The sequence below is a fragment of the Streptomyces sp. HUAS YS2 genome (assembly GCF_033343995.1).
Lineage (GTDB): Bacteria > Actinomycetota > Actinomycetes > Streptomycetales > Streptomycetaceae > Streptomyces > Streptomyces solicathayae.
Genome location: NZ_CP137573.1, coordinates 7,182,717 through 7,238,301, shown reverse-complemented (window position 1 = coordinate 7,238,301; position 55,585 = coordinate 7,182,717). Strand labels below are relative to the sequence as shown.

General features: G+C 73.8%; 54 protein-coding genes (2 of these 54 only partly in view). 28 read left to right on the top strand and 26 right to left on the bottom strand.

The genetic code is table 11. From position 1 onward, the window contains the following. Together R2D22_RS33150 and R2D22_RS33145 are read left to right on the top strand one after the other, a co-directional pair. Positions 1-921 carry the 3' portion of a helix-turn-helix transcriptional regulator gene (locus R2D22_RS33150; RefSeq protein WP_318108806.1) on the top strand. The gene continues 60 nt to the left of window position 1, outside the view, so the window shows 921 of its 981 coding nt (coding positions 61-981); its start codon lies off the left edge, out of view; it ends in the stop codon at positions 919-921. A 115-nt stretch (positions 922-1,036) separates the two neighbouring features. Then, positions 1,037-2,545 (top strand): right-handed parallel beta-helix repeat-containing protein, encoded by a 1,509-nt coding sequence (locus R2D22_RS33145; RefSeq protein WP_318108804.1) that lies wholly within the window; start codon positions 1,037-1,039, stop codon positions 2,543-2,545. A gap of 9 nt (positions 2,546-2,554) precedes the next feature. Here the strand turns inward: R2D22_RS33145 and R2D22_RS33140 are convergent, their stop codons facing one another. Continuing rightward, positions 2,555-3,181: a DUF6215 domain-containing protein gene (locus R2D22_RS33140; protein WP_318108802.1), complete on the bottom strand. Its 627-nt coding sequence runs from the start codon at positions 3,179-3,181 to the stop codon at positions 2,555-2,557. Positions 3,182-3,373: 192 nt separating this feature from the next. Between R2D22_RS33140 and R2D22_RS33135 the strand changes: the two genes are divergently transcribed. Then, entirely contained in the window at positions 3,374-3,889 is a 516-nt protein-coding gene (locus R2D22_RS33135) for a GNAT family N-acetyltransferase (RefSeq protein WP_318110130.1), read from the top strand. 60 nt (positions 3,890-3,949) lie between these two features. On the opposite strand, the gene R2D22_RS33130 is transcribed toward R2D22_RS33135, so the two are convergent. Next, complete coding sequence (locus tag R2D22_RS33130; RefSeq protein WP_318108800.1) at positions 3,950-4,561, bottom strand: TetR/AcrR family transcriptional regulator; 612 nt, start codon at positions 4,559-4,561, stop codon at positions 3,950-3,952. Positions 4,562-4,665: 104 nt separating this feature from the next. Between R2D22_RS33130 and R2D22_RS33125 the strand changes: the two genes are divergently transcribed. Further along, entirely contained in the window at positions 4,666-5,082 is a 417-nt protein-coding gene (locus R2D22_RS33125) for a DUF4345 domain-containing protein (protein WP_318108798.1), read from the top strand. A gap of 145 nt (positions 5,083-5,227) precedes the next feature. Next, positions 5,228-6,613 carry an MFS transporter gene (locus R2D22_RS33120; RefSeq protein WP_318108797.1) on the top strand — a complete coding sequence of 462 codons (1,386 nt, stop codon included), beginning with the start codon at positions 5,228-5,230 and terminating at the stop codon, positions 6,611-6,613. 75 nt (positions 6,614-6,688) lie between these two features. On the opposite strand, the gene R2D22_RS33115 is transcribed toward R2D22_RS33120, so the two are convergent. The 4 genes from R2D22_RS33115 to lnt form a co-directional block, all read right to left on the bottom strand. Then, positions 6,689-8,596, bottom strand: a complete 1,908-nt coding sequence (locus tag R2D22_RS33115; RefSeq protein WP_318108795.1) for a helix-turn-helix domain-containing protein — start codon at positions 8,594-8,596, stop codon at positions 6,689-6,691. A 62-nt stretch (positions 8,597-8,658) separates the two neighbouring features. Next, the gene (locus R2D22_RS33110; protein ID WP_318108793.1) at positions 8,659-9,474 is read right to left on the bottom strand and encodes a 3-hydroxybutyrate dehydrogenase; all 816 of its coding nucleotides are present in this window, start codon (positions 9,472-9,474) and stop codon (positions 8,659-8,661) included. Positions 9,475-9,529: 55 nt separating this feature from the next. Next, positions 9,530-10,012, bottom strand: coding sequence for an NUDIX hydrolase (locus tag R2D22_RS33105; RefSeq protein WP_318108791.1), 483 nt, complete (start codon positions 10,010-10,012; stop codon positions 9,530-9,532). A gap of 51 nt (positions 10,013-10,063) precedes the next feature. Further along, positions 10,064-11,665: an apolipoprotein N-acyltransferase gene (gene lnt / locus R2D22_RS33100; RefSeq protein ID WP_318108789.1), complete on the bottom strand. Its 1,602-nt coding sequence runs from the start codon at positions 11,663-11,665 to the stop codon at positions 10,064-10,066. Positions 11,666-11,944: 279 nt separating this feature from the next. On the opposite strand from lnt, the gene R2D22_RS33095 reads away from it, so the two are divergent. Then, complete coding sequence (locus R2D22_RS33095; protein WP_318108787.1) at positions 11,945-12,994, top strand: O-antigen ligase family protein; 1,050 nt, start codon at positions 11,945-11,947, stop codon at positions 12,992-12,994. A 25-nt stretch (positions 12,995-13,019) separates the two neighbouring features. On the opposite strand, the gene R2D22_RS33090 is transcribed toward R2D22_RS33095, so the two are convergent. Beyond that, a complete protein-coding gene (locus R2D22_RS33090; RefSeq protein WP_318108785.1) occupies positions 13,020-13,574 on the bottom strand; it encodes a hypothetical protein in 555 nt (184 codons plus the stop codon). A 75-nt stretch (positions 13,575-13,649) separates the two neighbouring features. Continuing rightward, positions 13,650-14,450 carry a glutamate racemase gene (locus tag R2D22_RS33085; protein ID WP_318108784.1) on the bottom strand — a complete coding sequence of 267 codons (801 nt, stop codon included), beginning with the start codon at positions 14,448-14,450 and terminating at the stop codon, positions 13,650-13,652. A gap of 58 nt (positions 14,451-14,508) precedes the next feature. On the opposite strand from R2D22_RS33085, the gene R2D22_RS33080 reads away from it, so the two are divergent. Next, positions 14,509-15,690: a glycosyltransferase gene (locus R2D22_RS33080; protein WP_318108782.1), complete on the top strand. Its 1,182-nt coding sequence runs from the start codon at positions 14,509-14,511 to the stop codon at positions 15,688-15,690. A 37-nt stretch (positions 15,691-15,727) separates the two neighbouring features. Here the strand turns inward: R2D22_RS33080 and R2D22_RS33075 are convergent, their stop codons facing one another. Next, entirely contained in the window at positions 15,728-17,062 is a 1,335-nt protein-coding gene (locus tag R2D22_RS33075) for a TerD family protein (RefSeq protein ID WP_318108780.1), read from the bottom strand. A 272-nt stretch (positions 17,063-17,334) separates the two neighbouring features. Between R2D22_RS33075 and R2D22_RS33070 the strand changes: the two genes are divergently transcribed. From R2D22_RS33070 to R2D22_RS33055, 4 genes are all read left to right on the top strand, one after another. Continuing rightward, the gene (locus R2D22_RS33070) at positions 17,335-17,805 is read left to right on the top strand and encodes a DUF6643 family protein (RefSeq protein ID WP_318108778.1); all 471 of its coding nucleotides are present in this window, start codon (positions 17,335-17,337) and stop codon (positions 17,803-17,805) included. Positions 17,806-17,843: 38 nt separating this feature from the next. Next, positions 17,844-18,668, top strand: coding sequence for an MOSC domain-containing protein (locus R2D22_RS33065; RefSeq protein ID WP_318108777.1), 825 nt, complete (start codon positions 17,844-17,846; stop codon positions 18,666-18,668). Positions 18,669-18,750: 82 nt separating this feature from the next. After that, the gene (locus R2D22_RS33060; RefSeq protein WP_318108775.1) at positions 18,751-19,359 is read left to right on the top strand and encodes an Rv1733c family protein; all 609 of its coding nucleotides are present in this window, start codon (positions 18,751-18,753) and stop codon (positions 19,357-19,359) included. Between the two features lie 104 nt (positions 19,360-19,463). Beyond that, positions 19,464-21,890 carry a right-handed parallel beta-helix repeat-containing protein gene (locus tag R2D22_RS33055; protein ID WP_318108773.1) on the top strand — a complete coding sequence of 809 codons (2,427 nt, stop codon included), beginning with the start codon at positions 19,464-19,466 and terminating at the stop codon, positions 21,888-21,890. Here the strand turns inward: R2D22_RS33055 and R2D22_RS33050 are convergent. Beyond that, positions 21,860-24,286 (bottom strand): hypothetical protein, encoded by a 2,427-nt coding sequence (locus R2D22_RS33050; RefSeq protein ID WP_318108771.1) that lies wholly within the window; start codon positions 24,284-24,286, stop codon positions 21,860-21,862. The genes R2D22_RS33055 and R2D22_RS33050 overlap by 31 nt on opposite strands. Positions 24,287-24,411: 125 nt before the next feature. Here R2D22_RS33050 and R2D22_RS33045 point away from each other — a divergent pair, with 125 nt between their 5' ends. The 3 genes from R2D22_RS33045 to R2D22_RS33035 all read left to right on the top strand — a co-directional run bounded on the left by R2D22_RS33045 (position 24,412) and on the right by R2D22_RS33035 (position 26,329). Further along, complete coding sequence (locus R2D22_RS33045) at positions 24,412-25,263, top strand: DeoR/GlpR family DNA-binding transcription regulator (RefSeq protein WP_318108769.1); 852 nt, start codon at positions 24,412-24,414, stop codon at positions 25,261-25,263. Beyond that, on the top strand, positions 25,260-25,697 hold the full coding sequence (locus R2D22_RS33040) for an SRPBCC family protein (RefSeq protein WP_318108768.1): 438 nt from the start codon (positions 25,260-25,262) through the stop codon (positions 25,695-25,697). Before R2D22_RS33045 ends, R2D22_RS33040 begins: the two co-directional genes overlap by 4 nt. 131 nt (positions 25,698-25,828) lie before the next feature. Then, on the top strand, positions 25,829-26,329 hold the full coding sequence (locus tag R2D22_RS33035) for an SRPBCC family protein (protein ID WP_318108767.1): 501 nt from the start codon (positions 25,829-25,831) through the stop codon (positions 26,327-26,329). On the opposite strand, the gene cds1 is transcribed toward R2D22_RS33035, so the two are convergent. Next, positions 26,289-27,431, bottom strand: coding sequence for an L-cysteine desulfhydrase Cds1 (gene cds1, locus R2D22_RS33030; RefSeq protein ID WP_318108765.1), 1,143 nt, complete (start codon positions 27,429-27,431; stop codon positions 26,289-26,291). The two genes, R2D22_RS33035 and cds1, sit on opposite strands and share 41 nt — an antisense overlap. A 168-nt stretch (positions 27,432-27,599) precedes the next feature. On the opposite strand from cds1, the gene R2D22_RS33025 reads away from it, so the two are divergent. Together R2D22_RS33025 and R2D22_RS33020 are read left to right on the top strand one after the other, a co-directional pair. Continuing rightward, a complete protein-coding gene (locus R2D22_RS33025) occupies positions 27,600-27,890 on the top strand; it encodes a hypothetical protein (RefSeq protein WP_318108763.1) in 291 nt (96 codons plus the stop codon). Between the two features lie 229 nt (positions 27,891-28,119). Beyond that, on the top strand, positions 28,120-28,692 hold the full coding sequence (locus R2D22_RS33020; RefSeq protein ID WP_318108762.1) for an ATP-binding protein: 573 nt from the start codon (positions 28,120-28,122) through the stop codon (positions 28,690-28,692). 79 nt (positions 28,693-28,771) lie between these two features. On the opposite strand, the gene R2D22_RS33015 is transcribed toward R2D22_RS33020, so the two are convergent. The 3 genes from R2D22_RS33015 to R2D22_RS33005 are packed head-to-tail and all read right to left on the bottom strand — an operon-like array spanning position 28,772 to position 32,420. Further along, entirely contained in the window at positions 28,772-31,360 is a 2,589-nt protein-coding gene (locus R2D22_RS33015; protein ID WP_318108761.1) for an ABC transporter permease, read from the bottom strand. Continuing rightward, a complete protein-coding gene (locus tag R2D22_RS33010) occupies positions 31,357-32,121 on the bottom strand; it encodes an ABC transporter ATP-binding protein (protein ID WP_318108759.1) in 765 nt (254 codons plus the stop codon). The genes R2D22_RS33015 and R2D22_RS33010 overlap by 4 nt, the downstream gene beginning before the upstream one ends. After that, entirely contained in the window at positions 32,118-32,420 is a 303-nt protein-coding gene (locus R2D22_RS33005) for an SHOCT domain-containing protein (RefSeq protein ID WP_318108758.1), read from the bottom strand. The genes R2D22_RS33010 and R2D22_RS33005 overlap by 4 nt, the downstream gene beginning before the upstream one ends. 159 nt (positions 32,421-32,579) lie before the next feature. Here R2D22_RS33005 and R2D22_RS33000 point away from each other — a divergent pair, with 159 nt between their 5' ends. Both R2D22_RS33000 and R2D22_RS32995 read left to right on the top strand, forming a co-directional pair. After that, positions 32,580-33,152: a TetR/AcrR family transcriptional regulator gene (locus tag R2D22_RS33000; RefSeq protein ID WP_318108757.1), complete on the top strand. Its 573-nt coding sequence runs from the start codon at positions 32,580-32,582 to the stop codon at positions 33,150-33,152. A gap of 14 nt (positions 33,153-33,166) precedes the next feature. Beyond that, the gene (locus R2D22_RS32995) at positions 33,167-33,748 is read left to right on the top strand and encodes a DUF4865 family protein (protein ID WP_318108755.1); all 582 of its coding nucleotides are present in this window, start codon (positions 33,167-33,169) and stop codon (positions 33,746-33,748) included. A gap of 7 nt (positions 33,749-33,755) precedes the next feature. On the opposite strand, the gene R2D22_RS32990 is transcribed toward R2D22_RS32995, so the two are convergent. From R2D22_RS32990 to R2D22_RS32980, 3 genes are all read right to left on the bottom strand, one after another. Beyond that, entirely contained in the window at positions 33,756-34,517 is a 762-nt protein-coding gene (locus R2D22_RS32990) for an SAM-dependent methyltransferase (RefSeq protein ID WP_318108753.1), read from the bottom strand. A gap of 47 nt (positions 34,518-34,564) precedes the next feature. Continuing rightward, positions 34,565-35,791: an ROK family protein gene (locus R2D22_RS32985; protein ID WP_318108752.1), complete on the bottom strand. Its 1,227-nt coding sequence runs from the start codon at positions 35,789-35,791 to the stop codon at positions 34,565-34,567. Between the two features lie 106 nt (positions 35,792-35,897). Further along, complete coding sequence (locus tag R2D22_RS32980) at positions 35,898-36,149, bottom strand: hypothetical protein (RefSeq protein ID WP_318108750.1); 252 nt, start codon at positions 36,147-36,149, stop codon at positions 35,898-35,900. 124 nt (positions 36,150-36,273) lie between these two features. Here R2D22_RS32980 and R2D22_RS32975 point away from each other — a divergent pair, with 124 nt between their 5' ends. From R2D22_RS32975 to R2D22_RS32965, 3 genes are all read left to right on the top strand, one after another. Continuing rightward, positions 36,274-37,494, top strand: a complete 1,221-nt coding sequence (locus R2D22_RS32975; protein ID WP_318108749.1) for an MFS transporter — start codon at positions 36,274-36,276, stop codon at positions 37,492-37,494. Positions 37,495-37,627: 133 nt separating this feature from the next. Continuing rightward, entirely contained in the window at positions 37,628-38,020 is a 393-nt protein-coding gene (locus tag R2D22_RS32970; protein WP_318108748.1) for an SCO4225 family membrane protein, read from the top strand. Beyond that, positions 38,007-38,750: a maleylpyruvate isomerase family mycothiol-dependent enzyme gene (locus R2D22_RS32965; RefSeq protein ID WP_318108746.1), complete on the top strand. Its 744-nt coding sequence runs from the start codon at positions 38,007-38,009 to the stop codon at positions 38,748-38,750. The genes R2D22_RS32970 and R2D22_RS32965 overlap by 14 nt, the downstream gene beginning before the upstream one ends. Here the strand turns inward: R2D22_RS32965 and R2D22_RS32960 are convergent. Then, positions 38,737-39,165 carry a MarR family winged helix-turn-helix transcriptional regulator gene (locus R2D22_RS32960; RefSeq protein WP_318108745.1) on the bottom strand — a complete coding sequence of 143 codons (429 nt, stop codon included), beginning with the start codon at positions 39,163-39,165 and terminating at the stop codon, positions 38,737-38,739. The genes R2D22_RS32965 and R2D22_RS32960 overlap by 14 nt on opposite strands. Positions 39,166-39,252: 87 nt before the next feature. On the opposite strand from R2D22_RS32960, the gene R2D22_RS32955 reads away from it, so the two are divergent. Continuing rightward, positions 39,253-40,755, top strand: coding sequence for an MFS transporter (locus R2D22_RS32955; protein WP_318108744.1), 1,503 nt, complete (start codon positions 39,253-39,255; stop codon positions 40,753-40,755). Between the two features lie 75 nt (positions 40,756-40,830). Here the strand turns inward: R2D22_RS32955 and R2D22_RS32950 are convergent, their stop codons facing one another. The 3 genes from R2D22_RS32950 to R2D22_RS32940 form a co-directional block, all read right to left on the bottom strand. Next, on the bottom strand, positions 40,831-41,496 hold the full coding sequence (locus R2D22_RS32950; RefSeq protein WP_318108743.1) for a response regulator transcription factor: 666 nt from the start codon (positions 41,494-41,496) through the stop codon (positions 40,831-40,833). Beyond that, positions 41,493-42,692 carry a sensor histidine kinase gene (locus tag R2D22_RS32945; RefSeq protein WP_318108742.1) on the bottom strand — a complete coding sequence of 400 codons (1,200 nt, stop codon included), beginning with the start codon at positions 42,690-42,692 and terminating at the stop codon, positions 41,493-41,495. The genes R2D22_RS32950 and R2D22_RS32945 overlap by 4 nt, the downstream gene beginning before the upstream one ends. Before the next feature lie 112 nt (positions 42,693-42,804). Then, positions 42,805-43,500 (bottom strand): TetR/AcrR family transcriptional regulator, encoded by a 696-nt coding sequence (locus R2D22_RS32940; protein WP_318108740.1) that lies wholly within the window; start codon positions 43,498-43,500, stop codon positions 42,805-42,807. Positions 43,501-43,640: 140 nt separating this feature from the next. Between R2D22_RS32940 and R2D22_RS32935 the strand changes: the two genes are divergently transcribed. Continuing rightward, complete coding sequence (locus R2D22_RS32935; protein WP_318108739.1) at positions 43,641-44,093, top strand: nitroreductase family deazaflavin-dependent oxidoreductase; 453 nt, start codon at positions 43,641-43,643, stop codon at positions 44,091-44,093. Positions 44,094-44,193: 100 nt separating this feature from the next. On the opposite strand, the gene R2D22_RS32930 is transcribed toward R2D22_RS32935, so the two are convergent. Continuing rightward, positions 44,194-45,510, bottom strand: a complete 1,317-nt coding sequence (locus tag R2D22_RS32930) for a geranylgeranyl reductase family protein (RefSeq protein ID WP_318110128.1) — start codon at positions 45,508-45,510, stop codon at positions 44,194-44,196. A 356-nt stretch (positions 45,511-45,866) separates the two neighbouring features. On the opposite strand from R2D22_RS32930, the gene R2D22_RS32925 reads away from it, so the two are divergent. After that, complete coding sequence (locus tag R2D22_RS32925; protein ID WP_318108738.1) at positions 45,867-47,231, top strand: dipeptidase; 1,365 nt, start codon at positions 45,867-45,869, stop codon at positions 47,229-47,231. A gap of 99 nt (positions 47,232-47,330) precedes the next feature. Further along, a complete protein-coding gene (locus R2D22_RS32920; RefSeq protein WP_411977105.1) occupies positions 47,331-48,029 on the top strand; it encodes an MBL fold metallo-hydrolase in 699 nt (232 codons plus the stop codon). Positions 48,030-48,033: 4 nt separating this feature from the next. On the opposite strand, the gene R2D22_RS32915 is transcribed toward R2D22_RS32920, so the two are convergent. Beyond that, positions 48,034-49,074, bottom strand: a complete 1,041-nt coding sequence (locus R2D22_RS32915; RefSeq protein WP_318108737.1) for an NUDIX hydrolase — start codon at positions 49,072-49,074, stop codon at positions 48,034-48,036. A gap of 163 nt (positions 49,075-49,237) precedes the next feature. Between R2D22_RS32915 and R2D22_RS32910 the strand changes: the two genes are divergently transcribed. Next, positions 49,238-49,447: a hypothetical protein gene (locus R2D22_RS32910; RefSeq protein ID WP_318108736.1), complete on the top strand. Its 210-nt coding sequence runs from the start codon at positions 49,238-49,240 to the stop codon at positions 49,445-49,447. Positions 49,448-49,501: 54 nt separating this feature from the next. Here the strand turns inward: R2D22_RS32910 and R2D22_RS32905 are convergent, their stop codons facing one another. Continuing rightward, a complete protein-coding gene (locus tag R2D22_RS32905) occupies positions 49,502-50,455 on the bottom strand; it encodes an ROK family protein (RefSeq protein ID WP_318108735.1) in 954 nt (317 codons plus the stop codon). Between the two features lie 115 nt (positions 50,456-50,570). On the opposite strand from R2D22_RS32905, the gene R2D22_RS32900 reads away from it, so the two are divergent. Continuing rightward, positions 50,571-51,608 carry a LacI family DNA-binding transcriptional regulator gene (locus tag R2D22_RS32900; RefSeq protein ID WP_318108734.1) on the top strand — a complete coding sequence of 346 codons (1,038 nt, stop codon included), beginning with the start codon at positions 50,571-50,573 and terminating at the stop codon, positions 51,606-51,608. Here the strand turns inward: R2D22_RS32900 and R2D22_RS32895 are convergent. Then, positions 51,605-53,422, bottom strand: coding sequence for a serine/threonine-protein kinase (locus R2D22_RS32895; RefSeq protein ID WP_318108733.1), 1,818 nt, complete (start codon positions 53,420-53,422; stop codon positions 51,605-51,607). The genes R2D22_RS32900 and R2D22_RS32895 overlap by 4 nt on opposite strands. A gap of 186 nt (positions 53,423-53,608) precedes the next feature. Between R2D22_RS32895 and R2D22_RS32890 the strand changes: the two genes are divergently transcribed. Continuing rightward, on the top strand, positions 53,609-55,459 hold the full coding sequence (locus R2D22_RS32890) for a hypothetical protein (RefSeq protein ID WP_318108732.1): 1,851 nt from the start codon (positions 53,609-53,611) through the stop codon (positions 55,457-55,459). Positions 55,460-55,471: 12 nt separating this feature from the next. On the opposite strand, the gene R2D22_RS32885 is transcribed toward R2D22_RS32890, so the two are convergent. Further along, on the bottom strand, positions 55,472-55,585 hold the 3' end of the coding sequence (locus R2D22_RS32885; protein ID WP_318108731.1) for a DUF6986 family protein. The gene runs 1,176 nt beyond the window's last position; only the last 114 of its 1,290 coding nucleotides appear in the window; its start codon lies off the right edge, out of view; its stop codon occupies positions 55,472-55,474.

Genomic DNA, 55,585 nt, shown 5'->3' with positions numbered 1-55,585 from the left:
GCGGCCACGCTGGCCCGCGAGCTGGAGGTGTCCACCCGCACCGTGCTGCGCGACATCGACGCGCTGTCGGCGGCCGGTGTCCCGGTCTACGCGGAGCGCGGCCGGCACGGCGGTTTCGCGCTGCTGCCCGGGTTCCGGACCGAACTCACCGGGCTGAACCACGACGAGGCACTGGCTCTGTTGGTCGCCGGATCGCGGCGCGGCGCGCAGGCGTTCGGGCTCGGCTCGGCGCTCGCCTCGGCGATGCTCAAGGTGGTCGACGCGCTGCCCGACAGCTATCGGGACACCGCGGCCGGCGCGGCTCAGCGCCTGCTCATCGAGCCGGAGACCGACCTCCTCTCGCGTCGCCTGGTCACCGAGGAGGTACCCGACACGATCATGGCCGCGGTCCTGCGCGCGGTGTTCGCCGGACGCAAGCTGCGTCTCCACTACACGGCGGTGGGCCGGACCCCGGAGTGGCGCACGGTGGACCCGATCGGCCTGGTCACCGTGCGCGACCAGGGCTACCTGCTGGCCACGAGGAACGGCGCGGACCGCACGTACCGGCTGTCCCGCGTCCTGGCAGCCGAGGAACTCGACGAACCGGCCGAGCGACCGGACCGCGTCGACCTGGACCGGACCTGGCAGGAACGCGGCAGACGGTTCCGGACCGGCGGCGACCAGGTCACCGTGCGGGTGCGGGTGGACCCGGCGCGGCGGGACGAGCTGGTCGGCACCGCCCTGGCCGTGCTCACCGAGGAGACCGACGCGGACGGCCGGCTGCGGATGGAGGTCACCTTCCAGGACCCGAGGCACGCCGAATGGGCCCTGTGGCAACTGGGCGCGGCCGCGGAGGCCCTGTCCCCGCAGTGGTTGCGGGACTCCCTGCACGCCCGGGCCACCGCGCTCGCCGCGTGCTATGCGCCGGAGGCGCTCATATGACGACCGATCACCCAAGGGCTGATCGAAATTCGATCAATCGACAAGATTGCATTGACTCGATCACCAGGCGCACCTAGCTTCTGGCGGCACAAGACCTCCAGAAGGGTGATGCGTCATGTCCATCGGAGCACCCCCGGGTCACCGGGCGATCGGCCGCGGGCTCGTCGGCGCCGCCCTTGTCCTCACCGCCACCGTCGCGCTGACCGACCTGCCCGCCTCGGCCGCGGCGAGCACCACCTACGTGGACTGCTCACGCCCGGCCGCCGGCGACGGCAGCCAGGCCTCGCCGTTCAACACCATCGGCCAGGCGAACGGGAAGACGTACTCCCCCGGTGACACGCTCGCGTTGGCCTCGGGCACCACGTGCACCGGCTCACTCGCCCCCAAGGGCAGCGGCACCGCCGCCGCCCCCATCACCCTCACCAACTACGGCATCGGCGCCCTGCCCGTGATCGACGGGGCCGGCGCCCCGAGTGCCGTCTCCCTGACCAATCAGGACCATTGGCGGATCAGCAACCTCAAGCTCACCAACCCGGCGTCCTCGCTCGCCCGGCGCACGGGTCTGCGGATCTCGGCCACGGACGGCACGGCGCACCGCGGCTTCGACATCGGCGGCCTCGTCATCGACCGTGTGGCGGGCCAGACGAACAAGAACAGCCCGACCACCGAGGACTTCGTCCAGTCCGCGGGCATCGTCACCGGCGCGAGCGGCACGAACTCGACCCTCAACGACATCCGCGTCCACGACAACCAGATCAGCAACACAGGTGGCGGCGGCATCAAGGTCCGCGTCGGCGCCATGGCGGTCAAGGGCTCCGGGGTCCTCATCGAGCACAACGTCGTCAAGGACGTCGGCGGCGACGGCATCATCGTCAGCTACGCCGACGCGCCCCTGATCCAGTACAACAACGCGTCCGGCGTGGGCAACGGCGTCTACCCGTTCTCCGGTGGCAACTTCGCCGGCATATGGGTACTGGGCGACCACAACCCGACCATCCAGAAGAACGCCGTGTACGGCATCACGCGGATGTCCGTGGCCGACAGCCAGGCCTTCGACTGCGACTGGGGCAACACCGGCACCTGCACGATCCAGTACAACTTCAGCCGCGACAACATCGGCGGCTTCTTCCTCGACTGCGACGGGTGCGGCACCATCGGCGGCGCCCAGCAGATCATCCGGTACAACATCTCGGAGAACGACTGCCGCATGAGCAGTGTCAGCGCAGGCCGGTCCGCACTGCGCATGTACAACAACGTCATCTACTGCACGGACCGGAAGTTCAGCATCACGCTCCCCGAGGAGAGCGTCGTCGAGAACAACATCTGGGTGGGGACCAGCGACTCCCGACTGCCCACGGGCCCCGGGATCCAGTGGTGGTGGAACGTCTTCCAGGGCGTCCCGCGGCCGACCGCCAACGGCATCGTGGGCGACCCGCAGTTCGTGAACCCCGGCACCGGCGGCGAAACGATCCACTCCGTCGACGGGTACAAGCTGCGGTCCACGTCCCCCGGCCTGAACAACGGATCCGTGATCAGCGGCAACGGAGGCCGCGACTACTGGGGGAACCCGGTGTCCGCGACGACCAAGCCGCACCGCGGCGCGTACAACGGGCCGGGTCTGTAAGCGTCACCGTCACGCCGCCTCCCACCCCGGGATCGTCGGCAGCACCTTCTCGGCGACGCGGAGCAGCACCGCGTCGTCCGGCACCCCGCCGTTCGCCCGCCACAGGCTCAGCTCGAAGGAGTCACCGCCGTCCTTCGGGTCCCGGGCCACGGTGAGCGTGCGGACGGGGACGCCGGGACCGCTCGTGGCATCGCTGCCGTCGAGACGGAAGCTGATGCTCAAGGTGTAGTCCGAGGAGAGCACCGCCGGGTGGCCGAGGACGGTCCGCTCCTGTGCGTCCTTCCCCAGGAACGCGACGGACTCGGTCACCGGGAGGCCGTCGTAGCCGGCCGAGAGGGTCACGGTGTACGTCTCGAAGTCGACCCGCCCGGAAGGACGGCCGATGGAGCCGTCGCGGCCGCCGGCACTCTTGGGGGTCTCCGAGGGTGTGCCCAGGAGTTGGGCGAGGTCGGGTCGCTTCAGCAGATCGCACAGTTGCGCCTCGGAGACCCGCGGAGGGTCCGTCCGGGCCGGCTTCCCCTCCGGGCACGCGGCAGCGGGGGTCGGTACGCTCGTCGGCGTTCCGGTCTCCCCCAGGGCCCAGAGCCCGACACAGAGCGCGGGCACCAGGATCAGCGCGGCGACGACCTGCCCCACACACCCGCCGCTCCCTTCGGAAGCGCGTCGCTGCCGTCAGCCATGTCCCCCACCTGCGGTGATCCTCCGATACGTCTCGGGACCCTAACCCGTGATCACCGGCCGGTCGAGTGCGGACCGAGCCCTCGAACCCACGCGGGACGCGTGCGACCATGCATCCCGACATCCGACCACCGGGGAAGCGTGACCGACTTGACCGTCCTGGACGCCGAAACCATCCGCACCGAGCGGCTGACGCTGTTGCCGCTCCGTGTCGAGCAAGCCGAGGAGATGGCCTCCGTCCTCGCCGACCCGGACCTGCACACGTTCATCGGCGGCGAGCCGGCCACCGCGCGGGCGCTGCGCAGCCGCTACGAACGACTGGTCGCCGGCTCGCCCGACCCCGGCGTCACCTGGTGCAACTGGGTCGTCCGGTTCCGTGCGACGGGCGATCTCGCCGGCACGGTCCAGGCCACCGTCACGACCGACGACCGCGGGAGCGCGGCGGAGGTCGCCTGGGTGGTGGGAACCGCCTGGCAGCACCGTGGCGTAGCAACGGAGGCGGCGAGAGGACTGGTCGCCTGGCTCGCGACCCGGAACGTGCACACGATCACCGCCCACATCCACCCGGACCACAAGGCGTCCGCCACCGTGGCGACCAGGGCCGGCCTCGCTCCGACCGACCACTGGCACGACGGAGAGATCAGGTGGCAGCTGACGCCGTCCTGATGGCGCCTCGCCGAGGCTGCTCGACGTCCGGTCCAGGTTCGGGATCCGGGCCCGGTGATGTCACGGATCGCCCAGCGCTCGACCGCTCTCCCCGGTCAGCGGGCGCAGTGCGCCGAGCAGCGAGCCGACGCACATCTCCCGCAACTCCTCGCGGGTGAAGACGGGTTGCTGCAGCCACTCCACGCACAGCACGCGGACGAAGACGAGCCAGCTCATCACGACGGCGCCGACCGCCTCCCTAGGGGCGTCCCCGAGCGTGCCGCCGTCGAGAAGGCGCTCGCACATCACCTCCAGCTCGTCGGCCATCATCGCCTGGATCGTGGCGTCGCCCGCGAGGACCCGGTTGGCGGCCAGCACGGCGTGACGGTTGGCCGTGAAGTAGTCGAAGTGCGCGTCGAGCCCGTCCCGCAGCTGCTGTTCGAGACCGGCCGCCGGATCGAGCCGGACGGTGTCGATGAGCCGGTCGGTCGCCTGCCGATAGACGGCCGTGAAGAGGTCCCGCTTGTTGGGGAAGTAGCGGTACAGGAGCGCGCGGGACACCCCGGCGCGCGCCGCCACGTGATCCATGCGGACCTCGTCGTACGGCTGCTCTGCGAACAACTGCGCCCCGATGCTGAGAAGTTGGCGGCGCCGGTCTTCGGGGGCGAGTCTCTGGCGTGGGCTCGGTGTCACCTCGACAGCTTACTTGACACATGTCTACCAGTGCACTTGGCTGGCGCTTACTGGACACGTGTCCACCAAGGCGCGTGCCATCCACGCCGAAGGGGCGGTGCATCGTGACGAAGGCCGGTTGGCTCAAGGGGCTGGCTCTGCTGATGGGTTACTCATGTGTGGCCATCGGCCTCTTCCACGTCCTGCTCGGCATCGCGTCGGTGCCTGGCGAGGAGTCGGCGGGCGCCACCGTCGACAGTCGGGAGCGGTTCTACAACGCGATCTTCCTCGGCTTCGGGCTGGCCTGGATCTGGGTCGCCCGGCAGTCACCGATCCCCGCAAGGCTGGTGCGCGGGCTCACCGCCGTGTTCCTGCTCGGCGGCGTGGGCCGACTCCTCTCGATGGCGGTGCACGGCATGCCGCACTGGTGGCAGGTCCCGCTGACGGTGCTCGAGATCGGCCTGCCGGCGGTGTACTTCTGGCTCGCGTCGGCCGACGAACGGGCGGCGGCGATCCGCACGGCGGCATCCGAGGCCGGGTGAGAAACGGCGGAGCTCGGCCCCATGGTGGCTGCGCGCACTCCGGCACCCGGAACTATGGTGTCCCACCACATACGCCGGTGACCTGCGTGTTTCTACGGTGTGGCGACACGCAAACGTCCCCGTCACACGCCAGGAAGTGGTGCCGATGTCCTCCCCCGCGACCGCTCCCCCAACTCCCGCCAGCCTCAAGCGCATTGTCGCCGCGAGTCTCATCGGCACGACGATCGAGTGGTACGACTTCTTCTTGTACGGATCGGCCGCCGCGCTGGTCTTCAACAAGCTGTTCTTCCCCGAGTCCGACCCCCTGGTCGGCACGCTGCTGTCGTTCCTGACGTACGCGGTCGGGTTCGCGGCCCGGCCGCTCGGTGCCCTGGTGTTCGGGCACTACGGCGACCGGCTGGGACGGAAGAAGCTGCTGGTGCTCAGCCTGCTGATGATGGGCGGCGCCACGTTCGCGATCGGACTGCTGCCGACCCACGCGGCGATCGGCAGCGCCGCGCCGGTGCTGCTCACCGCGCTGCGTCTGGTGCAGGGCTTCGCCCTCGGCGGCGAGTGGGGCGGGGCCGTACTGCTGGTGTCCGAGCACGGGGACGCCGAGCGGCGCGGATTCTGGGCCTCCTGGCCGCAGACGGGCGCGCCGGCCGGGCAGTTGCTCGCCACCGGTGTGCTGTCCGCGCTGACCGCGCTGCTCTCGGACGCCGCGTTCCTCTCGTGGGGCTGGCGCGTGCCGTTCCTGCTCTCCGGCGTCCTGGTCATGGTCGGTCTGTGGATTCGTCTCTCTGTCGACGAATCGCCGGTCTTCAAGGCCGCGCTCGCCGCCTCGGAGCAGCGCAAGGCCGCCGCCGGGCAGGTCGAGAAGATGCCGCTGGTCGCCGTGCTGCGGAACCACTGGAAGGACGTGCTCATCGCGATGGGCGCGCGCATGGCCGAGAACATCAGCTACTACGTGATCACCGCGTTCATCCTGGTCTACGCGGTCTCCGAGGCCGGCATGTCCAAGCAGAGCGCCCTCAACGCGGTGCTCATCGCCTCCGCCGTCCACTTCGCCGTCATCCCGGCCTGGGGCGCGCTCTCGGACCGGATCGGCCGCCGGCCGGTGTATCTGATCGGCGCGGCGGGCGTCGGCCTCTGGATGTTCCCGTTCTTCTCCCTGATCGACTCCAAGAGCTTCGGCAGCCTGCTGCTGGCCGTCACCGTCGGTCTGATCCTGCACGGGGCGATGTACGCGCCGCAGGCGGCGTTCTTCTCGGAGATGTTCTCCACCCGGGTGCGGTACTCGGGCGCCAGCATCGGCGCGCAGTTCTCCTCCGTCGCCGCCGGGGCTCCGGCGCCGCTCATCGCGACCGCGCTGCTCGCCGACTACGGCACCTCGACGCCGATCGCGCTGTACGTGATCGCCGCCGCGCTGCTCACGATCCTGGCGATCGGCTGCGCCAAGGAGACCCGCCACCGCGACCTGGCCTCCCTGGAGGACGGTGCCGCCGGCGCCGCCGGCAGCGTCCCCGCCGCCGCGCGGGCCGAGCACGCCTGACGACACGCGACCGCCCGAAGGGCGCCGGGCCGACGGCCCGGCGCCCTTCCGCGTGCGGCGCGCGAGGCGCAGCCGTCAGCGCGCCACCGCGGACGACATCGCGTGCAGCCGCAGCGCCAGCTGGATCTCCAGGGCTCGGGCCGGGGACTGCCAGTCCGGGCCGAGCAGGCGGCCGATCCGCTCGATGCGCTGCGCCACGGTGTTCACATGGACGTGCAGGTCGTCCTTGGTTCGGGCCGGACTCATCCCGCTGGCGAAGTACGCCTCCATCGTGCGCAGCAGGTCCGTCCCCCGCTTCTCGTCGTACGCGACGACCTCGCCGATCGTGCGCGCGACGAAGCCCTCGATGTCCCGGGAGTCGGCGAGCAGCAGGCCCAGGAAGCCGAGGTCCTCGGCCGCCGCGCCGTCCCCCGACCGGTTGAGCAGTCTCAGCGCGTCCAGGCAGCGGCGGGCCTCCTCGTACGCGGTGGCCACGTCGCCCGGCCGGGCCGCGGGGGCGTCGACGGGCGCGGAGGCGCCCACGGTGACGGGCTCGCGCAGCGCGCCGCCGAGGTGCCGGGCGGTCTGCCGGGCGAGCTCGGCAGCGGTGTCCCCGGGGCCGAGCGGCAGCAGCAGGACCGTGCCGCCGTCGCGCGCCGACGCGAGGCCGTGCCGGGTGGCGGCGAGATGCGAGGCGGCCGACCACAGCCGCTGGCGGTCGGCGCTCTCGCGCACGCCGCCGGCCGGTTCGGCACCCGCCCCGCCCTCGCCGCCCGCTCCGGCGCGGTCGATCCGCGCGGCGAGCACCACATGGGGCGAGTCCACGTCGGTACGGAGCCGGGCTGCCCGCTCCCTCAGGAGTCTGCGGTCGCGGTCCGGGGCGTCGAGCAGGTCGTCCAGCAGCTCGCCGCGGACCCGCTGTTCGGCCTCGCCGGCCGAGCGGCGGGCGAGCAGCAGCAGGGAGGTCACGAGGGCGGCCCGCTCCAGGGTGCGCTGGTCCACCGGGTCCAGCTCCGGCTGCCCGCGCAGCACCAGCGCGCCGAACACCTCGCCGCCCGCCGACACCGCGGCGATCCACTTGTCGCCGTCCCGCACGGCGTGCCCGCCGGCGAGGTGCGCCGGGCCGGGCGGCTCCTCGGTGAACTCGACCGTGCCGCCGAGGGCCTCGGAGACCGCGTCGGCCACGTCGTGCACCCCGCCGCCGTGCAGCACCAGTTCGGTGAGCCGGTCGTGGACCTCCGAGGCCCGCTCGATGACGGCGCTGTGCTCGCGGATGATGTCGTTGGCCCGCTCCAGTTCGGCGAGGGCCGAGCGGGTCTCGGCGAGCAGGTTGGCGGTGTCGATGGCGACGGCGGCGTGCGCGGCGAAGGAGCCGAGCAGGGCGACCTGGCCGTGTTCGAAGACCCTGGCCCGCCGGTCCGCTGCGAACAGGACGCCGATGACCTGGCTGCCGAGGGTGAGGGGCACGCCGAGGATCGCGACGAGGCCCTCGTCCCGTACCGCGGTGTCGATGGTGCGGGTGTGCCGGAAGCGGTCGTCGTCGAAGTAGTCGTCGGTGACGTAGGGGCGGGCGGTCTGGGCGACGAGTCCGCCGAGCCCCTCGCCCATGCCGAGCCGCACCTGCTGGAAGCGGGCCGAGACGGAGCCCTCGGTGACCCGCATGTACGTGTCCCCGGCCACCGGGTCGTTGAGGCTGAGGTAGGCGACCTCGGTGCCGAGGAGCGAGCGGGCGCGCTGCACGATGGCGCGCAGCACGGCGTCGAGGTCGCGCAGCCCCGCGAGGTCGTGGGCGGTCTCGAAGAGCGCGGACAGCTCGGCCTCGCGGCGGCGCCGGCCCTCCAGCTCGGCCCGGACGCGGAGCGCCAGCTGCTTGGCCTCTTCGAGCTCGGCCAGCGCCTCGGGGCCCGCGCCGCTCGCACGGGCGAGCAGCACGGGCCTGTCGTACGCCTCCGTCGCGGCTCCGCGGGCGAGGAGCTCCAGGTAGGAGGCCTGTTCGTGGGACATGGACACAGGGATACCTGCCGTACGGGTGGTCGCACCAGCCCTGTGGAGAACGCGGAAGGCCGTCAGTGGGCCGTCCAGCCGCCGTCCATGGTGAGCGAGGCGCCGGTGATGAAGGACGACGGGGGCGAGCACAGGTAGAGCACGGCCTCGGCGACGTCCTCGGGCTCGATGAGGCGCTTGAGCGCCGAGTCCTTGAGCAGGACGTCGGTGACGACCCGCTCGGGCGGGATGCCGTGGGCGGCGGCCTGGTCCGCGATCTGCCGCTCCACGAGCGGAGTGCGGACATAGCCGGGGTTCACACAGTTCGAGGTGACGCCATGGGACGCGCCCTCCAGAGCGGCGGTCTTCGAGAGCCCTTCGAGCCCATGTTTCGCGGCCACATAGGCGGACTTGTAGGCAGAGGCGCGCAGCCCATGCACCGAGGAGATGTTGACGATCCGGCCCCAGCCCTGCCCGTACATGTGCGGCAGCGCGCCCCTGATCAGGCGGAACGGCGCTTCGAGCATCACGGTGAGCACGGTGTGGAAGACGTCGGGCGGAAACTCCTCGATGGGGCGCACCAGTTGCAGCCCCGCGTTGTTGACGAGGATGTCCGTGCCGGCGGCGGCCCGCTCGGCCGCGTCGAGGTCGGTGAGGTCGAGGAGCTGCGGCGCGACGGTGCCGGGCAGTCCCGTGGCCTGTTCGGCCAGCGCCTCGAGCCCGTCGGCCGTCCGGTCCACTGCTCTGACCCGGGCCCCGGCGGCCGCGAGCCGCAGCGCGCAGGCGCGGCCGATGCCGCCGGCCGCACCCGTGACGAGGGCGGTGCGACCGGCGAGGTCGACGGTGACGGAACCGGGCAGGGCCATGGTGGTGACGGCCGGTGCAATGGGGGCGCTCATGTTCGGCACCCTATGAAGCGCCCCACCCCTCACCGATGTGGTCCGAACCCACAGTTCACTGAGGGGGCATGGGGTCGAACCACGTCGGTTCGTCGGCGAGCGCCTGCTCGATCCGGAAGTGCGAGAAGCGCTTCATCTGCGGCAGCGCGTCCACCTCGAACCAGCCGACGTCCGTCGACTCCTCGTCGTTGACCCGCGCCTCGCCGCCGACGGCCCGGCAGCGGAAGGTGACGTCCATGAACTGGCACTGGTCGCCGTTGGGGTAGACGACCGGCTTCCGCAGGGTCTGCACGAGCACCACCCGCTCCGGCTCGCAGCGCACGGCGGTCTCCTCGTACACCTCGCGGACCGCGCAGGCGGCGGGCTGCTCGCCCGGTTCGACGATGCCACCGACGATCGCCCACAGCCCGTTGTCCGCCCGGCGGCCGAGCAGCACCCGGCCCCGGTCGTCGAAGACGACGGCGCTCACGCCGGGCAGGAACAGCAGCTGATGACCGGCGGTGGCACGCAGGTCGCGAATGAAATCGGGAGTACCCATACCCCCGACCCTAGATCCTTGTGGATCTTCGGGTCGGAGGATCGTCCACCGTCAGGCCGCGCGGCCCGCGCGCGCCCTGCGGGCCCGTACCGCGGCCCAGCCCAGGCCGCCGGCCGCGAGGCCGACGAGCAGCAGCTCCGGCAGGATCCCCATCCGGGTGGCCGGGGTCTGCGAGGAGCGCAGCGGCACGTCCTCCACCAGCGCGTCCGGGGTGAACATCGCCGACTTCCGGACGACCTGCCCGTCCGGCGCGATGATCGCGCTGACGCCGCTGGTCACCGGCACGACCACGGAGCGGCTGTGCTCGACCGCCCGCACCCGGGACATCGCGAGCTGCTGGTAGGTCATCTCGCTGTGCCCGAAGGTGGCGTTGTTGCTGGGTACGGCGATGAGCTGGGCGCCGTGCGTGACCGTGTCGCGGACCGCCCAGTCGAAGGCGGCCTCGTAGCAGGTGGCGAGTCCCACGCGGGTGCCGGCCAGGTCGAAGACGCCGATCTTGTTGCCCGGCCCGAAGTCACGGCTGACCCGGTCGACGTTGCTGTTGAAGATCCGTACGACGGACCGCATCGGGATGTACTCGCCGAAGGGCTGCACATGACGCTTGTCGTACGTGGCGACCGGGCCCTTCTTCGGGTCCCACTCGATGAGGGTGTTGCGCAGCTTGCCCGTCTCGGGCGCGAGCACCGCGCCGATCACGGTGGGTGCGCCGATCTTCTCCACGGCCCGGTCGATGACGCCGTACGCGTCGGGGTTGGCGTACGGGTCGATGTCGGAGGAGTTCTCCGGCCAGAGCACGAAGTCCGGCTGCTTGACCTTGTGCCGCGCCACGTCCTCGGCGAGCTGGGCGGTGCGGTTCGCGTGGTTGTCGAGCACCTGGCGGCGCTGGGCGTTGAAGTCCAGACCGAGGCGCGGCACGTTGCCCTGGATGGCGGCGACGGTGGCGGTGCCGTCCTCGGCGCTCGCGTCGACGAGCGGGAGGGCCGCGGCGGCTCCGGCGAACGGGACGAGCACGGCGGCCACGGCGGCGGCGAGCGGACCGCGCGGCAGACTGCCGGTGCGGCGGTGGGCGACGGCCCGGCGGAGCACCTCGTACAGGCCGAAGCCGCACAGGGCCACGGCGAAGCCCAGGACGGGCGTGCCGCCGACGGCGGCCAGCGGCAGGAACAGGCCGTCGGCCTGCCCGAAGGCGATCTTGCCCCAGGGGAAGCCGCCGAACGGGACCCTGGCCCGGGCCGCCTCCCCCGCGATCCAGACCGCCGCGGCCCACAGGGGCCAGCCCGGGAGCTTGGACACCGCCGCGATACCGAGGCACGCGGCGGCCACGAAGACGGCCTCGGCCGCGACCAGGGCGATCCACGGGCCGGGGCCGACGACCGCGCCGGTCCAGATCAGCAGGGGCGCGAGGAACCCGAGGCCGGCGAGGTAGCCGAGGCCGAAGCCGGCCCGCGGCCGACGACCGCGCAGGGTCCAGCCGAGCAGCGCGAAGGCCGGCAGCGCCAGCCACCACAGGGGTCGGGGCGGGAAGCTCAGGTAGAGCAGGACCCCGGACAGCACCGCGGCCGCGGGCCGTGCGAGGCGCCGCGGCAGCCGACGGCCCCGGGCGGGGGGTGTGGCGGGCTCGGACGCGTCGACGGGAGTCATCGTGGTGCTCACCCTGCGGAGTCTACGGTGGGCGGCGGGACGCGGCGGAGGTCGGCCCGGCCTGCTGAGCGCGGGGATACCGCCGCGTTGTCGTGGCGCTGCCGCAGCCGTCCTCGTGCCGGTACCGCAGCCCTCACCTCCCGGCGCGGCGACCTGTTTCCGGAGATGGCGCAACGTTCCTGCACAAACTCTCCCCACATCCCCTCCACTGCCGTTACGGTGACGGCGGCTCCGGCGCGCGGCCCGATCGGCATGCGCGCGGGGCCTGTCACAGTCGGGGGGTCGACGGGGATGACTGCGCGAGTGGCCGAACGGCCCACCGTGCGCGAACGCGGGCGCGCCACCGATGTCGCCGGGGTCCTGGTGCTGGGCTCCTGCGTGCTGTGGGCGCTGGTCTGCGCCTCCGGTCGCGACGCCCGCCCCGAGGGGGTCGTCCTCGCGGTGCTCGCGGTCGGCGCGGGGTACGCCGTGGGCCGGATCGTCGGCACGCTGCTGCCGGTCGCCGCGGCGGCAGCGGCGGCGCTGGGCCTGCTGGGTCTGGTGCTGTTCCCCGGGGACGGGGTGCCGGGCGCGGTGGACGCCGCCGTGCCGATGGGACGTACCGGAGCGTCGGCGGCACTGCTCGCACTGGCCGCCGGGGCGGCCTGCTGCGCCGCGGCGGCGGCCGGACCGGGGCCGCTGCGCACGGCGCTGCGGGCGCTGGCCGTGGCCGCCGTGGGTGCCGCGGCCGTCCTGGGCTCGGCCGTGGGCCTGATCGCCTCGCTCGGCGTGCTGCTCTGCTCGCTGGCCGCCGTACGGATGCGCCGCCGGGTCCTCGGGCTCGCGGGCCTCGCGCTCGCGGCGGGACTGGTGGTCGGCGGGTCGTGGGCGGTCGCGACGGACGCGCTGCCGCAGGGGCCTGCGGACTCCGCGGAGGGGCTGCTGACCGGCCACCGCGTGCTGCTGTGGCGGGACGCGGTCGCGATGGTCCGGCAGGACCCGCTCCTCGGCGTCGGCCCCGACCGCTTCGGGGAGCTCAGCCCGACAGCCCAGCAGACCCTGTACGCGGACGGCAAGCCGCACTCCGCCGCGCTCCAGCAGGCCGCGGAGCAGGGAGTGCCGGGGGTCGTGCTGCTCGGCGCCGCGTACGGCTGGCTGCTGTGGGGCCTCGCGTCCTCGCCGCGCCCGACCTCGGTCGTCCTCACCGCCGGCGCGACGCTCGCCGCGCTCGCGGTCGTGGCCTCGGTCGGCAATGCGCTGAGCTTCACCCCGGTCACCGTCGCGGCCGGCCTCCTGGCCGGGCTGGCCACGGCCCGCGAACCGGCGGCTACGTCCACGGGGCCTGATGACGCGGAGCCGTAGGACCCACGGACCTGAACGGGGGCGCCTACACGCCCGCCGTGGGGGTGGAGCGCCGCAGGTGGCCGCGGATGACCCGCACGGCCACCTCCGCGTCGTCGACCGTGACGGTGAAGCTGCGGCCGTCGCCGAGGGTGAGGACCAGGCCCTCGCCGCGGCGGACCACGACCGCCGTGCCCTTCTCGGGACGCCAGCGGTAACCCCAGCCGCCCCACTGACGCGGGTCGACCTGCGGGGCGAAATCCGCCCCGACGACGTGCGAGAGCGGGATGCGGCGCCGGGGCACGCCCATGTGACCGCAGCGGACCTCCATCGCGCGGGCGTCGACCTTCACCGCGACGTGCACGAACGCGAGGGTGCCGAACATCATCAGCAGTCCGGCCAGCACACAGCCGATCACGGCCATCAGCAGCGGGGCGATCCCCGAGGTCCACGGATTGTCGACCGCCAGCTCGATGCCGAGCGCCATGAAGGCCGCGCCCAGGGCCGCCAGCACCCACTGCACGCGGTTGGTCGCCCGACCGGTCCAGATCTCGGGCACGGGTCCTTCGCCGCGCCGTTCGTCTCGGGGGTGGTCCCTCATGAGAAGCAGCCTACTCACGTTCCGCTCACCCGGCGCTTCGCACAGCCACCACAGCGGGCAGATGGACCTACGGCCTCAGCGGGCGGAGGCGACCGCCCCGAGCAGCCTGCCCTCCGGGTAGGCCAGGGCGGCCTCCGGCAGGTCGGAGACGCGTCCGCTCTGCAGCACGGTCAGACCACCGGTGAAGGCGCGTTCGGGCGCCGGCTCCGCGCCGACGCGGCGCAGCGCCTGTGCGGCTACTGCCCCGGCGGAGCCGTGCAAAACGAGGGGCGGCAGGCCTGCGGGCGTCCGCCCGGCGGGCCGCACCGCGGCTCGGATGAGGTCGGCGACCAGCTCGTAGTGGGTGCAGCCGAGGACGACCGCGCGGACGTCGTCCGGGGTGAGCGCCGCGGCCGCGGCAACGGCCCGTCCGACGGCCGCCGCGTCCGCCGTCTCGACGGCGTCGGCGAGGCCGGGGCAGGGCACCTCGGTGACCTCGACGCCGGCCGCGAACTCGCTGATGAGTCCGCGCTGGTACGGGCTGCCGGTGGTCGCGGGGGTCGCCCAGATCGCGACGGGGCCGCCGCTCGCCGCGGCGGGCTTGATCGCGGGGACGGTGCCGATCACCGGGATACGGGGCTCCAGCGCGGCGCGCACGGTGGGCAGCGCGTGCACGGAGGCGGTGTTGCAGGCGACGATCAGCGCGTCCGGCTCGTGGGCGGCGGCCGCGCGGGCCACCGCGAGCGCGCGCTCGGCGATGTCGTCGGGGGTACGCGGGCCCCAGGGCATGCCGTCGGGGTCGCAGGAGAGCACCAGGTCGGCGTCCGGCCGCAGCCGGCGCACCGCGGCCGCCGCGGCGAGCAGGCCCGTTCCGGAGTCCATGAGGGCGATCTTCACCCGGTCACCCTAACCGACCACCCTTGCACTCCCGGCAATCTGGGGCAGACTGCGGCGAATGAGCCCAGTTGCGTGGATCGCCGTGGTTTCGCTGGCCGCCTGGGGGTGGCTGCTGCTGTGTCAGGGGTTCTTCTGGCGGACCGACCAGCGGCTCCCCGCGCAGGTCGAGCCGGCCGAATGGCCGCGCGTGGCCGTCGTCGTACCGGCGCGTGACGAGGCCGAGGTGCTGCCGGTGAGCCTGCCGTCGCTGCTGACTCAGGACTACCCGGGGCCGGCGGAGATCGTGCTGGTCGACGACGGGAGCACGGACGGCACCGGCAAGCTGGCGCGCGAACTGGCGGACGGTTTCGGCGGTCTGCCGCTGACGGTGATCTCGCCCGGCGAACCGGAACCGGGATGGACGGGCAAGCTGTGGGCGCTGAAGCACGGCATCGCGCGGGCCAGGGCGACGGCGCGGGAGGAGCCCGCGTACCTGTTGCTCACCGACGCGGACATCGCGCACGAGCCGGACAGCCTGCGCCGCCTGGTCGCGGCGGCCGGGGCGAACGGGCTCGACCTGGTGTCGCAGATGGCCCGGCTCCGGGTGGCGAGCGCCTGGGAGCGGCTGATCGTTCCGGCCTTCGTCTATCTCTTCGCCCAGCTCTACCCGTTCCGCCGGATCAACGACCCGCGCGCCCGGGCCGCGGCAGCGGCCGGCGGCTGCGTGCTGCTGCGCACCGAGGCCGCGGTGCGGGCGCGGGTGCCGGACTCGATCCGGCAGGCGGTCATCGACGACGTGTCCCTGGCGCGGGCGGTCAAGCGGTCCGGCGGACGGATCTGGCTCGGGCTCGCGGAGCGGGTGGACAGCGTCCGACCGTATCCGCGCCTCGCCGACCTGTGGCGGATGGTGTCGCGCAGCGCGTACGCCCAGCTGCGGCACAGCCTCCTGCTGCTGATCGGGACGGTCGCGGGGCTCGCGGTCGTCTACCTCGCTCCCCCGGTGACGCTGGCGGTCGGGCTGTGCACCGGCGACGGGGCGGCGGCGTGGACCGGCGCGGCGGCCTGGGTGGTGATGGTGGGGACGTACCTGCCGATGCTCCGCTACTACCGGCAGTCCCTGTGGCTCGCGCCGCTGCTGCCGTTCACGGCCTTCCTCTATCTCCTCATGACGGTCGACTCGGCGGTGCAGCACTACCGCGGGCGCGGCGCGGCCTGGAAGGGGCGTACGTACGCCCGTCCCGAGGCCGCGCCGGACCGCTGACACGCGAAGCGGCGGAGCGCCCGGCAGGCGAACCGATTCACTTGCGGCCCGGAGTCCAGTTCATCCCCCAGCCGTACGCGTGGTCGACGGTGCGCTGCGGGCTGACGCCGCGCGCGGGCACCAGGTAGCGGGCCTCGCGCTGGACGACGAGGTCGCCGCCGTTGTTGGTGAGCAGGGCCAGCGCGCAGACGGTGGAGGGGACGGTGCACTCGTCGAGCGAGAAGTCGATGGGCGCGCCGTGCTGCGGCTGGAGGGTGACCGTGGCGTGCAGGTCGGCGAAGCTGCGCGCGCCCTCGTAGATGGTGACGAAGACGAGGACCCGGCGGAGCTTGTCGCGGTGGTCGAGGTTGATGGTGAGGTTCTCGCCGGACGTGGACGCGCCGGTCCGGTCGTCGCCGTCGAGGTGGATGTACGGGGGGTGGTGCAGCGCGCCGAAGGCGTTGCCGAGCGCCTGGACGACGCCCTTGCGTCCGTCCGTGAGCTCGTACAGGGCGCACAGGTCGAGGTCGAGGTCGGAGTGCTGGGCTACGGCCCGGCCGAGCTTGGCGCCCCAGCCGGAGAACTGGCGGCGCACCTCCCAGTTGAGGTTCACCCGCATCGCGCCCGAGGTGCCGCCCTGCTTGGCGAGGGAGACGACCGGCGCGTCCTTCGTCAGGGTGACTTTCGAGAGGCGCACGGGCTGCGGCGGGGTGGGCGCCGCCGGCGCCGGCCGCGGGGGCGGGGTGTGGGTGAAGGAGGCCGTCGGCATGGACGGCATGGTGGGCTGGGCGGCCATGGACGAGGCGGCGCCGGCAGCGGGCCGCACCGGGGCCGGGGCGGGTGCCGCGGGGCGCTGCGGCTCGTCGACCGCGATGCCGAAGTCCGTGGCGAGGCCCGCGAGGCCCGAGTCGTAACCCTGCCCGACGGCCCGGAACTTCCAGGCGCCCTGGCGCCGGTACAGCTCGCCGAGGATGAAGGCGGTCTCGACCGTGGCGTCGGTGCTGTCGTAACGGGCGAGCTCGGAGCCGGACCCGGCGTCGACCACGCGTACGTACAGTCCCGGCACCCGCCCGAAGGTGCCGCCGTCGGACGAGGCCGCGAGCACGATCCGCTCGATGGCGGGCTCGACGCGGTCCAGGTCGACGGTCAGGGTGTCGGTGACGGCGCCGCCGACGGGCCGCTTCCCGTCGTGCCGGACCGAGCCCGAGGCGTGCGCCGGCTGGTTGTAGAAGACGAAGTCCGCGTCGGAGCGCACCTTGCCCGACACGAGGAGTAGTGCCGAGGCGTCGACGTCCGGGACGCCGGCGGCTGAACGCCAGCCCAATTCGACGCGGACACTCCGCGCCGGCACCGGAACATTGGCACCTTTAAGCATGGACATGATCGCCCCCATCGCGAGTCCGTGTGCACGGAGATTTCGTACGCCAACTTATTCCGAAGGAGCCTTCTCGCGGGGCGGAAGTGGTCGTGAAGACCTGTCGAAGTGCACTCCGGGACCCGCCGGTAACCCCCCTCCAGCTCGGCCTTTACACGATCATTGCCCTGCTTGTCGCCCGTTTTTGTCACGTTCGCTCGCATTGGGGAATCAGTGGTCGCTCGGAACGCGTCAAACAACCCTCTTATCGGGCTCCCCAACCAGCACATCGTGGGCTTAACTTATGTGCCATGACCTCCCCCCGCGCCACCTATGGCGGCGGTTACCACTCCGCCACGTCGTTCCCCGACACCCCGATCTACGACTCCCTGGTCGCGGAGCGGGGCACGCCTCAGATCGCGCCGATCCGAGTGAACCCCGCGTACGACACCGGCAGCAGCTACCTGCCGGCGCTCCCCGCGGCCCTTCCCGCCCTCCCGGCGGCCCCCAGCCCGGCGCCCCCGGCCTACAACAGCGGCGCGTACGGCTACCCGCAGCAGATGCAGCCGGTCGCCCCCGCCCCGCTGCAGCACGCTCCGGCGCCGTACATCCCGCAGCAGCCCGTCGGCCCGCGCGGCTACCCGGGCCCACAGCAGCCGCAGCCGCAGCGGCCGATGGCGACCGGCTACGAGGCCATGCGCCCGGCGGCCCCGCGGCCCGTCCCGGCGCCCGCGCCGTACGACGACCCGTACAACCGCCCGTACCAGGGCGGCGGGTACTGACCGACTCCGGGTACGGAGCGACTGGCAAGATGGTCGGCATGCCGAATCCTGTGCTGCGCTCCGTCCACATCCACCCGGTCAAGGCGATGCGCGGGTTCGCGCCCGCCGAGGCGGAGGTCCAGCCATGGGGACTGGCCGGTGACCGCCGCTGGACCGTGGTGGACGCGTCGGGCAAGGTCGTGACCCAACGCCGTCATCCGCGGATGGCGTTGGCGTCGGCGGAACTCCTGGCGGGCGGGGACATACGCGTGTCCGCGCCCGGCCGGGAGCCGCTGACGGTGGAGGTACCGGAACCGTCGGCCACGATCCGGGTGGAGGTCTTCGAGACCCCGGTCGAGGCGGTCCCGGCGGGCGGCGCGGCGGACGCCTGGTTCAGCGCCTACCTGGACGCCGAGGTCCGGCTGGTGCACATGGACGACCCGGCCCGGCGGCGTCCGGTCGATCCCGCGTACGCGCTGCCGGGCGAGACGGTCTCCTTCGCCGACGGATACCCGCTCCTGGTGACCACGTCCGCGTCCCTGGACGCCCTCAACTCGCTGATCGCGCAGGGCGACCACTCGGACGAGGGCCCGCTCCCGATGAACCGTTTCCGCCCCAACCTCGTCGTCGACGGCACCGCTCCGTGGGCCGAGGACGGCTGGACGCGGCTGGCGATCGGCGAGGTCACCTTCCGCGTGGCCAGGACCTGCGGCCGCTGCGTGGTGACGACGACCGATCAGCTCACCGGCGAGCGGGGCAAGGAGCCGCTGCGCACCCTGGCGCGGCACCGCAACCAGGACAACCGGCTGATCTTCGGTCAGAACCTGGTGCCCGAGCACACCGGCATGGTACGGACCGGCGACGAGGTCAAGATCCTCGACTGAGGATCGCGCCCGCCGACGGGCGGGGAACCCGCCACCGGGACACACTCGTTGCAGGAGCAGTGAGCCGAGGGGGGTGTGGATCGTGCGGGCAGCCACCGGGCTCTGGCGCTGGCGGCACAACCCCCTGCGCCGGACCACGGACCTGGTCGAGGCCTGGGTCGCGTGCGTCGCCGTCCTGCTGCTCGTACTGGCCGCGCCCGCGCTGGGACTGTGGGCCGGCGTGCGGGCCGACGGCTCGCTCCAGCGGGCCGCGCGCACCCAGCAGCTGGAGCGGCACCCGACGACGGCGCGCGTGGTGCGCGAGGCCGACGCCCCCGCCCGGGCCGTGACGAACCCCGACGCGTCCGGCCAACACTCCGTGCGCACCACCGTGGTGGCGCGCTGGACGGCCCCCGACGGCGGCCCCCGGACCGGCGAGGTGTCCACCCTGCGAAGATCGCCCCGGGCCGGGGACACCTTCCCGATCTGGACGGACGGCGGCGGCCGGCCCGTCACGGCCCCGATGCCGCCCGACGCGGCACGGATGCACGCGGTGTTCGCGGGACTCGGCGCGGCCTCCTTCGCCGCCGTCCTGGTCGAGTTCGTCCGGCGGACGGTCGTACGCGGACTGGTACGCCGGCGGTACGCGGTTCTGGACCGCGACTGGGCCCGGAGCGGTCCCGACTGGGGCCGTGCCGGCACGGGAAGCTGAGCCGCGCGGCCACCGGGGCGGACCCGTCAACCCGGCCGCGCCGCGCGCGCTACGGTGGGGCATCGGATCAGCGAGGACGCATGAGGCGGGGGCAGGACACACCCATGGCACAGGGCACGGTCCAGGTGACGCACACCGGCACATCGCGGTGGCGGCGCCGCACGGGTGAGTACGCCTCCCTCGCCGCCGCCCTGGAGGCCGCGGCGGACGGCGACGTCCTCACGGTCGCCCCCGGCACCTACCGGGAGAACCTGGTGATCCGACGGGCCGTCACCCTGCGCGGCCCGGAGGGCCAGACCGGCTCGGTGCGGATCGCGCCGGTGGACGGAGTGCCGCTCACCGTACGCGCGTCCGCGACCGTCCAGGACCTGCACGTCGAGGGTCAGGACGCGGCGGCGCCCGCGCTGCTCGTCGAGGACGGCACCCCGGAGCTGCTCGGGCTGCGGATCGTGACCCGCTCGGCGGCCGGGCTCGAGGTGCGCGGGGCCGCCCGCCCCACCGTGCGCCGCTGCACCGTCGACAATCCGGCCGGCGTCGGGCTCGCGGTGCTCGACGGCGCGGGCGGGGTGTTCGAGGAGTGCGAGATCGTCTCCGCGGGCCAGTCCGGGGTCTCGGTGCGCGGAGCCGCCCATCCGCGGCTCGAACGCTGCCGGATCCACCACGCCTCGGGCGCGGGCATCACCGTGACCGGGGAGGGCAGCGCCCTGGAGGGCATCGGCTGCGAGGTGTACGAGATCAAGGGCACCGGCGTCCAGATCACCGCGCGCGGCACGGCCCACCTCACCGACTCCTCGGTGCACCGCACCTCCGCCGACGGCGTCACGCTCGACACCGACGCGGTGCTGAACCTCGCCGACTGCGACATCCACGACATCCCCGAGAACGCGGTCGACCTGCGCTCGCGCTCGGTGCTCACGCTGACCCGGTCGACCGTCCGCCGCTTCGGCCGCAACGGGCTCTCCGTGTGGGATCCGGGCACCCGGGTGGACGCCAACCAGTGCGAGATCCACGACAGTACGGGCGACTACCCGGCTGTGTGGGTCAGCGACGGCGCGACGGCCGTGCTCGACGCCTGCCGGGTCCACGACGTGCCGGACGCGCTGTTCGTGCTGGACCGCGGCTCGCGGGTCGACGTCGTCGACAGCGACCTGTCGCAGGTGCGCAACACGGCGGTGTCGGTCAGCGACGGAGCCTCGGCGCAGCTCGACGACTGCCGGATCCGGGAGGCCTCCACCGGGGCCTGGTTCCGGGACCACGGCAGCGGCGGCACGCTCGGCGGCTGCACCATCGACGCGGTGCAGACCGGCGTCATCGTCACCAAGGGCGCCGACCCGACGATCGACCGGGTCACGGTGACCTCGCCGGCCGAGGCCGGTTTCTACGTCTCGGCGGAGGGCCGCGGTTCGTTCCTGGGCTGCCGGGTGACCGGCAGCGGCGGGTACGGCTTCCATGTGATGGACGGCTGCCGCACCACGCTGCGCAAGTGCCGTACGGAGCGGTGCGCGCGCGGCGGTTACGAGTTCCCGCAGGACGGGCCGACCGTGGAGGACTGCACCAGTGACGAGAGCGGGGTGCGCAAGGCCCCGGCCGACACCGGAGGCGTGCTGACGGCGACGCAGACGAGCGGGTTGCTCGGCACGGTCCCCGCGCCGCGCTCCCCCGCCGTGGCGGCGCCCGCGCCGATCCCGGCCGCGGAGCCCCCGGCCGAGCCCGTCGGCGCGCGGTCCTCACAGGACGTGCTCGGCGAACTGGACGCGCTCGTGGGCCTGGACAGCGTCAAGCACGAGGTCCGCACGCTCACCAACATGATCGAGGTGGGCCGGCGGCGTCAGGAGGCCGGCCTGAAGGCGGCCTCGGTCCGCCGCCATCTGGTCTTCACCGGCAACCCGGGCACCGGCAAGACGACCGTGGCCCGGCTGTACGGCGAGATCCTCGCCTCGCTCGGCGTCCTGGAGCGCGGCCACCTGGTCGAGGTGTCCCGGGTCGACCTGGTCGGCGAGCACATCGGCTCGACGGCGATCCGCACCCAGGAGGCGTTCGACCGGGCGCGCGGCGGGGTGCTGTTCGTGGACGAGGCGTACGCGCTGTCCCCGGAGGACTCCGGACGGGACTTCGGGCGCGAGGCGATCGACACCCTGGTCAAGCTGATGGAGGACCACCGGGACGCGGTGGTCGTCATCGTGGCCGGGTACACGGCGGAGATGGAGCGGTTCCTGACCGTCAACCCCGGTGTGGCGTCCCGTTTCTCACGGACCATCTCGTTCAGCGACTACGTGCCGGACGAACTGCTGCGGATCGTCGGACAGCAGGCCGACGAGCACGAGTACCGGCTGGCCGAGGGCACGTCCGAGGCGCTGCTGAAGTACTTCACGGAGCTGCCGAAGGGCCCGGCGTTCGGCAACGGCCGGACCGCCCGGCAGACCTTCGAGTCGATGGTGGAACGGCACGCGGGCCGGGTCGCCGCGCTCGCCGAGGCGAGCACGGACGACCTGACCCTGCTCTACCCGGAGGACCTGCCCGAACTGCCGTGACCCTCGGAACTGCCGTGGCCCTCGGCCGGGCCCCGACCTCCTGAACCGCCCTGATCGGCTGGTTCGTCGGAGCGCTGCCGGGGCAGGGCCGGGGGCAACCGGTCGAGCAGGGCGGTCCGTTCGGCGGCGAACGCCGGGTCGGCCTGGTAGTCGGAGTGGCCGAGGACGGGTTCTGGCAGCGGGTGCGCGTGGTCACGGCCGTAGACCAGCGGGTCGAGCAGGGCGTCCCGGTCGACGGCCGGTTTGTCGCCGTCGGCGGGGACCCGGACCGGGCCGCCGATCGGGTCGGTCGCGCGGTACAGGTTGCGCCAGCAGTGCACCTCGCCGTGCAGGGCGCGCAACTGGTGCGGGCCGAAGTAGGCGGGGAACCAACGGCCGTAGAGCCGTTCCAGCGGGGAGCCGTAGGTGAGCAGCGCGACCCGGCGCCGGGTGTGGGCGGGCAGTTGCCAGACCGCGGCGGCGGCCAGCACACTGCCCTGGGAGTGGCCCGAGATCACCAGCCGGCCGCCGGTGGTGCGGGTCCACGAGCTCATCCGCCAGGTCAGGTCGGGCACGGCCCGCTCGGCGTAGCAGGGCGGGGCGAACGGGTGGGCGGCGCGCGGCCAGAAGGTGCCGACGTCCCACAGGATGCCGATGGTGCGGCGGGCGGAGGCGTCCTTGTAGGCGCGCCGGCCCCAGGTGACGAAGAGTATGAAGCCGAAGCCGATCAGCCAGGAGCCGGTGGCCTGGGCCGTGTCGGCGGCTGAGGCGATCACCGGGTGGGCGCCCTCGAAGGCCCGGCCGGGGACGTTCCCGCTGGACCAGGCGCCGGCCACGGCGCCCGCGCCGAGCAGCAGGGTGGCCCCGGAGACGATGCCGACGAGGCCGGGCGCGGCGTCGGTGAGTCCGGCGGCGGCGCGGGTCGAGGCGATGCGCCGGGTGCGGACGGGGTCGGGGGTCTCGACGCCGTAGTCGACGTCGACGGCGGCGGCGTACCGGCGGGCGGCCAGCGTGGTGCGGACGGCGAGGACCGCGCAGGGCACGACGAGGACGAGCAGCAGGACGGGGATGACCGACGCCTGCCAGCTGAGCAGCACCGGCGGGCCGACGATCCGGCCGCCGCCGGCGCCGGGGGTGCCGGGGCCGTCCAGCCAGTCGGCGACGCGCTGGGCGACGCCACCCGTCATGACGCCGCCGAGGGCGCAGGCGAGCATGGCGACGGCGGGGCCGCCGAGGCCGTACATGGCGGTGCGCGGATCCGGGTCGCTGCGGTATAGGGCCAGGGCGACGACGCCGAGGGCGACGACGAGCGCGCCCTGGGAGAGCACGAGGACGCCGAAGGTGGCGTCGCCGGGCAGGGTTCCGGCGGACTGCCAGCCGGGGCGGGACCAGGCGGCGTACACGAGGGCGGCGGCGAGCAGGATCAGCGAGACGGTGGGCAGCGCGGCGACGAGGGTGCGGTCGACGACGTGGTCGACCCGCTTCTCGCTGCGGCCGCGGCGGCACACCACCAAGAGGCAGACGAGACCGGCGGCCGCGAGGGCGGCCTCCAGCGTCCAGGCGAGTGCGGCGAGGGCCGTGCTCCCGGACTCCCGGTCGTGGCGGGCGGCCGCGCCGCACACCGCGGCGGCGACGGTGAGGAAGCCCGCGGCGGTGTGCGCGGCGCGCAGCCGGGCGACGAGCCGGCGGCCGTACCAGAAGCCGGGGCGGCCGAGTGCGGGGCGGGGCCGGGGCTCGCCTTCGGGGTCAGGGGTGCCGGGCGGCGGCGTGGCGACGTCGTCGTACCCGGTGGGCGGGCGCTGCGCCTCGTACGCGCTCCAGGTGCGGTTGGAGAGGTACCAGAGCAGGCCGACGAGGGCGACGGGCACGACGGCGGCGAGGGCGAGGCGGCGGCCGGGCTGCGACCACCAGCCGCCCCGGTCCGCGGCCAGGAAGCCGAGCCAGGAGCGGTCGACGACGCACGCCGTGGAGCCGGCGCACTGCCAGGCCGTCAGGTCGAGGGCGACCTCGCAGGCGGCGGCGGTGAGCAGCACGGTGAGGGTGAGGGCGAGCAGCCGCACCAGGACGCCGTACAGCCGGACGGTGCCGCGCCGGCCCCCGGCCGGCGGGCGCATCCAGTGCGCGAGGTTGGCGACCATGAACGGCAGGAGCAGCAGCCACAGGGCCCGGGTGCCGTTGCCGGAGGTGAGGTTGGACCAGCAGTAGGCCTCCGGGACCGGCTGTTCGGCGTAGCGCTCGGGGTGGTCCTCGGCGTCGAGGTCGGCGCCGCGGCGGTGCATGGCCGCGGTGGCGTCGCCGGTGATCCGGACGGTGCGCGGGTCGTCGAGCATGTCCTGCGGGGTGGCTCCGCCGACGCCGTGGACGAGCAGTTCGAGTGCCGCGCCCCCGCTCTGCGGGGCCGGTGTGGCAGGGGACACTTCGGTGACTCACTCTCTGGATGGGAGGATTCGACGGCAGGAACAGAATCGCGGATCGGCGCGGTCCCGCGCAGGGGTCGGCCGCCATCCGCACCAAATCCCCTCTGGAAGGACCGGCCCCGGCGGTGAGCGACAATCAGAACCTCCTCGCGGAGCAGCGGCGCGCCCTGATTCTCGACGAGGTACGGCGGCGTGGGGGCGTCCGGGTCAACGAACTGACCCGGCGGCTCAACGTTTCCGACATGACCGTGCGCCGGGATCTGGACGCGCTGACCCGGCAGGGTCTGGTGGAGAAGGTGCACGGCGGGGCGGTTCCGGTGGCCGAGCCGAGCACGCACGAGCCCGGGTTCGAGGCCAAGTCGACGCTGGAGCCGGGCGCGAAGGAGGACATCGCGCGGGCGGCCGCGGCGATGGCCGCTCCGGGCAGCGCGATCGCGCTGTCGGGCGGGACGACGACGTACACGCTGGCGCAGCACCTGCTCGAGGTGCCGGACCTGACCGTGGTGACGAACTCGGTGCGCGTCGCGGACGTGTTCCACGCGGCGCAGCCGCCGGGCCCGTCGGGAGCGGCGCGCCCCGGCGCGGCGACGGTGGTGCTGACCGGCGGGGTGCGGACGCCGTCGGACGCGCTGGTCGGGCCGGTCGCGGACCGGGCGATCGCCTCGCTCCACTTCGACGTGCTGTTCCTGGGGGTGCACGGGATCTCGGTGGAGGCGGGCCTGTCGACGCCGAACCTGGCCGAGGCGGAGACGAACCGGCGGCTGATGCGTTCGGCGCGCCGGGTCGTGGTGGTGGCCGACCACACCAAGTGGGGCACGGTGGGCCTGAGTTCGTTCGCGACGCTGGACGAGGTGGACACGCTGGTGACGGACGCGGGCCTGTCGTCGCGGACCCGCGCGGACATGGCGGAGCACGTACCGGGCCTGCTGGTGGCGGGGCCGGACGGACCGGTCGACGAGCCCGGGGCCGGGGTGTGACCCTCTTCCGGATCGAGCGGGCCACCGCGCTGGCGCCCGGCGAGGCGTGGCGCCGGCTGACGGACTGGCCGGCCCACGGGGAACGGGTGCCGTTCACCCGGACCCGGGTCCTCACGCCCGGCGGTACGGGGGTGGGCACGCGGTTCACGGCGCGCACCGGGATCGGGCGGGCGGGCTTCGACGACCCGATGGAGGTGGTCCGCTGGGAGCCGCCGAAGGCGGGGTCGCCGGGCGTGTGCCGCCTCGAGAAGCACGGCCGGACGGTGCTCGGCTGGGCCGTGATCGAGGTGCGCGAGGCACCGGGCGGCGGCAGCCGGGTGGTGTGGACGGAGGACCTGCGGCTGCGCGGACTGCCGCGCGCCGCCGACCCGTTGCTGAACGCGGCGGGACGGATGCTGTTCGGGCGGGCGATGGACGCGCTGCTGAGGGGCTGACGGCAGGGGGTCCCGCGAGGGGGCTCACGGGTGTCGCGCGATTCCCGGCAGGCGGGAATCCTCCCTGGGAATCTGACGGTGTGCCAGCTATGGTGTGCGGACTTTCGGCCCGCCCCTGGAGGTACGGTCCCATGCCCCGCCGACTCAGGCCCGTGGAACTCGACTTCGTCTCGTCCGCCCCCGTACGCCTGGAGTTCACGGCCGACCTGGCCGCTGCGCCGCCGGCCGTCTACACGGCACTGGCCGAGGAGTTGGAGAGCACCCCCGACTGGTTCGCCGCGGTGCTGTCCGCGACGCCGACCGACGGCGGTGCCGGCCGGACCGTACGCCTGCGCGGCGGGATCCGCTTCCAGGAGACGATCATGGCCGCCGAGCCGGGCGCCCGGTACGCCTACCGGATCGACGAGACCAACGCGCCCGGCGTGACGGCCATGCTGGAGGACTGGGTGCTCTCCCCCGCCGGGGCGGGCACCCGCGTACGCTGGACGATGGCCGTGGACGGGCCGGCCGCCTGCCGCCTGGTGATGCGGCTGGCCCGCCCGGGCGTCGGCAAGTCCTTCCGCGACGCGATGCGCGGCCTGGACCGGAAACTCACTCCGGCCAGGACCCCGTCGCCAGGAACCGGTCGATAGCGGCGGCGTACGGGGCGATGTCCAGGCCCTGTCCGGCCAGCCAGTCGTCCGAGTAGTACTTGTCGAGGTAGCGCTCGCCCGGGTCGCAGATCAGCGTCACCACGCTGCCGGTACGGCCCTCGGCGACCATCTCGGCGACGATCTTCAGCGCGCTCCACAGACCCGTGCCGGTCGAGCCGCCCGCCTTCCGGCCGATCGCGCCCTCCAGCGCGCGGACCGCGGCGACGCTCGCCGCGTCGGGTACCTTCATCATCCGGTCGATGGCGCCGGGCACGAAGCTGGGCTCCATGCGCGGCCGGCCGATGCCCTCGATGCGGGAGCCGCAGTCCGCGGTGGCCTCGGGGTCGTTGTGCGTCCAGCCGTCGAAGAAGCAGGAGTTCTCCGGGTCGGCGACGCAGATCCGGGTGTCGTGCTGCATGTAGTGCACGTAGCGGGCGATGGTCGCCGAGGTGCCGCCGGTGCCCGCGGTCGCCACGATCCAGGCCGGCTCGGGGTACCGCTCCAACCGGAGCTGCTGATAGATCGATTCGGCGATGTTGTTGTTGCCGCGCCAGTCGGTGGCCCGCTCGGCGTACGTGAACTGGTCCATGTAGTGCCCGCCGGTGCGTTCGGCGAGGGCGGCGGACTCCTCGTACATGGTGCGCGAGTCGTCGACGAAGTGGCACTGCCCGCCGTGGAATTCGATGAGCCGGCACTTCTCCGGGCTGGTGGTGCGCGGCATCACGGCGACGAACGGGACGCCGATGAGCTTCGCGAAGTACGCCTCGGAGACGGCGGTCGAGCCGCTGGACGCCTCGATGACCGGCTTTCCGGGGCGGATCCAGCCGTTGCACAGGCCGTACAGGAACAGCGAACGGGCCAGCCGGTGCTTGAGGCTGCCGGTGGGGTGCGTGGACTCGTCCTTCAGGTAGAGGTCGATGCCCCACTCGTCGGGGAGCGGGAAGCGCAGCAGGTGCGTGTCGGCGGAGCGGTTGGCGTCCGCCTGCACCTTGCGCACGGCCTCCTTCAGCCAGGCGCGGTACTCGGGGTCGCTGCGGTCCACGTCGATGGTGGCGGGCGCGGTGGCGGTGCCGGTGCGCGCCGGGTCTGCTGTGGTGCTCATGCGCTTCTCCTCGTCCTGTTCCCACTGCCGACGATAACTCCCCCACCTGCGCAAACGTTTGCTTTGGGGATCCATAGGAGTCGCTTGGGCGTGACCCCGGGGTCTGGTGCCGGGCGCGTTCGTTCGGCAGACTGACGGAGAAACCTGTGCGAAGGGGGCGGTGTGGCGATGGCGGAGCCGGAGTACAGCGCCAGGGGCGTACGGATCGCCCGCTGGCCGCGGTCGCTGACCCGGGCCGGCGAGGTCCGGATCGAGGACGGTCGGCTGGCCCTGCTCACCAGTTACGGCAGGGAGATCGACAGCGCGCCCGTCAAGGCCGTACGGGTGGGCCGGCCTTGGTTCGCGGGGCCGGACGACGCGGTCGCGACGGTGAACGGCACCCGGTACCGGCTCACGGCGGAGCCGGACCGCAGGGGCGGATTCCTGGAAGCGCTGAGGCGCGCCACCGACCGTCACTGACCGCCACCGACCGACGCCGCCGCTACCCACCGCCACCGACCGTCACCGACCAGCGGATCGTCGCCGCGAGTTGCGCGGTCGTGACGGTTGCCTCAGGCTGGGAGGCATCACTCAGGGTTCATGAGCGGTGACGCTGTGACCAAGCCGCCGCTTTGTACGAACAGCAGGCAGCTGACTGCTGGATCCGATCCTTCGTCTTCTTCCGGACCTATTTCGGGGAGTCGCAGCCGTGATCAGCGAACCGAGCAGGCACTGCACGGTAGAGGTACAGGCTCTGCCGTCGCGGATCGGTCAGGTCCGCAGAATCGTGTCCGCACATCTGCGGTACTGGCACCTGGACGCACTGATAGACCATGCGGCGCTCGGCGTGACCGAGCTGCTGACCAACGTCCACCGGCACGCACAGCCGGACAAGAAGTGCACCGTCGTGGTAGAGCTGCTGCTGGACCGCCTCACGGTCTCGGTCCACGACCACGACCCGAGGTTCCCTGCGCTCGACGGACCGGACCCCGTCGGCGCGGACGCCGACCCGTACGCCACGTCCGGACGCGGCCTCGCGATCATCGAGGCGGTCAGCGAGAGCTGGGGCGTCCGGCCGCAGGGAACGGGCAAGGTCGTCTGGTTCACCCTCCACGCCCCGGCCCTGGCGGTCACCGCGCCGCCGCGCCCGCACGCCGTGCACGGCGCGACCACCGACGGACCGTTCGCGGCCGCCGCGTTCGTCCCCGACGACGCACCGTTCGGCGAGCCCGCCGAGTCGCGGCGCGCCCACGCGACGGCCAGGTCCGCGGTGGCGGGCTGACGCTCGCCACCGCGGACCCGGCCCGGACGTCGCGCGGTCGTTCCGTCGCGATCGCTCCGTAGCGGTCGTTCCCGCGCGGTCACTCCGTCGCGATCGCCCGCAGCACGTCCAGGCGGGAGGCGCGGCGGGCCGGCCGCCAGGCGGCGAGCGCTCCGGCCGCGAGGCCGACCAGGGCGACGACCGCGAGCGGGAGCGGCGGCAGCGCGAAGGCGAACGGGCTGTCGCCCGCGCCCTCCGACGCCTCCACCAGGACCCACCCGAGGAAGCCGCCGAGGACCAGGCCGCCCACCGTGCCGAACGCGGCGACCAGCACGGACTCCCAGCGGACCATCGCCCGCAGCTGGGCCCGGGTCTGGCCGACGGCGCGCAACAGGCCGAGTTCCCGGGTCCGTTCGTGGACCGCGAGGGTCAGCGTGTTCGCGATGCCGAGCAGCGCGATCACGACGGCCAGCGCGAGGAGCGCGTAGACGAGGGTGAGCATCATGTCGATGCCGCCCGCCGACGCCTCGGCGTACTCGTCCCGGCTCTGCACCTCCGGGTTGCCGTACTGTGCCGCGACCGTCTCGACCGCCGCCCGGCCGTCGTCCGCGGCAACCCCGTCCTTCAGCGTGACGGAGACGAGCGTGTCGGCGTCCTGTGTCCGGTGCGGGGCCCAGGCCTCGCGGGTGACGACGTACGAACCGGCGAGTTCGGACTCCTGGTAGACGGCGCGGACGGTGAAGGTCCGCCGGCTTCCGTCGGTGAAGGCGAGTTCGGTGGTGTCGCCGGGTTCCAGTCCGACCTTGCCGGCCTCCGCGTCGGAGATCGCGATGCCGTTCGCACCGAGGCCGTCCAGGGATCCGCGTACGGTGCCGAGGTCGAAGGAACGGGAGAGCGTGGCCGGGTCGGTGACGGTCAGCGCCCGCCCCTCGCCGTCCACCTCGGCGACGCCCTTGCCCAGCCCGACCGCCGTCTCCACCTCGGGCAGCGCGGCGATCGCCGGGGCGAGCCGGGGGCTCAGCCCGCTGCCGCCGGCGCCGTACGCGGGCGTGGAGACGGCGAGGTCGCCGGCGAAGGAACGGGACACGGTGTCGTCCATGGTGGCCTTCAGGGACGCCCCGAAGACGGTGAACAGGGACACGACGGCGACGCCGATCATCAGCGCGGTCGCCGTGGCGGCGGTGCGGCGGGGGCTGCGCAGCGCGTTGCGGCGCGCCAGGCCGCGGGTGACGCCGCGCAGCGGTCCGCCGAGGACCCGTACCGCGACGGAAGAGGCGACCGGACCGAGGACGACGAACGCGGCGAGCACCAGCACCGCGCCGGTCCCGGCGAGCCAGATCGACGGGGTGACGAGCACGCCGGTCAGCGTGACGGCGAGGGCGACGGCCAGCAGCCCGGCCCCGGTCAGGGCGCGGCGGCGCGAGGCGCCGGAATCGTCCACGGCCGTCTCGCGCAGGGCTGCGAGCGGCGCGGTGCGGCCCGCCTTCACGGCGGGGAGCAGCGCGGAGCCGAGGCAGACCAGGAGTCCGACGGCGAACGGCAGCGCCAGCGACAGACCGCTGACGACGAGGTCACCCTCGGGGAACGGGAAGCCGACGGCCGGGAAGAGCGCCTGCAGACCCGCCGCCACCCCGATGCCGCCGAGGAGTCCGGCGGCGGAGGCGAGCACCGCGACGGCCGCGGCCTCGGCCAGTGTCGTGCCGACGACCTGCCGCCGGACCGCGCCGAGCGCCCGCAGCAGGGCGTTCTCGCGGGTGCGCTGGGCGACGACGATCGCGAAGGTGTTGTGGATCGAGAAGACCGAGACGAGCAGCGCGACGCCGCTGAACACCAGCAGGAAGACGGTGAAGAGGGTCAGGAACTGCCCGGAGATCATGTCGGTGTTCTCCTCGGCGGACTGCTGCCCGGTGATGGCCTCCACGCCCGCGGGGAGTACCGGGGCCAGCGCGTCGACCAGCTCCTGCTGCGAGGTTCCGGGACCGGCCCGGACGAGGATGCTCGCCGCTTCGCCGGGCTTCGGCGTGAGGTGCTTCTCCGCGTCGGCGCGGGTCATGCCGGTGTACGTCACCTGGGCCATGCCGTCCTCGCCGCCGAAGGTGGCCAGGCCGACGACGGTCACCCGGACCGGGTCGGGGGTGCGCAGCGTGGTCGTGTCGCCGATCTTCAGGCCACCGGTCTTCGCGGCGCCCCGGTTGACGACGACCTCGCCGGACTTCTGCGGGGCGCGCCCCTCGGCGAGCCGGTACGGGTTGAGCGCGGTGTCGCCGATCCAGTTGCCGGCCAGGGTCGGCGGGCCCTTGCCTCCGATGGGTTCGCCGTCGGCGGCGACGAGCTGGCCGGCGCCCTGGATCTGGGGTTCGGCGGCGGCCACGCCCGGGGTGTCGCGCAGCGTGCCGGCGAGGGAGGCGTCGACGGGCCGGCGGGTGCCCTGGCCCTCGCCGGCGACGGTGACCACGCTCGTGCTGCGCACGACGGCGTCGGTGCCGGCGGCGGCGCTGCCGAAGAGGGAGTCGAAGCTCGCGCGGAGCGTGTCGCCCATGACGAGGGTGCCGGTGAGGAACGCGACGCCGAGCAGGACGGCGGTGAAGGTGCCGGCGAAGCGCCGCTTGTGGGCGCGCAGCGAGGAGAGGCTGAGCCGGAGGGCGGCGAAGCGCCGGCCTCCGCCGCGGGCGGTGCGGGCGGTACTCATGACCGGCCTCCTCCCCGACCGTCGAAGGCCTTCATGCGGTCCAGGACGCGCTCCGCGGTGGGCGAGGGCATCCGGTCGACGAGCCGCCCGTCGGCGAGGAAGACCACCTCGTCGGCGTGGGCGGCGGCGACCGGGTCGTGAGTCACCATGACGACCGTGCGCCCGGTCCGCCGTACGGTGTCGCCGAGCAGCCGGAGCACCTCCTCGCCGGAGCGGGAGTCGAGGTTGCCGGTCGGCTCGTCGGCGAAGACGACGTCGGGCGTGCCGGCGAAGGCGCGGGCGACGGCGACGCGCTGCTGCTGCCCGCCGGACAGCTGGGCGGGCCGGTGGTGCAGCCGGTCACGCAGGCCGACGGTGTCGATCAGGGTGTCCAGCCGGGCCCGGTCCGGGGCGGTACCGGCGAGGTCGAGGGGCAGCGTGATGTTCTCGGCGACGGTGAGGGTGGGCAGGAGGTTGAACGCCTGGAAGACGAAGCCGACCCGCTCGCGGCGGAGCAGGGTGAGGCGGCGGTCGTCGAGCGTCGACAGGTCGGTGTCGCCGATCAGCGCGGAGCCGGAGGTGAGGGTGTCGAGTCCGGCGGCGCAGTGCATGAGGGTGGACTTGCCGGAGCCGGAGGGCCCCATGATCGCGGTGAACCGGCCGGCCGGGAAGTCGACGCTCACCCCGTCCAGGGCTCTCACCTCGGTGTCGCCGACGCCGTACACCTTCACGGCGTCGACGACCCGGGCGGCGGTGGCGGTACGCAGCGTGGTGGTGGTCATGCCGCACCGCCCTTGGGGCGCGTGACCCGGCCGAACTGCTCCTCCAGGACGGTGAGGCGGCGCCAGTACTCGTCCTCGTCGATCTCCCCGGCCGCGAAGCGGTGCCCGAGGAGGGCGATCGGCGACTGCTCGTCGTACGGGGGACGGCCGTCGTCGTGGCCGGGGCGGCCGAAAGGTCCGCGACGGCCGCGCCACACGGTGCGGCGCAGGACGGTGACGACGGTGACGATCACGGCGGCCCAGACCAGCGGGAAGAGAAGGACCCAGGGGGCGGGACCTGCATGCGCGAGGGTGTTCATCTCGGTCAGCTCCTTGCGGTTCGTTACTGCCGAGAGTCCCCCGCCGAGGGGGTCCGGGGCGTCGTACGGCCAGCGGCTTCGCGCGTACGACGTGGGGAGTAGAGCAGCGGATTCCGCCCTGCTCCGGATTCTGTACCTACTGGTATGTACAATCGGATCATGAGCACTCCCGAGCGACTGATCGAGGCCACCCGCGAGCTGCTCTGGGAGCGCGGCTACGTGGGCACCAGCCCGAAGGCGATCCAGCAGGCCGCGGGGGCCGGCCAGGGCAGCATGTACCACCACTTCACCGGGAAGCCGGACCTGGCGCTGGCCGCGATCCGGCGTACGGCCGAGGAGATGCGGGCCGCCGCCGAGGCCGTCCTCGAGGGCGGGACGTCGGCGTACGCGCGGATCGAGGCGTACCTGCGCCGCGAGCGCGACGTGCTGCGCGGCTGTCCGGTGGGGCGGCTGACGATGGACCCGGACGTGATGGGGAGCCCGGAGCTGCGCGCGCCGGTCCACGAGACGCTCGACCGGTTGCGCGGGCGGCTGGCCGGGATCGTCCAGGAGGGCCTGGACAGGGGCGAGTTGACCGGCCCCCTGGACCCGGCGGCGCTCGCCGCCACGATCGTGGCGACCGTGCAGGGCGGCTACGTACTGGCCCGCTCCTCGGGGTCGCCCGAGGCCTTCGACACCGCGGTCGACGGACTGCTCATGCTGCTGTCGGCCCACAAGGGCCCTTCTTCGTAAGGGAGTTCACCACCGTGCATGCCATGCAGTACGAGATCACCCTGCCCGCCGACTACGACATGGGAATCATCCGCGAGCGGGTGGCGACCCGCGGGCATCTGCTCGACGACTTCGCCGGGCTCGGCCTCAAGGCGTATCTGGTCCGTGAGCGGGCGGACGGCTCGCCCGTCGATCAGTACGCCCCGTTCTACCTCTGGGTCGCACCCGAGGCCATGAACTCCTTCCTCTGGGGCCCCGGTTTCCAGGGGATCGTGAACGACTTCGGCCGCCCGGTCGTCCAGCACTGGACGGGTGTCGGGTACGCGGAGGGGCCTGCGGCCGCGAGCGCGCCGCGGTCGGCGACGCGCCGCCGGAGCCCGATACCGGAGGGCGCACCGCCCGCGGCGGCGGTCGGGGAGGCGCTGGAACGGCTCGAGTCGGCGGTGCGGGCGGACGGGGTGGTGGCGAGCGCGGTCGCCGTCGATCCGCGCCACTGGGAGCTGTTGACCTTCACGCTGTGGGCGGCGGAACCGCCGACGGACGCGGGTGAGCGGTTCCGGGTGCTGCACCTGTCGGCCCCGGAGCGCTCCTCGCTGCCCCGGGGCCGACACTGGTGACGGATCGTCAGCCGACGGGGACGAGCGTCAGGTAGGTGATGCCGAGGATGCCGCGGTAGCCCATCCAGCCGGCGCGCTGGCGGTCGACGCGGGCGCGGGTCTCGTCCGCGAGGGGGTGGTCGGGGTGGGCGGCGAGCCAGACCTCGGTGTCGTACCGGTAGCCGGACTCGAACTCCTCCCACTCCTCGCGGCCCGCCGTCTCGATCCATGCGGGACGGAAGCCGGCCTCGATGGCGAGGTCGACCAGTTCGGGCAGCAGGAAGTGGTCCGCGGCCGTGGCGCCCGGCCACATGCGGGCCAGCTCGTCGTCGGTCGGGGTGCGCTCCCAGAATCCCTCGCCGAGCACGACCCGGCCACCGGGGCGGACGAGGCGGCGCAGTTCGCTCAGGGCGGCCGCGGGGTCGTGCGGCAGGCCGGGGTCGCACAGGGCCTGGCTGGACCCGAGGCAGAGGATCGCGTCGACCGGTCCGCGCGTGGTGCCGAGCGCGGACTCCTCGACGAACTCGACGCGGTTGGCGAGCCCGCGCTCCTTCGCCACGAGCCGGCCGCGGGCCAGGTCCTCGGCGTTGATGTCGATCCCGACACCGGTGGAACCGGGCGCGGCCTCCAGCGTGCGCAGCAGCAACTCGCCCCAGCCGCAGCCGATGTCGAGGACGGTGGCGGGCGAGGCGGCGGCCAGCCGCTCGATCATGCGGGTCGCGCGTGACTCCGAGAGCGGGCCGTGGAAGGTGAGGCTGCCGAGGCGCGGAGGAAGATCATGGTCGGTCATGAACCGGACCGTAGCGGTGCGGCGAAGCCCAGGCCAGCGGTTTACGCTCATGCCTCCTTGCGGCCGAGCGCGCCGAGCGGGTCGTCGAGCACCGGCTGCCAGGCCAGTTCGGCGGCGCCGACGAGGCTGTTGTGGTCCAGGGTGCAGGGCAGGATCGGCACGCCGCCGCTGCGGCCCCACAGACTGCGGTCGGCGACGACGGCGCGCAGGCGCTCCGGGTCGGCGTCGAGCAGTTCGCGGTGCAGGCCGCCGAGGATGATGCGGTCCGGGTTGAGGATGTTGACCAGGCCCGCGAGCCCGAGGCCGAGCCGGTCGATCAGCTCCTCGGTGGCCGCCCGCACACCGGGGTCGTCCGGCCGGGTACGGAGCAGGTCACGGGACTGGGCGAGCAGCGAGACTTCCGGACCGGGGTCGCGGCCGGCCGCGACGAGAAAGGCCAGCGGGTCGGTCTCGACGTCCAGGCAGCCGCGGCTGCCGCAGTAGCAGGGGCGGCCGTCGGGGTTCACGGTGAGGTGCCCGACCTCGAGCGCCAGGCCCGAACTACCGGTGTGCAGGCGGCCGTCCAGGACGAGCGCGCCGCCGACGCCGCGGTGGCCGGTGGCCACGCACAGCAGGTGCTGCGCGCCTCGGCCCGCGCCGTGGCGGTGCTCGGCCAGGGCGGCGAGGTTCACGTCGTTGCCGGTGAACGCGGGGCCCTCGATGCCGGCGGCCCGTACCTGCTCGGCGAAGATCTCGCGGACCGGCGCCCCGGCGGGCCAGGCCAGGTGGAGCGGGTTGAGGGCGGTGCCCTCGGGTTCGGCGACGGCGGACGGCGCGGCGAGCCCGGCGCCGACGCAGCGACGGCCGCTCGCACGGAGCAGCTCCGCGCCGGCCCCGACGACCTCGCCGAGCACCTGCGCCGGGTCCTCGGAGACGGTGACACAGCCGGGCGCGGTCGCGACGATCCGGCCGCCGAGGCCCACGAGGGCGGCGCGGAAGCCGTCCGCGTGCACCTGGGCGGCGAGCACGACCGGTCCGTTGTCGTCGACGGCGAGGCGGTGCGAGGGTCGGCCCTGGGAGCCGGCGGCGGCGCCGGGGTTGGAGTCGACCCGGATGAGCCCGAGGGCCTCCAGTTCGGCGGCCACGGCTCCGGCGGTGGCGCGGGTGACGCCCAGCTCGGCGGTGAGCACGGCGCGGGTCGGGGCGCGTCCGGTGTGCACGAGTTCCAGCGCGGGCCCGAGTGCGCTGCGGCCCCTGTCCAGCCGTGTCCGGGTCGTGGTCGCCTTGCCGTTCATGAAGGCGAGTCTCCCATGATCGGCCGCCTCGGTTCCCGCCCCGGGGGTACGAACCGGGGCACGGGGGTCGTACGGGACCGGTGCGGGGCCCTCCTGGCGAGTGCGGTCAGCCGCCGTGGCCCGGGCAGGAGTCCTCGCCGAGGGCGCTGACGTTCTCGGCCGGCGGGCAGTCGGGGATCCAGCCCATGTCGGCCGGATCCGCACCCGTGCTCTTCTGCAGGAAGTCCGGCCATTCCACCGTGGCCGCCCTGGCGCCGGCGCCCGGATCGTGCTCCTCGCCGGCGACGGCAGGGCCCGCTCCGAGCCCGACCAGGGCCGCGGCGATCACCACGGCGGCCGATACGTGGCCGCGGATCATGCCCCCTCCCCCTTCTCCCGAGGTGCTTCCGGGGGAGTCTCACACCCAGCGCCGCCGAGTGGCGCCTCGCACGTCAGAGGGTGACGAGTTGAATCCGCGGCGGGCTCACCCCTATCCTCCTTTTGTGCCGCTACTAAACAAAGTCGCGACGGCCGTTCCGGGGGGCCTTGGCGGAGACACCGCAGCGCCCTCCCTGTCCCGCCTCCGCTCCGCCCTCACCCTGTTCTTCGCACTCGACGGCTTCCTCTTCGCCGGCTGGGTGGTCCGCATCCCGGCCATCAAGCAGCAGACCGGCGCCTCCTCGGCCGACCTCGGCCTCGCCCTGCTCGGCGTCTCGGCCGGCGCGGTCGTGACCATGACGCTGACGGGCCGGCTCTGCCGGCGGTTCGGCAGCCACCCGGTCACCGTCGTCACCGCGGTCCTCCTCTCGCTCAGCATCGCGCTGCCCGCCCTCACCCGCTCACCGCTCGCCCTGGGCCTGGTCCTGCTGGTCTTCGGAGCCGCGTACGGCGGCATCAACGTGGCGATGAACAGCGCGGCGGTCGACCTCGTCGCGGCGCTGCGACGGCCCGTGATGCCCGGATTCCACGCCGCGTTCAGCCTCGGCGGCATGCTCGGCGCGGGCCTCGGCGGGCTCGTCGCCGGTTCCGTCTCCCCCACCGCGCACCTCCTCGGCCTGACGCTCGCCGGTCTCCTCCTCACCGCGCTGGGCGGGCCGACCCTGCTGCGCCGTCCCTCCCCCGCGCCGCCGGAGTCCGTCGCCGCCCCGGCGACGGGCGGGCGACCCGCCGCCGCACCCGGGGCGCGCGTAACCGTCCTCGTCCTCGGCGTGATCGCGCTGTGCACGGCGTACGGCGAGGGCGCACTCGCCGACTGGGGCGCGCTCCACCTGGAGCAGGACCTGCACGCCCGTCCGGGCGTCGCCGCGGCCGGGTACGCGGTGTTCGCGCTGACCATGACCGCCGGCCGGCTCTCCGGTACGGCGCTGCTCGAACGCCTCGGCCAGACCCGCACGTTGGTGGCGGGTGGCGCGACGGCCGCGGCCGGCATGCTGCTGGGCGCGCTCGCCCCGAGCGTGTGGGCCGCGCTGCTGGGATTCGCGGTCACGGGCCTCGGGCTGGCCAACATCTTCCCGGTCGCGGTGGCGCGCGCCGGCGCGATCGCCGGCCCGTCCGGGGTCGCGACCGCTTCCACGCTCGGCTACGGCGGGATGCTCCTGGGCCCGCCGTCGATCGGCCTCCTGGCCGACCGCTTCTCGCTGCCGGCCGCCCTGACGACGGTCGCCGTCCTCGCGGCGGGCGCGGCGCTGATCGGCTTCGCCACCCGCGACACCGCCACAGGCTGAACGGCCCACGGCATGATGAGTAGTCCTACTCAGGTCCCGGCCCGCCGCCGCGTGCAGAATCGTCGCGGCGGGGGGCGCGGGACGTCCGTTCCCCCGGGCAACTCCACGGCACAGGGAACGGATCGGGACCACCATGCAGCGCCTGGGCACCTTCGTACGGCTCACCTTCGGCAACCCGCTCTCCCTGGCGTACCTCGGGATCGTGGGTCTGCTGGTGCTGCTCGACCGGACGTCGACGGCGGCCCCCCAGAGCGACGCCTCGATCATGCCGGGGCTGCTGGCCCTCGGCCTCGCCGCGCCGACGGGGGCCGTGCTGTTCGTGGCGCGGGGCATGATCGGCCGCGACGTGATCGACGAGGACGTCTTCATCCCGGCCGCGCTGGTCTTCTCGTACGTCTTCCAGGCATTCGTGCTCGGCTTCCTGTACCGCTGGTTCCGCCGCCGCGCGGCCCGCGCGCGGGCCGTACCCGGGCCGGGCGCGGGCTGGCAGAATCCCGCGCATGGAACCGATCATGAGCGTCGCTGAACACATCGCGGCCCTGGACGAGTCGGGCCGCGCGCTCGCCGACGCCGCAGCGGCGGCCGGACTCGACGCGCCGGTGCCGACCTGCCCCGGCTGGCAGGTCCGCGACCTGCTGCGACACACCACGATGGTGCACCGCTGGGCGGCCCGGTTCGTGGCCGAGGGTCACACCTCGTACCGACCCGACGGCGGCGAGCCGCAGTTGGACGGCGAGGAGCGCCTCGCCCACTTCCACGAGGGTCACGCCGCGCTGGTCGAGGCGCTGACGAAGGCGCCCGCGGACCTGGAGTGCTGGACCTTCCTGCCGGCCCCGTCGCCCCTCGCGTTCTGGGCCCGGCGGCAGGCCCACGAGACGGGCGTGCACCGCGCGGACGCCGAGTCCGCGCTGCCGTCCGGGCCGCGCCCGGTGGACGCGACCCTCGCCGTCGACGGCATCGACGAGCTGCTGCGCGCGTTCCACGCCCGCGACCGCAGCCGGGTCCGTACGGAGACGACGCGCGTCCTGCGGGTGCGGACCACGGACACCGGCGACGTGTGGACCGTGCGGCTCTCGCCGGACGCGCCGCGCACGACGCGTACCGACGACGGACCCGCCGACTGCACACTGTCCGGGCCCGCCTGGCAGCTCCGGTTGATGCTGTGGAACCGGCTCCCGGCCGACGCGGTGGACATCGCCGGAGACGCCTCGCTCGCCGCGCTCTGGCGGGAGCGGTCGGGCATCACCTGGTCGTAGCTCCCGGGGTCGTTCCCGCGGCCCCTTCGTCCAACATCCTTTTCAGCACGGCCCGTTGCAGCGGCAGCACCTCGGCGTACCGCTCCCGGCCGGCATCGGTGAGCACTACGCGCACGCCGCGCCGGTCCTCGCCGCACATTCCGCGCGCGACCAGGCCGCTCTTCTCCAGCCGGGCCACCAGACGCGACAGGGCGCTCTGGCTGAGGTGGACCCGCGCCGCCAGTTCCTGGACCCGGAAGGCGGTGCCGCCGTCGGCGGGCGCCGCCTCGGCGAGCACGTCGAGCACCTCGAAGTCGCTGGCGCCGATCCCGTACCCGTGCAGCGCGCGATCCAGCTCGCAGGTGGTCCGGGCATGCAGCGCGAGGACGTCCCGCCACTCCTGCACGAGCGCACGCTCGGACTTCTTCGCTGCCATGGCCGCACGTTAGCAGAGAAGCCGCACTTCGTTGCATCGGAATTAAATGCGCGCGCATTCAATGCATGTGCATGTACTGTGCTGCGCATGACCACTCCGCCCAACTCCCCTGCCACACAGGACCGATGGAGCCCGCGCCTGTGGGGCACCCTGCTCGTGCTCTGCGCCGCGATGTTCCTGGACGCCCTCGACGTCTCCATGGTCGGCGTCGCCCTGCCGTCCATCGCCACCGATCTCGGTCTGTCCACAGCCACCCTGCAGTGGATCGTCAGCGGCTACATCCTCGGCTACGGCGGCCTCCTGCTGCTCGGCGGCCGCGCGGCCGACCTGCTCGGCCGTCGCCGCGTCTTCCTGATCGCGCTCGGCGTCTTCGCGCTCGCGTCCCTGCTCGGCGGCCTGGTCGACTCCGGCCCGCTGCTGATCGCCAGCCGCTTCATCAAGGGCCTGAGCGCCGCGTTCACCGCGCCCGCCGGGCTCTCGATCATCACCACGACCTTCAAGGAGGGCCCGCAGCGCAACCGGGCCCTGTCCATCTACACCACCTGCGCCGCCACCGGCTTCTCCATGGGGCTGGTGCTGTCCGGCCTGCTCACCGAGCTGAGCTGGCGCTGGACGATGCTGCTGCCCGCGCCGATCGCCCTGATCGCGCTCGCCTTCGCCCTGAAGCTGATCCCGCACAGCGCCCGCGAAGAGGGCCGCGGCGGCTACGACCTGCCGGGCGCCGTCACCGGCACGGCCGCGATGCTGCTCCTCGTCTTCACCGTCGTGCAGGCCCCCGAGGCGGGCTGGGGATCCGCCCGAACGCTGCTGTCCTTCCTGGCGACCGCCGCGCTGCTCGCCGCCTTCGTCACCATCGAGCGGCGGAGCGCGAGCCCGCTGGTCCGGCTCGGGGTGCTGCGGTCCGGCTCGCAGGTCCGGGCCCAGCTCGGCGCGGCCGCGTTCTTCGGCTCGTACGTGGCCTTCCAGTTCATCGTGACCCAGTACATGCAGTCGCTGCTCGGCTGGTCGGCGCTGCAGACCGCGCTCGCCTTCCTGCCGGCCGGCCTGCTGGTGGCACTGTCCTCGACGAAGATCGGCGGGATCGTCGACCGGTTCGGCACGCCCCGGGTGATCGCCGTCGGCTTCACGCTCCTCGTCGTCGGGTACGCCCTCTTCCTGCGCGTCTCGCTCACCCCGCAGTACGCGGCGGTGATCCTGCCGTCGATGCTGCTGCTCGGCGCCGCCTGCGCCCTGGTCTTCCCGTCGCTCAACATCCAGGCCACCAACGGCGTGGCGGACGAGGAGCAGGGCATGGTCTCCGGGCTCCTGAACACCTCGGTCCAGGTCGGCGGCGCGCTCTTCCTGGCCGTCGTCACCGCCGTGATCACGGCGGACGGGGCCGGCGGCGGCTCGCCACAGGCGGTCCTGGACAGCTACCGGCCCGGCCTGGCCGTGGTGACCGTGATCGCCCTCGCCGGTCTGCTGATCACGCTGCCGGGGCTGCGCACCCGGCAGCGGCAGGAGTCGCTGGTGGTGGCGAAGTCCGCCGAGGCGCCCGCGGCGGCGGAGACTCCCGTGTCCGCAGAGGAGCCGGTCGGGGCGCGCGACTGACTCGGAGGTACCGGGGAGGAACGGGGGCGGTCGCCGCGTGCGGCCGCCCCCGTTCCCGTACCGCCGGCCCGCCCCTCAGCCCAGCCAGCCCGGCCGGACCAGGCCCGACTCGTAGGCCAGCACGACCAGTTGGGCGCGGTCGCGGGCGCCGAGCTTCACCATCGTCCGGCTCACGTGCGTCTTGGCGGTCAGCGGGCTGACGACCAGCCGACGGGCGATCTCGTCGTTGGACAGCCCGATGCCGACCAACGCCATCACCTCGCGTTCCCGCTCGGTGAGTTCGTCGAGGCCGTGCGGGCCCGCGGGGCCCTTGGAGCGTGCCGCGAACTCCTCGATCAGCCGGCGGGTCACGCCGGGCGACAGCAGTGCGTCGCCGTCGACCACGGCCCGCACCGCCCGCAGCAGTTCCTCGGGCTCGGTGTCCTTCACCAGGAAGCCGGACGCGCCGGCGCGGATCGCCTCGAAGACGTACTCGTCGAGTTCGAAGGTGGTCAGCATGACCACCCTGACCGCGCCGAGTTCCGGGTCGCCGGTGATCGCCCGGGTCGCCGCCAGGCCGTCGAGCCGCGGCATCCGGATGTCCATCAGGACGACGTCCGGGCGTAGTTCGCGGACCAGCGCCACCGCCTCGTCACCGTCCGCGGCCTCCCCCGCCACGTCGATGTCCGGCTGGGCGTCGAGCAACGCCCGGAACCCGGCCCGGACCAGCGACTGGTCGTCGGCGAGCAGTACGCGGATCACGGTGTCTCCTTCTGCCGCAGGGGGAGTCTGGCGCGCACCCGGAACCCGCCGTCGGGCCGGGTGCCCGCGTCGATCGTGCCACCGAGGGCCGTCGCCCGCTCCCGCATTCCGGCAAGGCCGTTGCCGCTGCCGCCCGCGTCGCCGCCGGTGGCCGGACCGTCGTCGTCGATCCGCAGCTCCAGCGCGTCCGGCGCCTGGTCGATCCGGACCCTTGCGGTGCGGGAGCCGGAGTGGCGGACGACGTTGGTGAGCGCCTCCTGGACGATCCGGAAAGCGGCCAGGTCGGTGTTGGGCGGGACGGGTGCGGCGGCGCCGTGCCGGTCCACCTCGACGGTGAGCCCGGCCGCGGCGGCCTGTTCGACGAGTTCCGGCAGCCGGTCGAGGCCGGGCGCGGGGGTGCGCGGCGCGTCGCCTGGGGTGCGCAGCGAGTCCAGCACCTGCCGGACCTCGCCGAGCGCCTCCTTGCTGGCCGCCTTGATGGTGGTGAGCGCGCTGCGCGCCTGCTCCGGGTCGCCGTCGAGGAGCGCGAGGCCCACGCCCGCCTGGACGTTGATGACGGACAGGGAGTGCGCGAGGACGTCGTGGAGCTCGCGGGCGATGCGCAGCCGTTCCTCGTCCGCGCGGCGCCGCTCGGCGGCGGCCCGTTCCGCGCGCTGCTGCGCCCACTGCTCGCGGCGGACCCGGACGAGTTCGGAGGCGGCGAGGATCGCCACGACGAAGCCGGCCACCGGGAGCTCCTGGCCCCAGGGGGCCGGCCCGTCGCCGGCGGGCGGCAGATAGCGGTAGAGCCAGTGGCCGGCGAGGACATGACCGATCCAGAGCAGGCCGAGCGCCCACCAGGCGGCGCGCCGGTGACCGTGCACGATCGCCGCGTAGCAGGCGACGGCGACGCTCACGAAGACCGGCCCGTACGGATAGCCCGCGGCGAGGTATGCGAGCGCCGACGCGGCCACCCCGAACACGACCGGGACCGGGTACCGGTGGCGCAGCAGCAGCATCGCCGGGCCGGCGAGCAGCAGGAGCCGCGCCCACACGTCGAGGGGCTGCCGGTCGAGCTGGTTGCGCGCGGCGAACCCGCTGCCGACGAGGACGAACGCGGCGAGGACGAGGGTGGACCGCCACGGCAGTCCCGTTCCGGGCTCCTCGGCGGCCCAGTGGCGCAGCCACGGGGGGCCGCCGGTGCGGGGTGCGTCCATACCGCCACGCTAGACGCGGCGGGTGGACGGCGGCGTCAGCCGCGCGTGGTGATCACGCGTACTCCCGGTGGAGTACGGGCCCCTGCTCGCCGGCCGACCCGCGCCCGGGCGCTCAGCGGCGGGGCAGCAGGCCCGCCTCGCGGCCCAGGCGGGCGGCGGCGTCGTCGAAGAACCCGTCGCGGTCCTCGACGATGCGGGTGAACTGGCCGAACACCTCGAAGGAGATCAGGCCGAAGAGCTGCGACCAGGCGCCGACCAGGGTGACGGCGAGCGCGGGCGGCAGATCGGGCGCGAAGTCGGCGGCCATCCGCTCGGCCTCGGGGCGCAGCTTCTCGCCGAGCGGGGGCAGCGCGACGCCGTCGGAGACGTAGGCGCCGCGGGCGACGGAGATCAGGACCTGGCCGACCCGGGACGCGGGACCGACGGTGTCCTGAGGCGCGGAGTAGCCGGGTACCGGGGAGCCGTAGATCAGCGCGTACTCGTGGGGGTGGGCGAGGGCCCAGGCGCGGACGGCGCGGCAGACGGCGGCCCAGCGGGCTGGGTGGTCGGCGGCGGGCGCGGCGGCGAGGGCGGATTCGGCGGCGGCGCCGATCGCGTCGTAGGCGTCGACGATGAGGGCGGTGAGGAGGTCGTCGCGGCTGGGGAAGTAGCGGTAGAGCGCGGAGGAGACCATGCCGACCTCGCGGGCGACGGCCCGCAGCGAGAGCTTGGCCGCGCCCTCGGCGGCGAGTTGTCTGCGGGCCTCGTCCTTGATGGTCGCGGTGATTTCGACACGGGCGCGGGCGCGGGCTCCTTGAACGCTGGTCATGAGAGCAGTGTGCCACCTTTCGGAGCACTGCACACAAACGAGAGCGATGCTCTTGCATTGGCGCGTCGATCCGTGCACACTGGACTCGAGCGAGAGCACCGCTCTCGAAGTGAATCACCGATCTCGACGAGGAGCACCCGATGACCGCCACGCCGTACTACCTCCAGGGCAGCCCGATGGCCATCCGCTTCAACAGCATCGTCGGCTGGCTCGCCCGGCACGGCATCAGCCTGATGGGCTCGGCCGAGATGTCGGTGCGCGGTCGCAAGAGCGGCCAGATGCAGCGCATCCCCGTCAACCCGCACACCCACGACGGCGCCCAGTACCTGGTGTCCGCCCGCGGCCACTCGCAGTGGGTGCGCAACATGCGCGTCGCCGGCGGGGGCGAACTGCGGGTCGGCCGCAAGGTCCGCACCTTCACCGCGGTCGAGATCCCGGACGCCGAGAAGCTCCAGGTGCTCCGCACCTACCTGGAGAAGTGGGGCTGGGAGGTCAACCAGTACTTCCAGGGGGTGACCGCGAAGTCCACCGACGAGGAGATCATCGCCGCCGCCTCCGACCACCCCGTCTTCCGCGTCACCATCACCCCGTGACCACTCGCCGGCGCACGAGCGGGCGCGGAAACGGAAGGTGGGCCGGTCCGGGCACACCGCCCGGACCGGCCCACCACCCCGATGTCACGAGGTCAACCGGTCACGACGCCTCGGGAGCGCTCGCCCGGTCCGCGTCGTGCCCGTCGGGCGTGACCGTCCCGGACTCCTCGGCGCCCGTCGTCACGCCACGGGTCCGCCGGTCGTCCGCCGCCATCCGCCGGTCCAGCAGGTCCAGCGCGCGCCGCGCCACCGCGTTCGAGCGGACCAGGCCGGCGAGCGAGGTCGCGCCGCGGGTGATGTCCACGAAGGCGTTCCAGGCCGGCCGCAGGCCGGTGATCGTCGCGTGCAGCAGCCCGGGCCGGCGTTCGAACAGCGCCAGCATCCGCCGCCCCACGGCCATCTCCACGCCGAGGCCCGCCTTGATCGCGAACGCGTAGTTCAGCGCCTGCCGACGAGCGTCCACCGCGTCGTTCGACTCGGCGATCCGCACCGCCCACTCCCCCGCGAGCCGTCCCGAGCGCAGCGCGAACGAGATGCCCTCGCGGGTCCACGGCTCCAGCAGGCCCGCCGCGTCGCCGCAGACCAGCACCCGGCCCCGGGACAGCGGGGAGTCCTCGCTCCGGCAGCGCGTCAGATGGCCGGACGAGATGGCCGGTTCGAAGCCCGCGAGCCCGAGCCGGGCGATGAAGTCCTCCAGGTACCGCTTGGTCGCCGCGCCCTCGCCGCGCGCCGAGATGACGCCGACCGTCAGCGTGTCGCCCTTGGGGAACACCCAGCCGTAACTGCCGGGCATCGGGCCCCAGTCGATGAGCACCCGGCCCTTCCAGTCCTCGGCCACGGACGCCGGCACCGGGATCTCCGCCTCCAGGCCCAGGTCGACCTGGTCGAGCTTCACCCCGACATGTGCCCCTATCCGGCCCGCGCTGCCGTCCGCGCCGACCACCGCGCGCGCCAGGACCGTCTCGCCGTCGGCGAGGACGACCGCGACCGTGCGGCGGTCCGGCACCGCCGGGCCGTGCTGCTCGACCCGCGACACCGCGACGCCCGTACGCAGCTCCGCGCCGGCCTTCTGCGCCTGCTCGACCAGACCGGCGTCGAACTCCGGCCGGTTGATGAGCCCGAAGAGCATCCGGCGGGACCGGCGGGTCCGGGCGAAGCGTCCGTTCATGGAGAACGTGACGGCGTGCACCCGGTCCTGCAGGGGCAGTTCGAAGCCGGGCGGCAGCGCGTCGCGGGACGGACCGATGATGCCGCCGCCGCAGGTCTTGTAGCGGGGCAGCTCCGCCTTCTCCAGGAGCAGCACGCGCCGGCCGGCGACCGCCGCCGCGTACGCGGCCGACGCCCCCGCGGGGCCCGCCCCGACCACGACGACGTCCCACACGCCCCGGGGCTCCCCGGCGAGTTCACCCTCCGGCACCCCCTCGGGCGCGGTCGCCGCCTCCTCGGCGGTACCGGACTTCTCGGCAGCGTCCGGTCCCTCGACGGCGCCGGACTCCGCGGCGCCCGTGGCCGCCGCGTCCGTGCCCGCCCCTGGATCGCCCGCTCGGGTGCCGTCCCCCGCGGCCTGCGCCGCGCCCGCCTCTGCCGCTCCGGCGTCTGCGTTCTCGCTGCTCACGATGTGCTTCTGCTCCTGATCCGACCGGTGGTCCCTGCTCTTCTCGGCATCCTACGGCGCGGCCCCCGAAGACCCGCGCCGTAGGATCGGCCGTATGTTCGCCGTACAACCGACACGGCGGACGTCCTTACAACGTCGCACCCACCAGGAGCGTGCCCATGACCGCCCATCCGATCGCCGAGACCGTCGCCTCCCTGATGCCCCGCGCTCAGTCGGAGCTCGCGGAACTGGTGGCTTTCCAGTCGGTGGCGGACGAGGCCGTGGCCCCGCGCAGCGAGTGCGAGGCCGCCGCGAACTGGGTCGCCGACGCGCTGCGCGCCGAGGACTTCCAGGACGTGGCGCTGCTCGACACGCCCGACGGCTCGCAGTCGGTGTACGGCGTGCTGCCCGGGCCGGCCGGCGCGCCGACCGTCCTGCTGTACGCGCACTACGACGTGCAGCCGCAGCTGGACGAGTCCGCCTGGACCTCCCCCGCGTTCGAGCTGACCGAGCGCGACGGCCGCTGGTACGGGCGTGGCGCGGCCGACTGCAAGGGCGGCTTCATCATGCACCTGCTCGCGCTGCGCGCCCTGAAGGCGAACGGCGGCGTCCCGGTGACGGTGAAGGTCATCGTCGAGGGCTCGGAGGAGCAGGGCACCGGCGGCCTGGAGCGGTACGCCGAGGCGCACCCCGAGCTGCTGACCGCCGACGCCGTCGTCATCGGCGACACGGGCAACTTCCGCCTCGGTCTGCCGACCGTCACCGCCACGCTGCGCGGCATGACGATGATCCGCGTCCGGATCGACACGCTGGAGGGGAACCTCCACTCCGGCCTGTTCGGCGGCGCCGCGCCGGACGCGCTGGCCGCGCTGATCCGCGTCCTGGACACGCTGCGCGCGGAGGACGGCTCGACGGTCATCGACGGTCTGCCTGCCGACACCGTCTGGGAGGGGCTGCAGTACCCGGAGGCCGACTTCCGTGCGGACGCCAAGGTCCTGGACGGCGTGGGTCTGCCGGGCAACGGCTCCGTCGCCGACCGGATCTGGGCCCGGCCGGCCGTCACCGTCATCGGCATCGACTGCCACCCGGTGGCCGGCGCGACGCCCTCGATCCCGTCCACCGCCCGCGCGCAGATCAGCCTGCGGGTGCCGCCCGGCCAGGACGCCGCCGAGGCGACCCAGCTGCTGTACGCGCACATCGAGAAGCGCGTGCCGTGGAACGCCCGGGTGAGCTTCGAGCAGGTCGGCCAGGGCCAGCCGTTCCGCGCGGACGTCACCAGCCCGGCGTACACCTCGATGGCCGAGGCGATGAAGCTCGCGTACCCCGGTGAGGAGATGCAGGCGTCCGGCATGGGCGGCTCCATCCCGCTGTGCAACACCCTCGCCGCGCTCTACCCGGAGGCGGAGATCCTGCTGATCGGCCTGAGCGAGCCGGAGGCGCAGATCCACGCGGTGAACGAGTCGGTGTCGCCGGAGGAGCTGGAGCGGCTCTCGATCGCCGAGGCGCACTTCCTGCAGAACTACGCCCGCTCGAAGCAGGGCTGACCCGCCCGCCGACCCGCGCAGGGCCGGTCCGCCCTGCGCGGAATCGGCCCAGGGCAGAGATCCGTGCGGCGGACGGACGGGCGACCGTACGTTCGCCGCATGGACGTCACCATCGACCTCACCGAGGTCACCCCCCGACTGCACCAGCTGGACTTCTCCATCGGCCAGGCCTACCTGTGGCGCGACGACGACGAGCTGACGCTGATCGACGCCGGCTGGGCGGGCGCCGCCGACGAGGTCGACGCGGTGATCCGCGCCGTCGGCCTCGATCCGGCCCGGCTCCGCCGGATCGTGCTCACCCACGCGCACCGCGACCACGTGGGCTGCGCCCAGGAGTTGGCGGACCGGCACGGCGCCGAGATCCTCGCCCACCGCCTGGACGCGCCGGTGGTGCGGGGCGAGGCGCCGGTCCCCGACCCGGTCCTGCTGGACTGGGAGGTCCCGCTGCACGAGCACGGGCTGACCTCCCCTGTCGCGCCGCCGACCCTGGTGGACCGGGAGCTGGAGCACGGCGACGAGCTGGACTTCGGCGACGGGGCGGTGGTCGTGCACACGCCGGGGCACACGGACGGCTCGATCGCCGTCCATCTGCCCCACCACGGTGTGCTGTTCACCGGGGACACGGTGGCGGCGGTGCAGGGAGTGACGCTGGGCGTGTTCCACGTGGACCGGGAGCGGGCCCGGGAGTCGATGCGCCTGTTGGCGGAGCTCGCCCCGTCGGTGGTGTGCTTCGGCCACGGCGTCCCGCTGACGGAGGACGCCGCGGCCGTCCTGAAACAGGCGGCGGAGGCCGCCTGAGCCGTCAGCCGACCGGGACGCCGGCCTCCAGGTTGAGCACCGTGCCGCGTTCCCGGGCGCGCAGCGCCCAGCGCAGCCGCTGGTAGCGGACCGGCGGGAGCAGTTCGGCGGCCTCCGCCTCGGTGACGAAGCGCCAGCCGCGCAGTTCGGCGCGGGGCAGCCGGAGTTCATCGGCCGCGGAGGCGGGCAGGACTCCGCCGTCGAACAGGAAGCGGAGCCCGCCATATCCGGGCGGCCGGGGCGGCTCCCAGTCGATCACGAGGAGTCCGGGCGCGGTGTACAGCCGTACGCCCAGCTCCTCCGCCACCTCGCGGACGCCGGCGACGGCCGGCGGTTCGCCGGACTCGACGACGCCGCCGGGGAACTCCCAGCCGGGCTTGTAGGTCGGGTCGACGAGCAGCACGCGGTCCTGCTCGTCGAAGAGCAGCACCCCGGACGCCACGGTCTCGCGGGTGGGTTCGGGGGTCTGCACGATCCCGCAGGGGCGGGCAGCGCCCGTGCCGAGAGCCTCGGCCACGGCCTCGGCGGTGGCCGCGGGGGTCAGGTGCGAGTTGTCGACGACGTGCGCGTCCCGGGCGAGCCAGCCGCCGAGCGCCGTCTTGTAGGGCTCGATGTGGTCGTACGCCCATTGCCGGACGCGCTCGTTGCCCTCGGGGTCGTCCGAGTACTCCTCGCGGCCGGCTATGCGTTCCCGCAGGATCGTTTCGTCGGGGGCGAGGAGCACATGCCGTACCTCGATGCGGCGGGCGGCCAGGCCGCCGAAGATCTCGTCCCGGTACTCCTGGCGGAGCAGCGTCATCGGCACCACGAGGACGCCCCCGACCTCGGCGAGCAGCGCGGCGGCGGTGTCCACGACCAGGCGCCGCCAGATCGGCAGGTCCTGGAAGTCGTCGACCTCGGCGAGTCGCTTCGGCGGCAGCTGGTGCCGCAGGGCGAAGCCGGTGAGTTCGGGGTCGTACAAGGTGCTGTGCGGGATCAGATCGAGCAGTTCGCGCGCGACGCCGGTCTTGCCCGCGCTGAACGTTCCGTTGATCCAGACGATCACAGTGCCCCCTCTGCCGTAGCCCCATGTGGGTTGCCTCCACCACCCTGCCACGGCACGGGCCCGGGTGTGAGACGTCGCACGGTCCGAACAACCGGGCCCGCCGGAGCGTGACACTTCGGAGCGGAGCCTCGTTGGATCGGGCGATGACAAGGGGGTGCGGAACATGCGCACGGTGTTGGAGCGGTTCCCGGCAGGAGGTCCGCGCGGCAGCTGGCCGGCGGAGGAGTTCGCGCGGGCGCGCCGGGACGAGGGCCTGCCGGCCGAGGTCGTGATGGACCTGGAATCGGACGCGTTCCTGGTGGTCGTGGTCCGGCCGGCGGGGGACCGTCCCCCGGCGGTGGAACACCCGGACCGGCACGCGACGGCGGCCTGACGGGGCGTCGGCCGGTCGGGGCGTCGGCGGGTCGGGCGTGGAGCCGCCGGGTCGTCAGGCGGCGGGTGCCGCGGGCTCGCGGTCCGGCCCGCCCGCCGCCGCAGCCGCGCCCAGCAGCCCCGCGTCCGTGCCGGCGAGGGCCGGGACGACGGTCAGGTCGCGGACGAAGGACAGCGTGGCGTACTCGCGCAGGCTGCGCCGCAGCGGTGCGAACAGCACCCCGCCGGCTCCCGCCACGCCCCCGCCGACCACCGCGATGTCGAGTTCGACGAGCGCGGCGGTGGCGGCGATCCCGGCGGCGAGGGCCCGCGCGGCCCGTTCGAAGGCGGCCAGGGCGACCGGGTCGCCCGCGTGCGCCGCCGCGGCGACCGCGGCGGCGGAGACGTCGCCGTCGGGGCCGGGCCGCCAGCCGTTGTCCAGGGCGCGGCGGGCGATGTGCGGGCCGCCGGCGATCCGCTCGACGCAGCCGCGGGACCCGCAGGCGCACGGGTCGCCGTCGAGATCGACGCTGACGTGGCCGATGTGACCGGCGTTCCCGGTGGGGCCGGTGTGCAGCTTGCCGTCGAGCACCAGACCGCCGCCGACGCCCGTCGACACGACGAGGCAGAGGGCGTTGTCGTGCCCGCGCGCGGCGCCCCGCCAGTGTTCGGCCGCGGTCATGGCCACGCCGTCCCCGACCAGGGTGACGGGGCGGCCGCCGGAGGCCCGCCGCACCCGCTCGACGAGCGGATAGTCGCGCCAGCCGGGGATGTTGACGGGGCTGACGACGCCGCGCGCAGCGTCCACCGGTCCCGCGCTGCCGATGCCGACCGCCCGGACGCTGGCCCACCGCGGCGCGGCGGCCAGTTCGGCGAGCACCTCCTCGACCGCGCGCATCACCGTCTCGCCGTCCTCCCGCGCCGGGGTGGGCCGCCGGGCCCGTACGAGGATCCCGCCGCGGCGGTCCACGAGCGCACCGGCGATCTTTGTGCCGCCGATGTCGAGGGCGGCGACGAGCTCGGTAGGCATGGGCGAGGTCTCCAGGAGGTGGACAGACGGCTGTCGAGTCCAGTCTCCCCAACGTTGACAACGTTGTCCAGGGCCTATGATCGACTACATCCGCCGAACAGAGGATCAGCGCACCGTGGCCGACTCCGCCCGCCGTCCCACCCACCGCTACGGCAACCGGCCCACCATGAAGGACGTGGCCGCGCGGGCCGGGGTCGGGCTCAAGACGGTCTCCCGGGTGGTCAACCGCGAGCCGGGGGTCACCCCCGACACCGAGCGCCGGGTCCAGGACGCCATCGACTCGCTGGGCTTCCGGCGCAACGACAGCGCGCGGATCCTCCGCAAGGGCCGCACGGCGTCGGTCGGCCTGGTCCTGGAGGACCTCTCCGACCCGTTCTACGGCCCGCTGAGCCGCGCCGTCGAGGAGGTCGCCCGGACCCACGGCGCGCTGCTCATCAACGGCTCCAGCGCCGAGGACCCGGACCGCGAGCAGGAGTTGGCCCTCGCCCTCTGCGCCCGCCGGGTGGACGGCCTGATCGTGATCCCGGCCGGCACCGACCACCGCTATCTGGAGCCGGAGATCCGGGCCGGCGTGGCCACGGTCTTCGTGGACCGGCCGGCGGGCCGGATCGAGGCGGACACGGTGCTCACGGACAACTTCGGCGGCGCGCACGAGGGCGTCGCCCACCTGATCGCGCACGGCCACCGCCGCATCGGCTTCGTCGGCGACCGGCCGCGCATCCACACCGCGGCCGAGCGGCTGCGCGGCTACCGCGCGGCGATGGAGGACGCGGGCCTGCCGGTGGACGAAGCCTGGGTCTCGCTCGGCCCGACGGACCCGGACCTGGTCCGCGCCGCGGTCACCGCGATGCTGACCGGACCGGAGCCGGTGACCGCGCTGTTCGCCGGCAACAACCGCGTGACCGTCACCGCCGTCCGCGTCCTCGCCGGTCACGCGACTCCCGTCGCCCTGGTCGGCTTCGACGACATCGAACTCGCCGATCTCCTCGGCATCACCGTCGTGGCCCAGGACGCCGCCGCCCTGGGCCGCACCGCGGCGGAACGCCTGTTCCGCCGTCTCGACGGGACCGAGGAACCCCCGGCCCGCGTCGAGCTGACGCCGACTCTGATCCCGCGCGGTTCGGGCGAGATCCCGCCGCCGGCGGCCGACTAGCAGACGGGCAGGCCCGGGACCGGCTGGTCGTTCTCGCCGCCCTTGATGTACACGACGCTGAAATAGACGTTGGTGTTGCCGCTGTCGTCGTCGGTCCGGGCCCACCAGGTGTTCGTCCACTGGCCGTAGGTCTCGCGACGGCCGAGCTCGACCTGGCAGTAGAAGTAGTTGGTTCCGGCGTTGAGGATGCCCATCTCGCCGCCGTCGTGGCGATAGGTCTTCTCGGTGCGCCAGACGGAGCAGTCGTACTTGCCGCCGCCCCGGGAGGTGCAGGAGGGGGCGGGCGGCGGGGTGGCGCCGCCACCACCGGACGTGGTCGTGTCTCCGCCACCCGTGGAACCGCCGCCGTTCGTGCCGCCGCCGGACGTGCCGCCGCCGGACGTGCTGCCCCCCGCCGTGGTGCCGCCGTCGGACGAGCCGCCGCCACCGCCGGGCACGGGGGCCCTGGACGTCTTCGACGGCTTGCCGGACGGTGACGCGCCCTTGCCGTCGCCCGACTTCGACGGCCGGCCGGAAGGAGCGGCGCTCCCCGTCGGCTCCGCCGCGCCGGGGTCGAGCGCCTGGCCGGGGCTCGCCCCGGGAGCGGCCGACGAGCCCTCGCCGCCGGCGAGTTGCTCCTGTCCGCCGGCGTCGCGCTGGACCAGGGTGTACGTGACTCCGCCGCCCACCAGCAGCACGGCGGCGACCGCCGCGGCGACGGGCACCGCGGAGCGCCTGCCGCGCCGCTGGCCCGGAACCGCCGCCGGGACCGCCGCCGGGACCGCCGCCGGAGCCGTGTGCGGCCCGGCAGCCGGGAATCCTCCGGCCGCCGGGGTGTACGCCGAGGGCGCCGGAGGAACCGCGGGACCGAACCCGGCGGGCGGCTGATGCGCCGTGTCGAACGCGGTCGGCACGTGCGCGAGCCCCGGCGCGGGCGTCGACGTGGGCCCGGGTGTGGGCGTGGGCGCAGGCGCCGGCGCGAAGCCGCCCGCCTCCTCGCGGCCCTCCGCCACCGCGGCCAACATCCCCGCCGCGGTACGGGCGTCGGGGCGCTGCTCGGGGTCCTTGTGCATCAGCAGTTGGAGCACCGGGCCGAGCACGCCGGCCCTGCGCGGCTCGGGCAGCGGCTCCACGACGATGGCGGTGAGCGTCGACCAGGTCGACGTACGGCGGAACGGCGAGGAGCCCTCCACCGCCGCGTACAGCGTCGCGCCGAGCGCCCAGACGTCGGACGCGGGTCCCGGCTGCCGGCCCTGGGCGCGCTCGGGCGCCAGGTAGTCCAGGGAGCCGACGATCTCGCCGCTGCGGGTGAGGTGGGTGGTGGAGCCGTCACCGGGGTCGTCCATCGCGGCGATGCCGAAGTCGGTGAGGACCACCCGGCCCCCGCGGTCCAGCAGGATGTTGCCGGGCTTCACGTCGCGGTGCAGCACGCCGGCCTCGTGCGCGGCGGCGAGCGCCTCCAGGACGGCGGCGCCGATCTTCGCGGCCTCGCGCGGTTCCAGGGAACCGCGTTCGGTCAGCACGTCGGCCATCGAGGGGCCGTCGACCAGCTCCATGACGATGATCGGCCGGCCCTCGTGCTCGGCCACGTCGTGGACGGCGACGACGCCGGGGTGCCGCACCCGTGCGGCCGCCCTCGCCTCGCGCTGCATGCGCAGGTGCAGGTCGGCCAGTTCCTGCCCCGACGAGTCGTTGTAGGTCCGCAGTTCCTTGACCGCCACCTCGCGGCCGAGGACCTCGTCGACGGCCCGCCAGACGACGCCCATGCCGCCGCGGCCCAATTGCCGGACGACCCGGTAGCGGCCCGCGAGCCGCTGGTTCTCCCCCGAAGACACCGATGCCCCGTTCTCTGTCGCGTGCGCCGAACGCGTACGTCGCGTGCGCTGAACGCGTACAGAGTACGGGCCCTCACCCCCTGCGCCCGCCCGTCCACTCCGCCCGCTTGTGCCCTCCGGGCACCACGCGCTCAACTACCCTGCCTCGTAGTAGTCAACGCGCCGCCCCTTCCTGCCAGGAGAAGAGTGAACGCCGACCGCAGTCTCGCCGCGCTCCAGCTCGACGCCGACCCCTTCACCTCCCCGCTGACCTACCCGGGCGCCCTGCCGGACGAGTCCGGCCTCCTCGCGCACGACCGCTTCCTGCGGTTGATACCGGCGGCGGGACGACGGCTGGGCCAGTGGCTGGTGGAAGCACCCGGGGACGGACTGCCGGGCGATGCCGACACGCACGACATCGCGCTCTCCCTCAACTACGTGCTGCTGCGCTACAACGAGGCCGCCGCGGACTTCCGGTACCCGGTCCTAGCCGTGGGTTCCAACGCCTCCCCCGCACAGATGCGGCGGAAGTTCCAGCGGCGCGGGGTGCGCCCGGTGATCCCCATGACCACGGCCACCGTGCGCGGCCTCCGCGCGGGTGTGTCGGCACACATCAGCAGGTCGGGCTACGTCGCGGCGGCGCCCGTGGCGGCCCCGGGGGCCGAGACGCGGATGACCGTCTGCTGGCTGACGAAGGCTCAGCTCGCCGTACTGGACGAGACGGAGCCCAACTACCGGCGCACCCCGCTCTCCCCCACCCGCTTCCCGGTCACGCTGCCCTCGGGCGAGGTGCTGGGCGGCTGCGAGGCGTACGTCGCGGTCCACGGCCTCCTCGCGTTCGACGGAACACCGCTGACGCTCTCGCCCCAGCCCGAGCTGCTGTCCTCCCTGCTGGCCCGGTCGCCCGCCCTGGTCGAGGCGTTCGGCCCGACCCCGGAGACCTGGGTCGCCCGGGCCCGGGCCGAGGAGGAGCTCCGGACGCGCGGGCGGAGCCTGTTCGCGACGGAGGGCTGGGTCCTGTCCCAGCCGGACATGGTCGCCCCCGCGGAGGCGACCTCGCAGGTGTACAAGCCGCTGCGGCCCCGGGCGCTCCCCGGCGTCGACGCGACGCTCGCCTCGTGGAGCGTCACCGGCACCCCCGACGATCTGGAGCGGCACGGCCAGGCGAACGTGCGCGTGGACCCCACCACACGGGCCGCGCTCGGGGATCCCGAGCTGATCGTCGTCCGGGCGGCGCACGGCTCCTGCCGTACGTCGGGGATCGGCGCGGTGGCCCGGGTGACCGAGGCCGAGGGCACGCTGTCCGCCTCGACGGTCGAGGTGGACCAGATCGTGCGGAACGCCCTCGGCGTGGAGATCGGCGAGAGCGTCACGCTCGCCCCGGCGCGGCTGAGCCGGCGCCGGTGGACGGACCGTGGGGTGGGCGAGCCGAACTACGTGACCTGCCGGGTGCAGAGTGCCGACCTGACGACGGTGGAGCGCGAGGTCTGTCTGCTGGACGAGCTGACGCTGGAGCTGCTGGGCATCCAGAGCGGTGACGAGGTCGTGATCGAGGGGGTCCCGGCCGCCGGTGAGACGGAGGTCCCGCACCTGCGGGTGAAGGCCTTCCGCACCAGCGATCCCATTCAGGAGCGCCGGGAGACCCTGCACGGCGGCGATCTCGGCGGGCGGTTCCCCAGCTCACGCGACGCGCTGGGGGTCTTCCCCGACCTGCCCTGGGCGTTCCTGGACAGCGCCTCGCGGTCCTACCTGGGGCTCGGGGGCGTCAAGCTCGCGACGGTCCGGATCCGTTCCAGCCGCTCGTACCAGCTCAAGAAGGAGCTGCGCGAGCTGCTGTTCCTGCTCGGCATCGCGTTCATCGGCGTGGTGACCATCATCGAGGGCGCGCTGTTCCAGTTGGGCAGCCTGGCGGTGCTCCTGGTGGTCGTGACCTCGGTGGTGACCGCCCGGATGCGCGGGCGGCTGTCCCGGGTCATCCGTGTGAAGCACACGGGTGCCGCGATCACCGCACCACCCGCCGGTTCCGGTCGGGTGGTACGGCAGCGCGACGGCCGGTGACGGCCTGCCGGACTACTGGGCCGTCGCGGTGAGGTCGCCGCGGCGCGGGGCCGCGAAGCGGTCCAGGTCGGCGCGGGTCATGCCGGTGAGGGAGTCGACCTCGGCGGTGTCGAGGGCGCCGCAGTC

Coding starts and splice junctions, on each gene's coding strand:
- R2D22_RS33110 (WP_318108793.1), bottom strand. CDS start 9,474: ATGAGCGCCCCCATTGCACCGGCCGTCACCACCATGGCCCTGCCCGGT.
- R2D22_RS33120 (WP_318108797.1), top strand. CDS start 5,228: ATGTCCTCCCCCGCGACCGCTCCCCCAACTCCCGCCAGCCTCAAGCGC.
- R2D22_RS32965 (WP_318108746.1), top strand. CDS start 38,007: ATGAGCGTCGCTGAACACATCGCGGCCCTGGACGAGTCGGGCCGCGCG.
- R2D22_RS33115 (WP_318108795.1), bottom strand. CDS start 8,596: ATGTCCCACGAACAGGCCTCCTACCTGGAGCTCCTCGCCCGCGGAGCC.
- R2D22_RS33035 (WP_318108767.1), top strand. CDS start 25,829: ATGCCCCGCCGACTCAGGCCCGTGGAACTCGACTTCGTCTCGTCCGCC.
- R2D22_RS32940 (WP_318108740.1), bottom strand. CDS start 43,500: ATGACCAGCGTTCAAGGAGCCCGCGCCCGCGCCCGTGTCGAAATCACC.
- R2D22_RS33055 (WP_318108773.1), top strand. CDS start 19,464: ATGGCACAGGGCACGGTCCAGGTGACGCACACCGGCACATCGCGGTGG.
- R2D22_RS33000 (WP_318108757.1), top strand. CDS start 32,580: ATGAGCACTCCCGAGCGACTGATCGAGGCCACCCGCGAGCTGCTCTGG.
- R2D22_RS32925 (WP_318108738.1), top strand. CDS start 45,867: ATGACCGCCCATCCGATCGCCGAGACCGTCGCCTCCCTGATGCCCCGC.
- R2D22_RS32945 (WP_318108742.1), bottom strand. CDS start 42,692: ATGGACGCACCCCGCACCGGCGGCCCCCCGTGGCTGCGCCACTGGGCC.
- R2D22_RS33075 (WP_318108780.1), bottom strand. CDS start 17,062: ATGGGGGCGATCATGTCCATGCTTAAAGGTGCCAATGTTCCGGTGCCG.
- R2D22_RS32970 (WP_318108748.1), top strand. CDS start 37,628: ATGCAGCGCCTGGGCACCTTCGTACGGCTCACCTTCGGCAACCCGCTC.
- R2D22_RS33025 (WP_318108763.1), top strand. CDS start 27,600: ATGGCGGAGCCGGAGTACAGCGCCAGGGGCGTACGGATCGCCCGCTGG.
- R2D22_RS32910 (WP_318108736.1), top strand. CDS start 49,238: ATGCGCACGGTGTTGGAGCGGTTCCCGGCAGGAGGTCCGCGCGGCAGC.
- R2D22_RS32960 (WP_318108745.1), bottom strand. CDS start 39,165: ATGGCAGCGAAGAAGTCCGAGCGTGCGCTCGTGCAGGAGTGGCGGGAC.
- R2D22_RS32985 (WP_318108752.1), bottom strand. CDS start 35,791: ATGAACGGCAAGGCGACCACGACCCGGACACGGCTGGACAGGGGCCGC.
- R2D22_RS33080 (WP_318108782.1), top strand. CDS start 14,509: ATGAGCCCAGTTGCGTGGATCGCCGTGGTTTCGCTGGCCGCCTGGGGG.
- R2D22_RS32955 (WP_318108744.1), top strand. CDS start 39,253: ATGACCACTCCGCCCAACTCCCCTGCCACACAGGACCGATGGAGCCCG.
- R2D22_RS32935 (WP_318108739.1), top strand. CDS start 43,641: ATGACCGCCACGCCGTACTACCTCCAGGGCAGCCCGATGGCCATCCGC.
- R2D22_RS33145 (WP_318108804.1), top strand. CDS start 1,037: ATGTCCATCGGAGCACCCCCGGGTCACCGGGCGATCGGCCGCGGGCTC.
- R2D22_RS33005 (WP_318108758.1), bottom strand. CDS start 32,420: ATGAACACCCTCGCGCATGCAGGTCCCGCCCCCTGGGTCCTTCTCTTC.
- R2D22_RS33090 (WP_318108785.1), bottom strand. CDS start 13,574: ATGAGGGACCACCCCCGAGACGAACGGCGCGGCGAAGGACCCGTGCCC.
- R2D22_RS33010 (WP_318108759.1), bottom strand. CDS start 32,121: ATGACCACCACCACGCTGCGTACCGCCACCGCCGCCCGGGTCGTCGAC.
- R2D22_RS33095 (WP_318108787.1), top strand. CDS start 11,945: ATGACTGCGCGAGTGGCCGAACGGCCCACCGTGCGCGAACGCGGGCGC.
- R2D22_RS32920 (WP_411977105.1), top strand. CDS start 47,331: ATGGACGTCACCATCGACCTCACCGAGGTCACCCCCCGACTGCACCAG.
- R2D22_RS33015 (WP_318108761.1), bottom strand. CDS start 31,360: ATGAGTACCGCCCGCACCGCCCGCGGCGGAGGCCGGCGCTTCGCCGCC.
- cds1 (WP_318108765.1), bottom strand. CDS start 27,431: ATGAGCACCACAGCAGACCCGGCGCGCACCGGCACCGCCACCGCGCCC.
- R2D22_RS33105 (WP_318108791.1), bottom strand. CDS start 10,012: ATGGGTACTCCCGATTTCATTCGCGACCTGCGTGCCACCGCCGGTCAT.
- R2D22_RS32990 (WP_318108753.1), bottom strand. CDS start 34,517: ATGACCGACCATGATCTTCCTCCGCGCCTCGGCAGCCTCACCTTCCAC.
- R2D22_RS32905 (WP_318108735.1), bottom strand. CDS start 50,455: ATGCCTACCGAGCTCGTCGCCGCCCTCGACATCGGCGGCACAAAGATC.
- R2D22_RS33070 (WP_318108778.1), top strand. CDS start 17,335: ATGACCTCCCCCCGCGCCACCTATGGCGGCGGTTACCACTCCGCCACG.
- R2D22_RS32980 (WP_318108750.1), bottom strand. CDS start 36,149: ATGATCCGCGGCCACGTATCGGCCGCCGTGGTGATCGCCGCGGCCCTG.
- R2D22_RS33065 (WP_318108777.1), top strand. CDS start 17,844: ATGCCGAATCCTGTGCTGCGCTCCGTCCACATCCACCCGGTCAAGGCG.